The following is a 51631-nucleotide window of genomic DNA, read 5'->3' as shown; positions in this document are numbered from 1 at the left end:
GACAAGTACAGAATCCCTTGCAGGCAAGGCACTTCTCTACATCTACGACACGTGTCGGACCCCCGCGATCACATCGTTACTGCAACGCCCGGGCTAGGCCTGGTCGAAGTGATCAGTAACTGGTGCTCGTGGCCGGACACGCCACCAGAGGTGATTGCGGCGATCGAGGCAGGCAGCGGCCCAATGACTCGCGAGCGTTGGATCTCCGTCCGGAACCAGGGCACCACCGTGGCCGACTGGATCCCCACCGAAGCCCCACCCAACCGCGCCACCACCACGCCCGCGGAATACCGAGCAATCCAAAACGCCGACCTCCGATTCCTGACCCGCTCAAGCCGCCAATACATCAACGAGACCCAATCCATAAGCACCGCCGACCGCCTGCACTTCGAGAAGTCCACCGGCCAAGGCGTATAGCCCGGCCCGGGTACGGACGGCTGCACAGCCACGAGCCACGAGCAACCCGAGCGAAGCGAAGGCATAAGGGATGCGAGGTAGGTGCCTGGATCAAACTTTTCAGGGTTTGCAGACTTTCCCACCCGATCGGTGTGCGCCGGTTCACCGAGATGTGTGTCGATTGAGCCGTCCCGCAGTTGACGAGTGATCCCGCGTCGCCGACTCCACGGGAGTTTTGGTGCCTGCGTACCCGGGCGGCTGGGAGCGGCGGCGGCCAACCCGAGCCAGCCGAGCGAAGCGAAGGCACCCAACCGCGGCGAGCAACCCGAGCCAGCCGAGCGAAGCGAAGGCACCCAACCGCGGCGGCCAACCCGAGCCAGCCGAGCGAAGCGAAGGCGCAAAGGGGGTGCGGGTGGCGGAGCCCCCGCTCGCGGCGAGCGCAGCGCTGCCGCACAAACGACGAAGGCGACGCCGTCCGCGCTTTCCGCGGACATGCGTCGCCTGTCGACTTCGTGGGCGATACTGGGTTCGAACCAGTGACCTCTTCGGTGTGAACGAAGCGCGCTACCACTGCGCCAATCGCCCGGGTGGTGCTGGTGTTGCGTGTGAAACCATAGCGCATCAGTCAGCGACGATCTAATCGGGCCGGGCTACTCTTGCTGCAAGACGGAGACCCCGTCGCGTTGGAGACGTGATTGTGACTTTCTCGCACGACACCGAGCAGGCGCTCGGCACGCTGGTCCGGCTCGTGAACACGTTGCCGGGTCCGAACAGCCAGGTCGACACCCTGGAAACGCTCGAGGAGTTGGAGAAGTTCGTCCACGAGCGGGAGTTCAGCGCGGTCGGCTCGCTGTCGGACAAGGACCTGGCCGAGGTCAGGGATCTGCGGCCGCTGTTCTCGCCTGTCTTCACGACCGGGTCGGATGCCGACGCGGCGGCGATGATCAACGCGATCGTTGCCCGGGGTACGACGACGCCGCGGCTGACGAATCACGACGGGCATCCGTGGCACATCCACTATTCGCGGGACGGCGCGTCGTTGGCGTGCCGGATCACGGTGGAGTGCGGGATCGCGTTGGCGCAGGTCATCTCGGCGGGGGAACGCGAGCGCCTTCGCCGCTGTGAGGCGCCGGATTGTGACGACGCGTTGATCGACCTGTCACGGAACCGTTCGAAGCGGTACTGCGATGCACGCACCTGCGGCAACCGTCTGCACGTCGCCGCCTACCGCGAACGCCGCAAAGCCTCGGGCGAGTAGTCGAGCCCGAGGGAGTCTGAGTTCGACCATCCTTCGTACGCCGGGCCGCGACGTACCGGCGCCGACCTACGGGTTCGGCTCGTCGGTTGAGCGGTCGGCGAAGATCTTGGTTACTTGTGCGGTGATGGGTCCCGGGGCGGGCAGGTCGCGGTCGTCGACGCGGTGGATGGCCTGTACATCGCGCGTCGTGGACGTGAGGAAGACCTCGTCGGCCTCGAACAGACGCTCCATCGGTACGTCGCGCTCGGTCGCGCCGAACCACTCAAGGACAAGCGCACGCGTCACCCCCGCCAGTGCCCCCGACTCCAGGGTCGGCGTGACGAGCTCACCGTCGTACACGCAGAAGATGTTCGAGCCGGTGCCTTCGCAGAGGTTGCCGATGGTGTTCGCGAAGATCGCCTCGCTGCCGCCGCGTTCCTTCGCGTAGGCGAGGGCCCGGACGTTCTCGGCGTACGACGTTGTCTTCAGGCCGGCGACCGCGCTGCGCTCGTTGCGGACCCACGGGACGGTGACGATCGCGGAGGTCGGGCCGGGGCGTTTGACTGCCTGGGTGGCGATCAGGATGGTCGGACCGGACGTACCGCGTTCGGACGACAGCGGCGAGACACCGCCCGTGTATGTGATCCGCAGCCGGCCGAACGGGATGCCCGGATCGGCCTCCACGACCGCCGCGATGCCGACCTCGATCTGCGCCACGTCCGGCTCCGGCAGACTAAGCCCAACCGCCGACCGGACCAGCCGGTCCAGATGCCTCGTCACCGCGAACGGACGGCCGTTCTCGACCTTGATCGTCTCGAACACACCGTCGCCGGTGGTCAGCCCGTGATCGAGCGGCGAAACCGTCGCCTCGTCGTCCAGCAGGGCGCCGTTCAGCCAGATACGCATGTCGTACTCCTTCCGCGGAACACCTTAGTGCGCAAGCGATCCGGGCCTGTCAGGCAGTCCGAAGGTGACCGGATGATGACCGTACGTCGACGTGGTGGGGCACCCCGGTTTTTGAACTCAGGCGGAGATGGGCTAGTGTTCTTCTCGCGTCGGGGAGCACGAAAACCCGGTCGCGATGCGGACGTAGCTCAGTTGGTAGAGCGCAACCTTGCCAAGGTTGAGGTCGCCGGTTCGAACCCGGTCGTCCGCTCGGAGAGGGTTCGGCAGGCCAGCTTTCTTCCTGGTGGAGTGGCCGAGAGGCGAGGCAACGGCCTGCAAAGCCGTGTACACGGGTTCGAATCCCGTCTCCACCTCGCAACTCCTCAGGCTAGGGTTGTAGTTACGGTTTTGGACGATTGGCGCAGCGGTAGCGCGCTTCCCTGACACGGAAGAGGTCACTGGTTCGATCCCAGTATCGTCCACGAAGGCGATAGGCGACGTGTGTCCGCGGAGTGCGCGGACACACGTCGCCTTCGTCGTTTGTGCGGCAGCGCTGCGCTCGCCGCGAGCGGGGGCTCCGCCACCCGCACCCCCTTTGCGCCTTCGCTTCGCTCGGCTGCTGGGGCTGGGCGCCGGGTTCACAGTTGCCGGCTCGGGCTGGGCGCCACGGGACAGTTGCCGGCCGGGGCTGGCCGATGCGTTGATGGTTGCCGGCGGGGGTTGCTCGCCGCGTTGAGGGTCCGGCGAGGGTTGGGCGCCGCGGGACTGTTGCCGGCTGGGGTTGGCCGCCGCGTTGAGGGTTCCGGGCGAGGGTGGCTCGCCGTGCAGTGTGCTGCACGGTCTTGGTCCAGCGGGCGTTGGTGTGCAGCTCGACAGGTAGTGCACCGGTGATACGCCGTACGCGCGGGTGCTTTCAGGCGCAGGTGTAGTGCAGGCTGCCTGACACCTCCTGTCCAAATGTCCACCTCCCGGTCTGACACCTCAGTGGGCGCTCGCCCACGGCAGGAGAGCCGGTTAACAGGTCGCGGTTGGGGGATTGCGGGTTGTAGCTTCCGGAGGGTGATGGCTTTGGTGAGGACGGAGCGGTTGGAGTTGCGGTGGGCGGGGGTGGGGGATTTCGACGCTCTGTGTGAGATGTGGACTGATGAGTTGGTGGGGCAGTTCATGGGGGATTACGGGCCGCGGGATGACGAGGCCGTGCGTGGTTGGTTGACGGGGTTTGTGGATGACGGTACGCATGTGCAGTTCAGTCTTGTGCGGCGGTCTGATGGTGAGGTGGTGGGGTGGCTCGGGATGGGGGAGAGCGAGGAGCCGGTGGCGGATTGGAGCTTTGGGTACGCCGTGCGTGCGGCTCATCGTGGGCAGGGATACATGACCGAGGCGTTGACCGCGGGACTCGAGTACTGCCGTGGCGAGCTGGGTGTCGGGAGTCTGTGGGGCGAGTGCTTCGTGGGGAACGTCGCGTCCGCGAGGGTGATGACTGGCGCGGGGATGGTCGAGATCGAGCCTGTTGAGCGCAGTCGGCGATTCCGTACCCCGGCGAGTGTCTGATGCAGGTCAGTGTTGCGGTGCACGCCGATCTCGATGAATTGGTGCGGCTGGAGTCGCAGCTCTTCAGGGACGATGCCGGGGTTCACGACCCTCAGGTTGATGTCTCCTGGCCGACGCGGCATGGGCGCGACGACTTCGCGAGGTTGATCGATCTCGACTCCGCACTGGTGCTTGTTGCGCGGCGCGAGAGTGTGGTGGCCGGTCACCTTGTTGGATATGTGACGGCACCTTCAGCGACACGCTTTGGACGGCGTACTGCGGAGATTCGCAGTCTCTATGTGGACAGCGCTTCTCGCGCGGGTGGCGTGGGCCAGGCACTGGTCGGCCGATTCAAAGCTTGGGCGCGAGCGAACGACGCGACCAGCATCAGCGTCACGTCGTACGTCGCGAATCACGGTGCGCGGGCGTTCTACGCCCGGCTGGGGTTTGCCGAGCGGAGCGTCGTCTTTCAGGCCGTCCTCGAAGACTGAGCGAGCCGCAGCCCCAGGTCCTCGATCGCGAACGTGGGATGGGAACGGCGGCGGACGGTGGAGCCGACGGAGCGAGGTGGGTCGGCGTGGCCGCCGCCTCGGAAGATCCGGTAGGAGCCATAGGTCGCCTGGTCGTACAGGTCCCAGCACCACTCCCAGACGTTGCCGAGCATGTCGTGGAGGCCCCAAGCATTGGGCGCCTTCAGACCGACCGGATGCGCCACGCCGTCAGAGTTCCCGGCGTACCAGGCGATGTCTTCCAGCGGTCCATAGCGGTACGCCGGAACGCCCGCGGTGCAGGCGTATTGCCACTCAGCCTCGGTAGGCAGGCGGTATCCGGACGCCGTCCAGTCACACGCGACCTCCAACCCATCCACCACATAGGCGGCCGGCAGCGCAGCCTCCGCCGACAACTCGTTGCACAAGGCAATGGCGTCGTACCAGCTGATCCCAGTGAGAGGTACGTCGCGCCCGCCGACGACCGGATAGCGCGCCAACCGAAACGCAGGCAACGACACCTGCCAGCGGGTGCCGAGGCGGTCGTCCCGGAGGGCGATGGTTCCCGCAGGGATGTCGACCATGGAGAGCATCGGCCAACCCTAGGGCCGTCAGTAGTAGCGGCGGAGGTCCGGCCAGAGCGTGGACCAGGGCGCGCCGGGGGAGTCGCACAGCACCAGCGCGGTGCCGTCCTCGTCGTTCGAGACGATGTTGTCGATTGTCGACACCTGCTCGCAATCGCGGAAGTGCGCCTCGAAAGTCGGCGTCCGCTCCTGCTCGACGAGTAGCACCGGACCGGTGTTGCTGTCGGGCGGCCGCTCCCAGTCGGCGAAGCTCATGTGACCCGAGTACGCCGGCGGCAGCCCGTGCGAAGGTCCGAAGCGCCGCAATGCACCTGCCTCACCGTAGTTGCCGGTGAAGATCGTCGCCGACCCCCGCTGCTCCGAGGGGATCCGATTCCACACGTCCGCGACAGCAGTAGTCATCTCCTGCCACCCGATCTGCTCACCCTGCTCCTTGTTCACCGGTATGACGAAGTCCACCGCCGACGCCGGCAACACAGGCAACGTGAACAGCGCCGACGTGAGAGCAGTCAGCGCGAGCCCAACCGCCACCACCGATCGCCGCCATGCCAGCACAGGCTCAACCCCAGCCGCCACCAGCACGAGCAGCAGCGGCAAGGCGTAGTACGACTTCCCTCCGACGGCCAGTACGACGACGCACAGCAGTGGATAGGCCAGCGTGACGGACCGAGCCCACGGCATCCGCCACATCCGGCGGAACCCGGCCACCCACACCGGCACCAGGAACGGCGACAACTGCAGGATCTGCAGTGGGATGAACATGATCCGGTTCTCGGTCCCGTCGTCCTCGCTGATGCCGCCGGCGACGGTGAGCTGCGGCCAGTCGTGCTGGAACTGCCACAGCACGTTCGGCAGCGCGACGATCCCCGCGACCGCGACACCCGCCAGCAGCCACCACGAACGCAGTACTGAGCGCGGACCGACGATCAGCACGGCGATGAGCAAGGCGCCGATCGGCAGCACCACGAGGTACTTGTTCTCCAGCGCGATCCCCGCAGTCAGTCCGAGCGCGAGCCACCACCGGCTGTCGGTCGTCCGCAGCAGCTTGATCGTGAAGAGTGCGATCAGCATCCAGGCAAGCAGGTCGTACGTCGCAGTCGACACCAGATGCCCGACGCCGAGCACGAACCCGGACACCGCCGCACAGATCGCCGCCAGCAGTTGACCACGGCGCTCGCTCCCGAACTCCCGCGCGATCAGTGCCACCACGACGATCGTGATCGCGCTGGCCACCGTCGACAGCACCCGCAGTCCCATCGGGGTGTTCCCGAACACCTCGGTCGAGATCCGCGCGATCAACGGCGTCAGCGGCGGCTGGTCGACGTACCCCCAGTCGAGATGCTGCCCCGCGACCATGAAGTACAGCTCGTCTCGGTGGTACCCGTACCGCCCGGACAAAGCCGTCAGTACGACGGCCACGACCCCAGCGACGGCGTACACGGGGACAGCAGCGAATGCAGGCACCGACGGGCGCGTGGCGGTCATGCCCGAATGCTGACAGTCCGAAGGGTCCCGAGCCACCCTGATTCACCCGGAGGAAACCCCCGGTTGCTGCGCGGTTGGCATGCCATCGCGCATGATCTGATATGTCAACCGGACAACGTGAGGGGAGAGGCCGTGGCGCTGCTCTACGAGCGGATCAGTGCGCACGTGCTGGAGCAGATCCGGCGTGGTGCGCTGCGGCCCGGTGACCGGGTGCCGTCCGAGATGGAACTCGCGGCGGAGTTCGAGGTCAGCCGGATCACGTCCAAGCGGGCTCTCGAGGTACTGCGGGAGGCCGGGCTGGTGGAGCGGATCCGCGGCAAGGGGACGTTCGTCGTACGCCATCTGCCCGACCTGACCGGCGTCACCGTGCCACTGCGGGGCCGGGTGCCGCGTCCGAGGCCTGAGGCCCGTTCGATCGCGCTCGTCATCCCGGATGTGTCCGAGGCGTACGGTCTGGAGTTGCTGTGCGCGGTCGAAGAGCGGTGTGCGGAGTACGGCGCGCATCTGATCGTACGGCGGACGCACGGCCGGCAGTCCGATGAGGAGAAGGCCGTGGACCTGCTGGTGGCGACCGGTGAGGTGGACGGTCTGATCGTGTTCCCGGTCCACGGCGACTTCTACAACGCCAGCCTGCTCCGACAGGTGCTGGACGGCTATCCGGTTGTGCTGGTCGACCGCCACCTGTCCGGGATCCCCGTCGCGGCGGTCCACACCGACAACGTTGCAGCGGCGAAGGCCCTCACCGAGCGACTGCTCGACCAGGGCCACCGACACATCGCCTTCGTGTCTCCGCCTCCCGTGAACACGTCGTCGATCGAGGACCGGCTGGAGGGGTTCCGCTCCGCGTTCGGCGACCGCGGTCAGGCGTACGAGCTGACCGATCTGCGCAGCACTCTGCCCGGGTCGACGACGACGGAGAGCGTCGAGGCGGATGTCGAGGTGATCCGTGCATTCCGCGAGCGGCTGCCCGAGGTCACGGCGTACTTCGCCTGCGAATACAACTTGGCCCGGATGACGGATCGGGCACTCGGCGGTGATCGTGTGGTCGCGTGCTTCGATTCACCGGGCGACTCGATCGGCGGACCGCCGTACCTGCATGTCCGGCAGGATCAGGAGGAGATGGGCCGGAGGGCTGTGGACCTGCTGCTCGCTCGGCTCCGTGGCGAAGAGGTGCCGAACCTGACCATGGTCCCGTTCGAGCTGGTCGATGCTGAGGGCAACGGGTAGAAGGACCTGACTTTCGGCAGTACGGCGATGTCGGCGTGACTGTGTAGCGTCTGGGGCATGAACTGGCGGCGCCTGGGAGACGTCGGCCTGTGGGCCGCGTTGAGCTTCCTCGTGCTCGCGGAGAGCGGTGCCCGCGGCGATCCGTACTGGATGCAGGCCGCCTTCATCGCAGCGCTGTTCGTCGCGGTCTTCGTCCGCCGCCGCTGGCCTCTGATCGCCCTCACCGCCGTCGCCTGGGCGGAGATCGTCGTGCTGGCCTTCGCGCTCGGCACGCAGAACGGCGTACAGGTCGCGTTGGTTCCGGCGATCACGCTGATGAGCTACCTGGCCGGTCGCCGGGAGACTCAGCTGAAGCATTTCGTCATGGTGTGCAGCTGGTCACTGCTCGGCGGACTGCTCCTCGCTCTGGTGGTGCAGCGTGAGCAGCACGCCACCGAGGCGGTGCTGAGCTGGCTGGTGATGCTGCTGCTCGCACTGCTTCTGGTCGTGCTGCCGTGGCTGGTCGGGCGGTACCGCGCACAGCAGGCCCTGCTGGCCTCGGCCGGCTGGGACCGGGCAGAGCGGATCGAGCGCGAGCAGCGGATGGCGATCGACCAGGAGCGGCTGCGTGAGCGGTCCCGGATCGCCCAGGACATGCACGATTCGGTCGGCCACGAGCTGAGCCTGATCGCCCTCCGCGCGGCTGCCCTGGAGCTCGACCCGTCTCTGCCGGAGGAGCACCGGCAGGCCGCGACCTCGTTGCGTGAAGCAGCCGCCACCGCGACGGATCGGCTCGGCGAGATCATCGGCGTACTGCGGGACTCGGACGCGCCGACGGTGCCACGCGACGAGAGCGTGCCGTCGCTGATCGAGCGGGCGGCCGAGTCCGGTCTCGAGGTCCGTCTGATCGAGGAGGGCGACGGCGAGCTGTCGCCGATGGTGGATCGAGCCGTGCACCGCATCGTCCAGGAATCGTTGACGAACGCGAGCAAACACGCGCCCGGCGCCGCGGTCACCGTGACCGTGACGCGCGCGGACGACGACGTACGCGTGCAGGTCGTTGACACCGGTGCAAAGCGGCCGGTCCAGTCTGTTCCCTCGAGCGGACGCGGTCTGGACGGGCTGCGCGAACGCGTCCGGCTCGTCGGCGGGACGCTGACCGCGGAGCCACGGAGCGGCGGCGGTTTCGAGGTGGTGGCAACGATGCCGCGGGCAGGCGGCCGGCCCGAGCCGGAAACACCGCCGATGTCTGCTGCGGAAGCGGAACGAGCCACCGTGCGGCGCAGTGCGCGGCGCGGTCTGGTCACGGCCGTCGCCGCACCGCTGATCCTCGGAGCGGTCGTCGGCGTGGTTGCCTTGGGCTACTACCTGATCGCCGGCTACAACTCGATCCTGCACCCAGGGCAGTACGACGCTCTGACCATCGGGCAGCCGGAGGACGAGGTGGGGAAGGTGCTCCCGGCAATGCAGATGATCGACCCGCCCAGCGAGGGCTACACGGCACCGGCCGGCTGGTCCTGCCGCTACTACAGTCCGGACGTCCCGTTCTCGATCACCTACGTCTACCGGCTCTGCTTCGCCGACGGGAAGCTCGTCGCCAAGTCGGTCGTGCAGAGCGGCTCCGTCGTACCGGCTCCCGAGAGCACAGGATGACGACATGATCAGGGTGCTGCTGGCCGACGACGAGGCGATGGTGCGGGCCGGGGTCCGCGCGATTCTCGACACCGATGACGCGATCGAGGTCGTTGCCGAGGCAGCCGATGGGACGGAGGCGGTCGAGCAGGTACGGCGACACCGGCCCGACGTGGCCGTGCTCGATATCCGGATGCCGCGGATGGACGGTCTTGCGGCCGGGGCCGAGATCCGCCGGACCGTGCCCGACACCGCGGTGGTGATCCTGACGACGTTCTCCGAGGACGCATATATCGCCCGTGCCCTGGGCGATGGAGCGAGCGGCTTCCTGCTGAAATCCGGCGACCCTCGCGAGCTGATCGCCGGTCTGAAGGCTGTCGCGGAAGGTGCCGCCTATCTGTCGCCCCGCGTCGCCCAGCGGGTGATCGCCGAGCTGAGCACCGGCGCTGGTGGTGGGGCGATGGCCCGCGCCGCGGCTGCCAAAGAGCAGGTCGCCGTACTGAGCCCGCGTGAGCTGGAGGTGCTGGGGTTGGTCGGCGCGGGCCTGTCCAACGCCGAGATCGCCCGGCGGCTGTTCCTGGTCGAGGGCACCGTGAAGGCGTATGTGAGCGCGATTCTGCTCCGGCTGGCGGTCAAGAACCGGGTGCAGGCCGCGATCGTCGCCTATGAGGCCGGCCTGGTGACTGGTTGAGGGGTCAGATTCCGTTACCCGGTGGTGGTGCGACGCTCCGGGTGGTGACGTGGTGTGGACACCCGGTCATGGGATAGTGGACCTTCCCCGGGGACCTCACCTCCGGAATCGAAACCCAGCAACCCCAGGGGCCACCCGCCCCCTCTGACAGAATCGGGGACCCAGGTCGTGACCGACTCGCACAACTCCGGACAGCACAAGGACCGGGAAGCGGCGGCGGCCGAGGTCCGGAGAATGTGGCAACCGACGCCCTCCTGGACCCAGCCGGATCCGAACACGGCGCCCGCCGACGAGCCCGAGAAGCCCGATGAGCAGCCGGAGGCGCTCTCCCAGGAATTCCCGGGCGACGCGTGGTCCCGGCCCAACCAGCCGCCGCCCAGCCCGTCCTGGTCGCAGCCGATGGCCGAGTCAGACACTCCGGACGAGACCGACGACGCCGAGGCGGACAGCGCCGACGACCAGTCTGCCGGCCAGGCAGCCGCCGGTCAGCCAGGTGGACAAGGCGACAGCGGTACGGCGCCGCAGGGCGCCCCCAACAGCCCGGTGTTCGGTGGCTCGTCGTTCCAGGGCTCGGGCTACGGCGCCCCGGAGAACCCTCCGCCGGCCGCTGCGCCCGCGCAGGGCGGTCAGCAGCTCTCTCCGGCCGCGCAGCACTTCTTCCCGCAAGGCATCCCCGGTCAGAACGTGCCGCAGCAGCGTGACGTCTCCTACCGCACCGACGAGCTGATCCAGGCGCTTCCGCTGCCTCGGGAGGCCCCGGCTGAGCGCGGCGTCCGCAGTGTGCTGCGGCTGCGTCCGGGCAGCGGCGAGCGGCTGGAGCGGATCGCCCGCGCGACCGCGGCGACGGCGTTCCGTCGCCCGGTGACGATCGTGGTGGCGAACCCGAAGGGCGGATCGGGCAAGACGCCAACCACGCTGCTGCTCGCCGGTGCGCTCGGTCAGGCGCGCGGCGGCGGCGTGGTCGCCTGGGACAACAACGAGCTGCGCGGCAACATGCACCTGCGCACGCACGACACGAACTCCCGGTCCACCGTCACCGACATGCTCCAGGCGATGCCGATGCTGACCCAGCCGGACGCCCGGCTCGGCGACGTGGCGGCGTACCTGCGGCACCAGGTCGCCGGGCAGTACGACGTACTGACGTCGGCGACCACGACGTACGCGCAGATCGAGGCCAAGGACTTCGACCAGATCCACCGGTTGCTGAGCCGGTTCTACAAGGTGCTCGTGATCGACACCGGGAACAACGAGGGCTCCAGCAACTGGCGCGAGGCGATGAAGGCGGCCGACGCCCTCGTCATCCCGATCAAGTGGAAGAGCCTGTCCTGCGCGGCCGCCGTGCAGATGCTGGAGGAGCTCGACAACCAGGGCCCGGAGGCGCAGCGCCTGATCCGCCGTGCGGTGATCGCGGTGTCGAACGGTCCCGGCGACGTGAACAAGGAGGTCGAGAAGCAGCTCCGGCCGTACTTCGAGTCCCGCGCGGCCGCTGTGGTCGACATCCCGACCGACCCGCACATCGCGGCTGAAGGCCCGCTGGACCACTCCGCGCTGCAGCCGACGACCCGCCGCGCAGGTCTGGAGCTGGCGGCGAAGGTGTCGGAGCAGATCACGATCGCTCTGAACGTCCCGCGGTAGCCGTCAGGCGTCGCGCTTGGTGAGAACGCGGGTGCCGACCATCAGGCCGGCGCCCGCCCACACCGCCAGGAGGAGGGCGCTCACGGTCGGGGAGAGCGGATCGGTCGTGCCGGTCAGGTAGTTCTGGCCGGCGCCGCCCGGGAGCAGGGCCGCGATCCACACGAGTGCGCGGATCGAGCTCTGGCTGAGCATGAGCGGGACGACCAGCAGCAAGAGGAAGGCCACGGTCAGCGTTCCCGCCGTACTGCGGACGACCCAGGCGATCCCGGCGGCGAACAGACCGGCTGCCGTCGCGTAGAAGGCGACGGACAGCAGGTCGACCAGCAGTGCGCTCGCGGTCCAGTCGGCCCACGAGCCCGCGGCCAGACCGCCGGTCACAGCTGAGACGCCGGCGAGCACCAGGCCGTAGGAGAACAGGACCGGTGCCAGCACGATCGCCTTCGCGAGTACGACGTTCCGCCGTACCGGAGTCCACTGCAGGGTCGAGCGGATGCTGCCGGTCGCGTACTCGGACGTGACGGTGAGCAGGGCGAAGGCGGCGACGACCACCTGCACGATCATGATGACCGAAGTGCCGAACTCACCGGCAGGCTGCGTGTGCACGACGTCGCCCGGCTCCAGGTGGGTGTTGATGTAGGCGAGGTTGAAGCCGAACTGCAGGCCTAGCAGCGTGGTCAGTACGAAGGCTGCCGCGAGATTGAACCAGCTGGACCGGACTGTCCACAGCTTGGTCCACTCCGAATGCACTGCATCCGGGAGACCGGTCCCCAGGGTGACAATCGCCGTACTCACCGCTCACCTGCTTCCACGAGTGGGGCTTCGGGCTCGACCTGAGCCCGCTTCTTCTTGAGCCGATGCCGGACGACCTCGACGATCAAGGTGACCGCGAGCGCCAGGCCGATGCCGAGGATCACGCCCTTCAGCGGGTTGTCCTCGAACGCCTTCCCGCCGATGTAGCCGACCAGGGTGCAGTACAGGCCCCAGCTGACGGCCGCGATGGCGGCGAAGGACGAGAACTTGCGCAGTGGATAGCGCACCGACCCCATCGTCAGCGTGACCGCGGTGCGCCCACCCGGCACGTACCGAGCGACCACGAGCACGAGGCCACCACGGTCTGCCAGTGCTCGCCGAGCCCACAGCACGGCCGCGTGCCGTTTGGTGCCTGGTTTCATCCGATCGAGCAGCCGGCCACCAGCTCCGCGGCCCAGCGCGTAGGACACGTGGTCGCCGACGAAGGCGCCGACTGCAGCGGCAGCGATCACGGCGTACAGGTTGGGTTCACCGTTCGCCGCAACGAACACGCCCGCCGTGACCACCAGCGTCTCGCTGGGGATGGCCGGGAAGAACCCGTCCAGCGCGGCGAAGCCCCACAGCGCGAGGTAGATCCACCACGAGGACATCAACTCCTCTGCGAAGTGAAGAATTGCATCGGTCATGACGCCACCGCTACGCCGTACTGGACGCTGTCCGCGGTCAGCTCCATGTAGGCCTCCTCGAGCGAGGCCCGCTGGGTCTGCAACTCGTGTAGCCGCACACCGAGCTCGTGCGCCAGGTCCCCGACCCGCTCCGCCGATACGCCGGTCACGATCAACCGGTCGTCCGCGGACTCCACCCGCTCTGCTTCGCCGATCAGCCGATCCCGCAGTACGGCGAGGTGCGCCCGATCGGGGACGCGTACGGCGACCGTGGTGCGCGACGACCGCGCGATCACGTCCGCGACCGGAGCGTCGGCGATCAGCCGGCCGCGCCCGATCACGACGAGCTGGTCGGCGGTCAGCTGCATCTCGCTCATCAGATGGCTGGAGACGAACACCGTCCGGCCCTCCGCCGCCAGCGAGCGCATCAGACCGCGGACCCAGCGGACGCCGTCCGGGTCGAGGCCGTTCACCGGTTCGTCGAACATCAGTACCTCGGGGTCGCCAAGCAGCGCACCGGCGATGCCGAGCCGCTGACCCATGCCGAGCGAGAACTCTCCGGAGCGCTTCCCGGTGACGGAGTCCAGGCCGACGACGGACAGGACCTCGTCGACCCGGCTGACCGGGAGACCATTGCTCCGGGCCATTGCGATCAGGTGGTTTCGCGCGGACCGCCGCGGGTGCAGCGCCTTGGCGTCGAGCAGTGCACCGACCTTGGTGAGTGGTGCCGGCCAGTCGGCGTACGGGCGGCCGTCGACGAATGCGGTGCCTTCGGTCGGTGCGTCGAGGCCGAGGATCATCCGCATCGTGGTCGACTTGCCGGCGCCGTTCGGGCCGAGAAAGCCGGTCACCCGGCCGGGGCAGACGGTCAGGTCGAGCGAGTCCACCGCGCGGGTGTCGCCGTACCTCTTGGTGAGTCCTTCGAGCGTGATCACGCTGGGGGCCCTTCTGGAACGGATTGGTGACTCGAACCTAGGAATCCGGGCACCCCTGGCACATCGGACGATGGGCGTCGGCGACCCCCTACTTTCGTCAGGTGGCCGGACCTGTGGATACGCCGTCGGGCCGCGGGTCCGGAGTCGATACCATCTTCTGCGTGACCGGCATCTCGGCCGGTCGGCAAACCCGAGGAGTGAACGTGCCGGAAGTCAAGGTCCATCTGATCGGCGTCGAGGGCGAGGCTGAGCGGAGTGTGACCGAGACGACGACGATCGGGGAGCTGTTCGCCGGAATCTTCGGCCAGGACCGCTCCGCCATCGCCGCCCGCGTCAACGGTGAGCTCCGCGACCTGTCCCGGGTGGTCGCCGACGGCGACGAGATCGAGCCGGTGAAGGCGGCGTCCGAGGACGGCCGCGCGATCATCCGGCACTCGACCGCGCACGTGCTCGCCCAGGCGGTGCAGGACCTGTTCCCGGAGGCGAAGCTGGGCATCGGCCCGCCGGTGGAGAACGGCTTCTACTACGACTTCGACGTACCCACGCCGTTCACCCCGGACGACCTGGGCAAGCTCGAGAAGAAGATGCAGCAGATCATCAAGGAGCGGCAGCGGTTCAGCCGCCGGGTGGTCTCCGACGACGACGCGCGGACCGAGCTCGCGGCTGAGCCGTACAAGCTCGAGCTGATCGGGATCAAGGGCTCCGCGGCGGACGCCGCCGAGGGCGCGAGCGTCGAGGTCGGCGGTGGCGAGCTGACGATCTACGACAACGTCCGGCGCGACGACACCGTCGCCTGGAAGGACCTGTGCCGCGGTCCGCACGTGCCCGCGACCGGCTACCTGGGCAACTTCAAGCTGATGCGGACGGCTGCGGCGTACTGGCGGGGGAGCGAGAAGAACCCGCAGCTCCAGCGCATCTACGGGACGGCGTGGGAGTCGCGCGACGAGCTGAAGGCGTACCTGAACCGGCTGGAGGAGGCCGCCAAGCGCGACCACCGCAAGCTCGGCAGCGAGCTCGACCTGTTCAGCTTCCCGGACGAGATCGGTTCGGGGCTCGCGGTGTTCCACCCCAAGGGCGGCGTACTGCGCAAGGTGATGGAGGACTACTCCCGCCAGCGCCACGTCGAGGACGGGTACGAGTTCGTCTACTCGCCGCACATCACCAAGGCGCAGCTGTTCGAGACGTCCGGCCACCTGGACTGGTACGCCGACGGCATGTACCCGCCCATGCACCTGGACGAGGAGCGCGGCGCGGACGGGCAGATCCGCAAGCAGGGCCAGGACTACTACCTGAAGCCGATGAACTGCCCGATGCACAACCTGATCTACGGCGCCCGTGGCCGGTCCTACCGGGAGCTGCCCCTGCGGCTGTTCGAGTTCGGCACGGTCTACCGGCTGGAGAAGTCCGGCGTCGTGCACGGCATGACCCGGGCCCGCGGCTTCACCCAGGACGACGCGCACATCTACTGCACCCGCGAGCAGATGCGTGACGAGCTGCGCAAGCTACTGACCTTCGTGCTCGGCCTGCTCGCCGACTACGGCCTGGACGACTTCTACCTCGAGCTCTCGACCAAGAACCCGGACAAGTTCGTCGGCTCCGACGAGGTCTGGGAGGAGGCGACCGAGACGCTGCGGGAGGTTGCCGAGGGCTCCGGTCTCGAGCTGGTCCCGGATCCGGGCGGCGCCGCGTTCTACGGCCCGAAGATCTCGGTCCAGACCAAGGACGCGATCGGCCGGACCTGGCAGATGTCGACGATCCAGCTGGACTTCAACCTGCCGGAGCGGTTCGAGCTGGAATACACCGCGCCGGACGGTTCCCGGCAGCGCCCGGTGATGATCCACCGCGCCCTGTTCGGCTCGATCGAGCGGTTCGTCGCGGTGCTGACCGAGCACTACGCCGGCGCCTTCCCGCCCTGGCTGGCCCCGGTCCAGGTGGTCGGCGTCCCGGTCACCGACGGCCACGTGGACTACCTGCACGACGTCGCCGCGCAACTGAAGGCGCAGGGGATCCGGATCGAGGTCGACTCCTCCGACGACCGGATGCAGAAGAAGATCCGCAACGCCCAGAAGTCCAAGGTCCCGTACATGCTGATCGCCGGCGACGACGACATGGCCGCCGGATCGGTGTCCTTCCGCTACCGCGACGGCACCCAGAAGAACGGCGTACCGATCGCGGACGCGGTGAGCGAGATCGTGGAGGCAGTCCAGAAGCGCGTGCAGGTATGACGGGTTCCCCCGACCAACCGTCCGCCGACGACCAGGGCGGCGTACCGGAGTCGCCGTACGCGCCGGATGAGGTGGTTGTGCAGGACGGGGTCGGGGTCCCGGATCCGTTCATGCGGTTGTGGACGCCGCACCGGATGGCCTACATCGAGGGGGAGAACAAACCCACCAGCGACAAGGCCGGCTCGGGCTGCCCGTTCTGCCGGTTGCCGGGGCTGCCGGATGCCGATGCGCTGATCGTGCACCGGGGCGAGGCGGCGTACGCGGTGCTGAATCTGTACCCGTACAACCCGGGCCATCTGATGGTGGTGCCGTACCGGCATGTCGCCGACTACACCGAGCTGACCGCGGCGGAGGTCACGGACGTCTCCGAGCTGACCCGCCAGGCGATGCAGGCGGTCCGGGCGGTGTCGGCCGCGCACGGTTTCAACATCGGTATGAACCAGGGCGAGATCGCCGGCGCCGGGATCGCCGCCCACCTGCACCAGCACGTGGTGCCGCGCTGGGCCGGCGACACCAACTTCATGCCGGCGATCGCCCACACCAAGGTCCTGCCGCAACTGCTGTCCGAAACCAGAGCCCTCCTCGCCAAGTCCTGGCCGACTGCGCCGTAGTCGCAGGGGTCAGCGCAGGAAGAGCGGCATCATCGGGTCGACGATGCCTTGCAGGGTGGCGAGAGGTACCACGCGGGGCGGGTTCGTCAGGCCGGTGACGCGGACGACGCGGCGGCCGAGGCGGAACACGAGCTCACCCTTGTCCGGGAGGTAGTAGCCGGGCTGGCCGACCGGTGCGAGCTGCGGTGGAGGCGTCCGATCCGCCTCCGGGATTGTCGGCTGGTCGAACGCCTCGACGATCGATACCGTCGCGTCGTACGTCCCCCAGATACACGTCAACGCACCACGGACCCGGTAGTCCCGCCGCAGCTGCACCTGCGCCCCGGCGAACCCCTCGGCCTGCGAGTTCGACAGCTGACACGCGGCGTCGGTCTGCCGAGCGTCCCGCAGGGACGTCGGTACGGCGTTCCGCGTCGCCAGCGCGATCGCCACGGCCTTCGCGCGGTCGATGCCATCCGCCGTACTGCGATCGATACCGCCCGCCGGCGTGATGCGGACGGCCCGGTCGCCGACGGTGAACACCATCCGGGACTCAGTGATCAGGGCGCCCGGTCCGAGTTCGGTCAGAGGATCGACCTTGCCGGCGCCGGTGATGAGCCGGTTGAGCGAGTCGGGTTGGCGGGGGAGTGCGGTGACACCAATCGTGACGACCCGGTCCTCGAGCAGCAGCGTGCACAGGTCCATGGCGGGCAGGCCGCCGTCGTTCCAGGCGTTCGGCTTCGCGGTGACCGGTACATGGAGCTGGGCAGTCAGCGTGCTGGTGATCGCAGTACACACCTGTGGTCCGGGTGCCCCCGCCGTACCGTCCAGGCCCTCGGCCTGCGGGGGAGCGATGGCGGTGGGGACGACGGCTGGAGGCTGCGTCGGCGCGGTGAGCGGACGCGAGCCGTTGGCCTTGCGTGCGACCGAGCAGCCGGAGGTCAGCAGCGCCAGAGCCAGCGCACCGGCCAGCGCACTCGCCAGCGCGCCGCGGCTGAGCCGCGCCGTCCTCCCTCGCGTCCTCACCCCGCCAGCATCGCGCGAAATCAGGTCTGCCGCAGGCGGAAAGCCGTGGCTTGTCACCGGATGGTGATCCGGCTGGACTACGATCGGCCCGCCATGCTTAACAGATTCCGGCAGTTCTGGACCAAGGTGATCACGCCGATCGCCAAACTCCTGCTCAGGCTCGGCGTGACCGCGGACATGGTCACGCTCGTGGGCACGATCGGCGTGTGCGCGGGCGCGCTGATCTTCTTCCCGCGCGGCCAGCTCTGGCTGGGCGTGGTGATCATCACCTGCTTCGTGTTCTCCGACCTGATCGACGGCTTCATGGCCCGCACCTCGGGCACGTCGTCGAAGTGGGGGTCGTACCTCGACTCCACCCTGGACCGCATCGGTGACGGCGCGATCTACGGCGGCCTGGTGATGTACTACGCCAACTCACGCGCCGGCGACTCGACGCTGATGGCCGCGGTCACGCTGTGGGCGCTGGTGATGGGTGCGGTCACGTCGTACGCGCGGGCCAAGGCCGAGAGCCTCGGCCTGAAGGCGAGCGGCGGTCTGGCCGAGCGCGCGGACCGGCTGGTGTTCACGCTGGTCCTCGCGTTCTTCTCCGACGTGTTCGACCTCCCGATCCTGCTGGAGATCGTGATCTGGTACGTCGCCGCCGCGAGCACGATCACCGTGATCCAGCGCTCGCTCGCGGTCCGCAAGCAGGTCCTCGCCGACCCGGCCAACGCCGGCCTCGGCACCCCGCCGCCGGCCACGACCGAGCCCCAGGCCACAACTGACCCCACGGTCGCCACCGAGCCCCCGGCCGAACCGGACCCGAAGAACTGAGGCATGGACGGCCTCCGTCAGCGGGCTGCCGATCTCGCGTTCGCGCTCGCCTGGGCGCTGGTCCGACGGCTCCCTGAGAAGACAGTCACCTGGCTGTTCCGCCAGGCCGCGGACCAGGTCGTACGCCGGAACGGTCGCGGCGTACGGCGGTTGCGCGGAAACCTGGCCGTGGTCCGCCCGGACGCCACACCGGCGGAGCTGGATGCGCTCACCCTGGCCGGAATGCGGTCGTACCTGCGCTACTGGCAGGAGGCGTTCCGGCTGCCCGAGTGGTCGGAGCAGGAGGTCGTCGCCCGGGTTCGTACGGTCAACGAGAAACTGCTCCGCGACGCTCACGCGGCGGGCAGGGGTGTCGTCTGCGCGCTGCCGCACCTGGCGAACTACGACCACGCCGGCGCCTGGGCAGGTCTGACCGGGATGCCGGTGTCGACCGTGGCCGAGCGGCTGAAGCCGGAGTCGCTGTTCGACCGCTTCATCGAGTACCGCAAGAAGCTCGGCATGGAGGTCCTCCCGCTGACCGGCGGTGACCAGGACGTCGTCGGGATCCTGGCCGAGCGGCTCCAGACCGGTGGTTTCGTTTGCCTGGTGGCCGATCGAGATCTGTCCGAGCGCGGCGTACCGGTGACGTTCTTCGGCCGTCCCTCGCGGATGCCGGCCGGTCCGGCCGCGCTGAGCCTGCGGACGGGAGCCCCGCTGATCCCGGCGACGCTGCACTACGACGGGCCGCAGTTGGTGATCACGTTCCACGACGCCATCGAGCCCGAGGGCGGTACCGCCGGGATGACCCAGCGCTGCGCCGACGCCTTCGCCGCCGGGATCGCCGCGCACCCCCAGGACTGGCACATGCTGCAGAGGATTTTCCTGGACGAGTGAGAATCGTTCCGTGAGGATCGGTGTGGTGTGCCCGTACTCGCTGGGCACGCCCGGCGGGGTGCAGAACCATGTCCGCGACCTCGCCGAGGCCCTGCTCGGCGTCGGCCACGAGGTGTCAGTCCTGGCGCCGGTCGACGACTCCGACGCGGTCCCGCCGTACGTCGTCTCGTCCGGCCGCGCGGTCGGAGTCCCGTACAACGGCTCCGTCGCGCGGGTCACGTTCGGCCCACGGACAGCGGCGCGCGTGAAAAGCTGGCTCACCGAGGGACAGTTCGACGTGGTCCACGTGCACGAACCGACGACTCCGAGTGCGTCGATCATCGCGCTGTGGTCGGCCGACGGCCCGTTCGTCTCCACGTTCCACACCTGGCAGGTCCGGTCCCGCGCGATGAGCGCCGCCGCCAGTCTGCTCCGGCCCGCGCTCGAGAAGATCGACGCCCGGATCGCGGTCTCCGAGAACGCCCGTTCGATGATGGTCCAGCACATCGGCGGCGAGGCGGTCGTGATCCCGAACGGTCTCTACACCGCCCGCTTCAAGGGGAGTCCCCGCGCGGAGTGGATCGGCGACAACGGCACGATCAGCTTCCTCGGCCGCCTCGACGAACCCCGCAAGGGCCTGGGCGTCCTGGTGAAGGCCGTCCCCGCGTTGATCGCGGAGCGGCCGGGCCTGAGGATCCTGGTGGCCGGGTCCGGCCAGGCGGATGAGGCACGGCGCGCTGTGCCCGGACGGTTCCGCGACAACGTGCTGTTCCTGGGCGAGATCGACGACGACGCCCGCGCCGACATGCTGGCCGGCTCGGACATCTACGTCGCGCCGCATCTGGGCGGTGAGAGCTTCGGCATCGTCCTGCTCGAGGCGATGGCGGCAGGCGCTCCCGTCCTGGCCAGCGACCTGGCCGCCTTCCGGCAGGTCCTGGACGGTGGCCGGCTGGGGGAGCTGTTCGAGCCGGGCAACGCCGGCGAGCTCGCTCAGCGGGCACTCCGGCTCCTGGGCAGTCCCGACGAGCGCGAGAAGCTTCGCTCTGCCGGGCTGAGCGCCGTACCTCGGTATGACTGGTCGGTCCTGCTGCCAGAGCTCTTGTCGGTCTACGAGCTCGTCGCCCGCCGGTAGTCCGGCGGGCGGCTCGCGGTTCAGCTGTAGGCCGCGCGCAGGTCTTCGACGCGCTGCTGGTCGTCCGCGAGGAGTTCCCCGTCGACGGCCACGACGTCGAGGGAATGCTCGTGCAGGAAGGTGATGAACCACGGCAGCCCGTAGGCCTTGGCCATCGCGGCGTTCAGCTTCTCCACCATCGTCGCCTTGACGTCGCGGTCAACTCCCTGCGGGACGTGCGCGACGAACGCGGGCCGGAACGGTTCGGAGCCGAGGACCCCGTTCTGGCTCACGCTCTCCGGCGGCCATTCGCGGATGAAGATCCGCGTGTCGTCCGGGAACGGGTAGGCCTCTTTCAGGGCGACGTACAGCTCGTGGACGAGTTCGCGCTTGGTCTCGAGGTCGGCACCGGCAGGGACGTCGAGGTAGGTAACAGGCATGGTCTTCTCCTCATCACTGGAAGGAACTTTCTTTTAGAAACTAGATGATATCTGCAAGGTATGCAAGAGGTAGTCACAAGAGAGTTGAGATGGGCTATGCTGAAACCATGACCACAACGAATCGGCGCTACGGCGATGGCTGCGCGATCGCAATCGCTCTCGACTACGTGGGGGAGAGGTGGGCGCTGCTGATCGTGCGCGAGCTCCTGCTCGGCCCGAAGCGATTCACCGACCTGCAGGCCGGACTGCCCAACGCGGGGGCCAAGGTCCTGGCCCAGCGACTGCGGGAGCTGGAGGGGGCGGACGTCGTGCGTCGTCGCACTCTGCCGCCACCGGCCGCCTCACAGGTCTATGAGCTGACCGAGTGGGGTGCTCGGTTGGAGGACGTGATCGTCGCGCTGGGGAACTGGGGAGCCCGCGCAGCGGAGAAGTCCGACGACCCGGTGAGCGCGGACTCGGCCATGATCCGGCTACGCAGCCTGTTCACCGGGCAGCCGGAGCGACCCTGGACCGCGAGCTACGAGCTGCGCCTCGGCCGCGAGCGCTTCACGACCCGGGTCGTCGACGGACAGCTCGTCGCGATGACCCGAGGCGAGTCGCACGATCGGCCCGACACCGTCATCGAGTCCGACCCGGACACGTTGGCGCGGGTTCTCGTCGAGGAGCAGGTGACCAAGGCTGTCGAGGACAGCCGCCTCACGATCACGGGCGACACCGAGGCTGCTGATCGCCTGTTCGACGCCGTCCGGAGCTGATCAGGACCGACCGGAGCGGAAGGCGTTGAGGAGCGCGCTGCGGGCGTCGCCTGGCAAGGCCTCGCCGGGCAGGTCGGTCAGGGCCTGTGAGGTCTGACGGATCTGGTCGAGGTAGCGCTCGCAGCCGTCACACAGGGCGAGGTGGTCGACGAAGTCCTGCTCCGCCTCGGGACCCAGGGTCCCTTCGAGGAACGCCGTCACGCGCTCGACGAACTCACGGCACTCGAGGTCGCTCATGACTCGTCACCTTCCCGCTGGTAGAACTCTTCCAGTCTGCCGCGCAGGAACGCCCGCGCGCGGTGCAGCAGCACTCGTTGGTTCGCCGCCGTGATCCCGAGCAGCTCGCACACTTCGTCGTACGGGCAGCCCTCGACGTCCCGCAGTACGACGACCAGGCGCTGGCGCTCGGGGAGTTCGGCCAGAGCCTGGGTCAGGTAGCCGCGGACTTCACCGGTCAGCAACCCCTGCTCCGGCGTCGGCCAGGCCGGCGGGTAGTCCCACCAATGGCCCGGGAACGGCTCGCCCGCCGGCCGGAACCGGCTCGGGTCCACGGTCGGCCCCTGGTCGTCGATGCTGCTCATCGGCACGACCTTGTGTTCGCGGGTGCCGCGTCGCTTCGCGGTGTTGGTGAGGATCCGGTAGACCCAGGTCTTCACCGAGGACCGGCCCTCGAACCGGTCGATGCCCTCGATCACCGCGAGCCAGGTCTCCTGCACGACCTCGGCGGCCGACTCCTCGGTCGACACGAACGAGCGCGCCAGCCGCAGCATCCCGCCGGACCAGCCGTCCAGGAGCAGCGCGAACGCGTCCTCGTCGCCGGTCCGCAACCGCTCGAGGAGTACGTCGTCCGACGGCAGCCCAGCCATCATCGGCTCAGCGTACGGCGACCGCATGCCGCTGCACCCAGATCAGCGCGGCACCGGCGAGTGCGACCGCACCGGTGATCATCCAGCCCGACACATAGACGCCGGCGTACTTGCTCACGGCACCGAAGACCAGCGCGAACGGCGTGAACAGCAACCACGAGACCGCGCTGATCCCGGATGCCACCCCGGTCCGGATCGTCGAAGGCACCGCGTCGTGCATCAGTTGACTGAGGTGGATGCCGATCACCACGAGCGCCAGCGTCAGGGCGACCATCGCGGCGGTCAACGCGGCCAGGCTGCGGCTTGTCGTCATGGTCAGACACGCAGCCAGCATGGCGAGTACGACGATCGCCACCGAGAGCGGTCGCTCGAGATGCAGCCGGCTCGCGAGGAGTCCGCCAACCCCGATCATCCCGACCAGCAGGGCCCAGAAAGGTCCGTAGTACCCGGCCTCAGCCTTGAGCGTGACCAGCCAGAGCGGACCGAACTCGTACATCGCCTGCAAGATCATCGCCGACATCACCGTGGCCGCCGCGATCGGCACCAACCGCCCACGGTCGGTGATCGCGCGGTAGGTGACCACGAGGTGATCCCGGAGCGAGGTTCGTTCGGTCGTCCGATGCAGCCGCGGCTCGCAGAACCGGCTCAGTGCGACGAGGTAGAGGGCTGCGAACGGCAGCGTGAGGAAGTACGTCGCTCGCGGCGACAGCGCGGCCGCGATCCAGCCGCCCGCCAACGCGCTCCCCACCAGGGCGACGCTCTCGACGAAGCGGACCCAGCCGATCCGTCGCTCGTACTCCGCGCCGTCACCGGTCTCTTCGAGGACCACGTCGTACACCACGGCCTCGACTGTCCCGGAGTACATCGCGAAGTAGATCCCGAGGATCAGCGCGGCCACGATGTAGGTGACGACATTCTGGCTGATCGCGCCGATGAACACGCTCAGCAGCAGAGCGACACCCGCCACCATCAGCACGCCCCGCCGGGACCAGCGGTCCGCGAGTACGCCGGACAGGACCTCCATCACTGGCACGAGCGCGGCGTACGCGGCTGCCATCACTCCGATCGTGGCTGCATCGAATCCGATCCCGCTCATGAACAGCTTCTCGACCGGTACCCAGAACCCCACGCCTTGCAGGAAGGTGGCGACCCACAGAGGCATCAGCCGTCTTCGTAGCAGTGCGCTCTTGGGTGCGACGCACGGAGTGGGAGGAGCGGTGGCGATGGCTTGCGTCATGACGACTCCCAGGGCTGAGGTGTTCGGTCAGCCCTGCAGTGTCGTGAGGGTGTGGAAGCGTTACACCAGCTTTGCGGCGGTGGCCTGGACCTGGTCCATGTCGCCGGGAGTCGGGTGCCAGGGCAGCTGGAGGGGGTCGTCGTCGTACCGCGGGATGACGTGGAGGTGGGTGTGGAAGACCGACTGCCAAGCGGCTTCGCCGATGCAGCTGAGCAGGTTGGCGCCATCGGCGTCGAGGCGCTCGATCACCCGGCTGACCAGCGACTGTGCGAGCAGCGTCGCCGCTGTGAGGTCCTCGGCACCGGCCTCGCGCAGATCGGTCGAGTGCGCCCGCGGTATCACCAGCAGATGCCCGGCCGTCGCCGGGTTGATGTCCATGAACGCGATCGCCCGCTCGGTCTCCGCCACCCGCGTCGCCGGAATGCTCCCGGCCACGATCCCGCAGAAAAGACAGTTCGTCTCACTCATCGCCCCAGGCTAATGCCCGCCAGAGCAGTACACTGCGCGTGCCCAGATCGATGGCCCATCGAGGAGCCTCATGCCGGACGAACTGTTGCGCCCGACCATCGGCGCCGGCGTGGACATGTCGGTGCGCCCGTGGCGGCTGATGTCGCAGACGTACGTCGCCTTCTTCGGCGGGGTGATCGCCTCGACGCTGATCGCGTTCCTGAACGCCCGCCGGCTCGGTGTCGACGCGGCCAAGCAGCGCCTGATCCTGGGCGTCGGCGCGATCGGCCTGATCGTGGTGATCGCGGCCTTCGCCGTCCTGAACACCGACGGTGACCTCGGCTCCGGAATGCGGGTCGGGATCCGGGTCGTCGCCGTGGTCTGCTGCCTGATCCAGCTCCGGATCCAGCGCCCGATGGACCGCGCGTTCCAGCTCCGCGGCACCGACTACGGCTCGCTCTGGGGCACAGGCTTCGGCGTGACGGTTGCCGGCGCGGTCGCCGAAGCCCTGATCCTGCTTCTTGTGATGGTGGTCCTGTGAGCGAACCGACCGAGGCCCGCCTGCAGATGGCCGGCCACTGGCTGCAGATCGGGCACCCCGAGCGCACCCTCGACGAACTCCAGGGCCTGTGGGGCGACGCCGCGGTCGACTTCCGGGCGTACCTCTTCCGCGGTGCTGCCCTGCACGCGCTGGACCGCAACGCCGAGGCGATCGACGTACTGAAGGACGGCCTGGCTCTGCACGGTCCGTTCCTCCCGATGCTGCAGGTGCTGGGCTCAGCGCTGCGGTGCGAAGGCCGTCTGCCGGAGGCCGAGGCCGCGTTCCTGCAAGGCCTCAGCCTCGACCCGAACGACCCTGACCTTCTGATCGGGTACGCCCGGGTGTGTCTGACCGCCGGCCAGGCGCAGAAGGCGAGCGCCCTGATCGAGCGTGCTGCGTCGTACGCGCCGGAGAGTGCCGCCGTCTCGGCCGCTCGCGCGCAGGTCGCGTTCGCCCTCGGCAACGACCGCGACATGCACCGCCACAGCACGGAGGCTCTCTCGCACGACCCGGAGGACCCCGGCGCCCGCGCCCTGCACGGTACGTCGTCGATGCTCACCGGCGACTCGCGATCCGGCTACAACTCGCTCGCCTCCGCCGCCGCGTCCCAGCCCGGCGACCCCGACCTCCGGGCCGCCGCACGCGACGCGAAGTTGATGAACCATCCGCTGATGCTGCCGCTGCGTCCGTTCCAGCGCGTCAACCCGCTGGTCGTCTGGATCGGCGCGGTCGCGATCATCTACGGCCTGCGCGCGGCCGGGCTGGCCCCGCTGTCGTTCGCCTTCGCAATGGTCTGGCTGGGGTTCTGCGTCTACTCCTGGGTGGCCCCGCCGCTGGTTCGCCGCTGGATCAACAGAAAATGGGGCTCATGACGAACGATCGGATCGCCGCTCTGCGCAAGGCGGTCGATGCCAACCCGGACGACGTACTGCTGCGGCTGGTCCTGGCCGAGTCGCTGGTGACTGCCGGCGACACCGAAGAGGCCTTGGATCAGTACGTCGTACTCCTCGATCAGCAGGGTCTGCCCGAGGACCAGTTCGTGCCGGTCGGCGAATTGGCCGCGGCCAACGGGCGGCTCGCGCTGCTGCGGAGCCTGCTCGAGGCGGCCCGTCAGCAGGGCGTGGTCGAGGGGACCGGACGCTTGCAGCAGCTCGTCGACGACATGATCGCCGAGCGCAGCGGCGTCAAGATCAAGGTCGGTCCCGAGGCCGACGTACCGTTCGAGCTGGACACTCCGAAGGAGACCACGACCTTCGACCAGGTCGGCGGGATGGAGGACATCAAGCGGGTCATCCACCGGATGGTGATCCTGCCGCTGAGCCGCCCGGAGCTGTACGAGAAGTACGGCCGGAAGTCCGGCGGCGGTGTGATGCTCTACGGTCCGCCTGGCTGCGGGAAGACGCTGCTGGCTCGGGCGACGGCGGGGGAGTGCGGTCTGCCGTTCATCAACGTCCGGATCGAGGACGTGATGGACCCGTACCTCGGGGTCTCCGAGCGCAACCTGCACGCCGCCTTCGAGCGCGCCCGGGCGAACGCGCCGTGCGTGCTGTTCCTCGACGAGCTCGATGCGCTCGCGTTCGCGCGGCACAAGCACGGTGGTTCGGAAGCACGCCGACTGGTCGACGTACTGCTGCAGGAGCTCGACGCGATCGGCTCCGAGAACGACGGCCTGCTCGTCCTCGCCGCGAGCAACGCGCCGTGGGATGTGGACGAGGCCATGCTGCGGCCGGGCCGGTTCGACCGCGTCATCTTCGTCCCGCCGCCGGACGAGCCCGCGCGTGCCGACATCCTGTCCGTGCTGGTGAAGGACGTACCGGCGGACGGACTGGACCTGAAGGCGCTCGCCGCGCAGACACCGATGTTCAGCGGCGCGGACCTACGCGCTCTGATCGAGCGAGGCGTCGACAGGGTCATCGACGAGGCGCTCTCGAGTGGTGGAGAGCCGCCGCTGGCCATGCACCATCTCGCCGACGTCCTGCCCACGGTCAAGCCGTCGACGCTCGACTGGCTGCACCGCGTCCGGTCGTACATCGAGTTCGCCAACCAGAGCGAGCGGTACGACGACGTCGCGGCGTACCTGAAGTCGCGGGATGTCCGGCGCCGCCTCAGCTGACGGCGGCACCGGACAGTGATCCGTCAGGCAGAGGACTTCATCTTCGCTGCGGCACCTTCTGGCATCGGGTCGTAGCGGGAGAACTCCCGGCTGAACGACGCGGAGCCGTGGGACAGCGAACGGAGATCGATCGCGTAGCGGGTGATCTCGACCTGCGGCACCTCGGCCTTCACCAGGGTCCGGTCGTCGCCGACCTTGTCGGTCCCCAGCAGCCGCCCGCGCCGCCCGGACAGGTCGCTCATCACCGCGCCGACCAGGTCGTCCGGCACCAGCACCGAGACGAGATCCACCGGCTCGAGCAGACTGACCTTCGTCGCGGCCGCGGCCTCGCGCAGGGCGAGCCCACCGGCCATCTGGAACGCCATGTCCGACGAGTCGACGCTGTGGGCCTTGCCGTCCAGCAGCGTGACCCGGATGCCGACCATCGGATACCCGGCGGAGACACCCTTCTCCATCTGGGCCCGGACGCCCTTCTCGACGCTCGGGATGAACTGCCGCGGCACCGCGCCGCCGACCACCTTGTCGACGAACTCGAAGTCCGAACCCTCCGGCAGCGGCTCGACCTCGATGTCGCAGACGGCGTACTGGCCGTGGCCGCCGGACTGCTTCACATGCCGGCCGTGACCCTTCGCCTTCCCGCCGAACGTCTCCCGCAGCGGCACCCGCAACTCCACGGTGTCCACGGTCACGCCGTACCGGTTGGCCAGGGCATCGAGTACGACGTCGGAGTGGGCCTCGCCCATGCACCACAGCACGATCTGGTGCGTCTCCGGGTTCTGCTCGATCCGCAGGGTCGGATCCTCGGCCGCCAGCCTCTGCAGGCCGACGCTGAGCTTGTCCTCGTCGGTCTTGGCATGCGCCTGTACGGCGATCGGCAGCAGCGGTTCCGGCATGTTCCACGGCTTCAGCAGCAGCGGATCGGACTTGTCGGACAGCGTGTCACCGGTCTCGGCCCGGGTCAGCCGGCCGATCGCGCACAGATCACCGGCGACCACCTGAGCCGCCGGGCGCTGCACCTTGCCGAGCGGGAACGACAGCGTGCCGATCCGCTCGTCCTCGTCGTGGTCGGCGTGCGAGTTCTGCGCACCGAAGAACGACGTGAAATGGCCCGACACGTGAACCGTCGCGTCGGGCCTGATGGTGCCGGAGAACACCCGGACCAGGCTGACCCTGCCGACGTACGGGTCCGACGTCGTCTTCACCACCTCTGCGAGCAGCGGACCGCCCGGATCGCAGGTGAGGCCCTTGCGCGCCACGCCGTGCGGCGAGAACACCTCGGGCAGGGCGTGCTCGAGTGGCGACGGGAAACCGCTGGTCGCGACCTCGAGCAGCTCGTGGGTGCCGACGCCGGAGGCGCTGCAGACCGGGATGACCGGGAAGAACGACCCGCGCTCGACGGCGTGCTCGAGGTCGTCGATCAGCACCTTCTGATCGATCTCCTCGCCTTCGAGGTAGCGGTCCATCAGCGACTCGTCCTCGGACTCCTCGATGATCCCCTCGATCAGCGTGCCGCGGAGCTCCTCGATCTGGTCGTCGTACGACGAGTCGGGCGTGGACGTCGACCGCTTGCCGCCGGAGTAGTCGTAGTACGTCTGGGACAGCAGCCCGATCAGCCCGTCACCAGCCGGCAGGTAGAGCGGCAGCACCTTGTCGCCGAACGCCGCCTGTGCGGCCGCCAGCGCGTTCTGGTAGTTCGCCCGGGCGTGGTCGAGCTTGGTGATGACGACGGCGCGGGGCATTCCGACCTGGGCGCACTCCTGCCAGACCGTCTTGGTCGGCTCGTCGACGCCCTCGCTCGCCGAGATCACGAACAGTGCACAGTCCGCCGCCCGCAGGCCGGCCCGCAGCTCACCGATGAAGTCGGCGTACCCGGGGGTGTCGATCAGGTTCACCTTGGTGCCGTCGTGCGGCAGCGAGGCGAGCGACAGGCCCACCGAACGCTGCTGCCTGATCTCGGCGTCGTCGAAGTCGCACACCGTGGATCCGTCCAGGACGGTGCCGGGTCTGTTCAGGACTCCGGAGGCCACCAGCAGGGCCTCGACGAGGGTGGTCTTGCCGGACCCGGACGGGCCGACCAGCACCACGTTGCGGATGGCGTCCGGGCTGTCCACAGCGGGCGCGGCTCCGGTGCCTTGGGAAGTGTTCGTCTTGTCTGCCATGACGTTCCTCCTGGTTCACCCACGATTCCCCCAACGGCCCCTTCGCACAAGAGCCATCACGTGCCGGATTCGCCTGAGCCGTCAGCCGCCCGGCCGGGCCACCTCGCCCCGGCGGACCCTCACGCTCGGTAGGGTCGCGGCCATGCGTAGGGCACTCGGGGTCATCATCAGCACGCTCGTCGCCGGTCTGGCAGTCGGCGGTTTCGCACTGCCCGCCGCGGCGGCGACGGGTGACGAGATCAAGAACTTCACGATCGACTACAACGTCACCGCCGACGGCGTGCTGCAGGTCAAGGAGACGATCGCCTACAGCTTCGGCGACACCGGCCGGCACGGCATCTTCCGCGACCTGGTGACCCGCGAGCCGTACGTCGACGACGACTCGAAGGACCAGAAGTACGAGGTCTCGAACATCACCGTCGACAGCCCGTCCGGTGCGCCCGACGAGTTCACCACGGAGACGTTCAAGTACAACGACGATCGCGACGAGAGTCTGCGGATCCAGATCGGCTCCGCGAACGAGACCATCTCGGGGTACGACGCGACGTACGTGATCACGTACGACGTCCGCGGGGCGCTCCGGCACTTCGACGACCACAGCGAGCTGTACTGGGATGCGACCGGCGACGGTTGGGACGCGGTGATCGACCAGGCCGACGTCAGCGTGAGCGTGCCGGAAGGTGTGCAGAAGACGCAGTGCTTCCAAGGCCCGTACGGCTCGACCGACGAATGTACGAGCAGCGTCAGTGGCGACAAGGGCATCTTCAGCGCCAGCCGGCTGGCTCGCAGCGACCAGATGACGATCGTCGCCGGCATCAAGGCCGGCGTGGTCAGCAACGACGCTCCGATCGTCGTCGACGCGCCCAGCTGGATGGAACGCAACGGCGTGAGCCTGCCGGCGCTGATCGGCTCCGGCGTCGTCACTCTCGCCGCGATCGCCGGCGCGTGGCTGTACTCGCAGCGCGGCAACAAGGACCAGCGGTACGCCGGGATGCCACCCGGCACCTTCCCGCCGGACGGTGTCGCTGCCGAGCCGGTGAAGGACGACCTGGCCGAGGACCAGATCCCGGTCGCGTTCGCGCCGCCGAGGATCCCGGTGGCCGAAGGTGGTCTGCTGATCGACGCGAAGGCGACCACGACCGAGACGGCCGCGACGCTGATCGACATGGCGGTGCGCGGCGGCGTACGGATCGAGAACACCGGCAACGATCAGAAGGCGGTGCTGCTGAACCCGGCAGTCGCGACCGCGCCGCACGAGCAGGCGCTGATGTCCGGTCTGTTCCCGACACTGCAGCCGGGGTCGGAGGTGCTGCTGCGCCGGGGTGCAGTGGGCGACCACACGATGCGGCGGGCGCACGACGCGATGATCGCGGCGCTGCGGGCGCAGGTGAAGGAGCGTGCGTGGTACCTGCGGATGCCGCGCGCCGGCGGCGGCTCGGTGTTCAAGAGCGGTACCGGGTGCGCGTGCATGGCGATGATCGGGTTCTGGGTGGTCGGTGCCGGCCTGGCCGGCACAGCCACCGCGGCGTTCACCGGCGGGCTCGGTCGTGCGGTGGTGATCGCGATCCCGGTGATCGCGGTGATCGTTGCCATCGGCCTCTGGATCGCGATCCGCGGGCGTGGGCAGCGCAATCCGGCCGGGCGGGCGGTCACGGATCAGCTGATCGGGTTCCGGAAGTACCTGGCGACAGCGGAGGCGGAGCAGCTCCGGTTCGAGGAGGGTGAGGACATCTTCTCGAAGTACCTGCCCTGGGCGATCGCGTTCGACCTGGCCGATCGATGGCAGAAGGTTTGCGAGCGGCTGGTCGCCGCGGGCCGGTTGACGCCTGACCCGTACTGGTACAGCGGACCGTCGTACTACACCTCGGGATGGACGGCGGGGGCTGTCAGCTCGACCGTCGCGCACACCTTCGACCCGCCGCCGGCTCCGGCCAGCAGCGGGGGAGGCGGCGGCAGCTCCTCCGGCTTCAGCGGCGGCTCGTCCGGCGGCGGTGGTGGCGGTGGGGGCGGCGGTAGCTGGTAGTCGCGGCCCTTACGCTCGGTAGTCTCGCGGGCATGCGTCGGGCACTCGGGATCCTGTTCAGCACGCTCGTCGCGACCCTGGCGTTGGCCGGCTTCGCGATCCCGGCGTCGGCCGAGGTCGGCGACCGGGTGACGCGGATGGCGATCGACTACACCGTCACCGCGGACGGCGTACTGCAGGTCACCGAGACGATCGACTACCACTTCATCGGCACGGATCGGCACGGCATCTATCGCGACCTGGTGATCCGCGAGCCGTTCGCCGACGACAAGAGCAAGGACCAGAGGTACGACGTCTCGAACATCAAGGTGTCGTCACCGACGGCGCCGGACTCGTTCGAGACCTCCACGATCGAGAAGAACGGCCGCCGCGACCGGGTCCTGCGGATCAAGATCGGCTCCTCGAGCGAGACGGTGCCCGGGCGGGACGCGACGTACACGATCAGCTACGAGGTCCGTGGTGCGCTCCGGCACTTCGAGGACCACGGCGAGTTGTTCTGGGATGCCACCGGGTCTGCTTGGGACGCAACTCTGGACCGGGTGGACGTCAGCGTGACGGTGCCGCAGGGGGTGCAGCGGGTCAGCTGCTTCGTCGGGCCGGCCGGCTCGACGGACAGCTGTGAGTCGAAGAGCATCCGCGCTGGGACGGCTGTGTTCGGTCAAGAGGTCGACATCGTTCGTGGTGAGCAGCTGACGATCGTCGCCGCGATCAAAGCCGGTGCCGTGCGCAACGACACTCCGATCGTGGTCGACCCACCGGGCCTGCTCGAGCGCTTCCGACTGAGTGTGCCCATGGTCTTGGTGGCCGGTCTGGTCAGCGTGGGACTGATCGTGGCCACGCGGCTGCACACCAAGCGGGGCGGCCGGGACCGGCGGTACGCCGGGATGCCGCCGGGGACCGTACCGCTGGACGGGCTCGCCGTACAGACGGAGAAGGACAGGCTGGCCGAGGAGCAGCTTCCGGTCGCGTTCTCGCCGCCGCGGATCTCGGCCGCTGAAGGTGGATTGCTGGTCGATGCGAAGGCGGATACGGCGGAGATCGCGGCGACGCTGATCGATCTCGCGGTCCGTGGTGCGATCCGGATCGAGAACTCCGACGACGAACGGACGGCCGTCCTGGTCGATGCGGACGTGGCTACCGCGCCGCACGAGCGCGCGCTGTTGAGGGGCTTGTTCCCGGGGCACCAGGCGGGAGCGGTGGCGCGGCTGGAGAGGCCGGCGGTTGGTGATCACTCGATGGTGCGGGCGGCGGAGAGCACGGTCGATGCGCTGCGGGAGCAGGTCGAAGAGCGGAAGTGGTACGTCCGGATGCCGCGCAGGTCGCGGGTCGTGCCGTCCTCGGGCGATTGGGGGACGGCGCTCGGCTGTCTGGTGTTCCTCGCCGTTCTGACCTGCCTGGTGGGGCTGATCATCTGGATCGTCAAGTTCGGCGCACCGAGCTGGCTGGGTCCGGCGGTCGTCGTCGCGGTGCCGGTGCTCCTGCTGATCAACCTGGCGATCGACTGGTTCAGGAAGCGCCGCGAAGGCCGGCGGACGGCGACCGGTCGGGCGATCACGGACCAGGTGATCGGATTCCGCAAGTACCTCGCGACCGCGGAAGCGGACCAGCTCCGCTTCGAGAACGGCGAGGACATCTTCAGCAAGTACTTGCCCTGGGCCATCGTCTTCGACCTCGCCGGCCACTGGCAAAAGCTCTGCCACCAACTGGTGGACGCAGGCCGCCTGACCTCCGACCCCACCTGGTACACCGGCCCGTCCTACTACACCTCACCCTGGACCGCCGCCAACGTAACCACCACAGTAACCACCACCTTCAGCCCACCCCCCAGCCCCTCAACCGGAGGAGGCCTCTCCTCCGGCTTCAGCAGCAGCAGCTCATCTTCCTCCTCGGGCGGCGGCGGAGGAGGCGGAGGCGGCGGCAGCTGGTAACCCAACCACCCGCCACCCGCCACCCGCCGGCAACCCCAAGCCCCCGCACGCACTACCCGCCCACCCCAGCCACCGTGCAAGGCTCAGCCCACAACCGTCTCCGGCCGGAGGGGCGAGGACCTCAGGCGACCGCGCCGGCCGCATGGGGCACCCGACCAACCAAGAGACAACAGAAAAGTACTTAGACCCGCCCACCCGCCGCAGTAGGAGCGGTGGGGTCATCGGCGGGCGCCCCGGAAACTTCCCGGGCGAGGAAGTCTTCGAGGTGGAAGAGGTTGTCTCCGGCGCGCTTCGCGACGTTCACGAGCGTGGTCATCGCGGAGACCTCCTCGACCTGCTCCTTCAGGAACCACTGCATGAATTGCTCGCCGATGTAGTTGCTCTCGTCCCGAGCGGCCCGCGCCAGCGTCTCGATCTGCTTGGTGACCGTGATCTCCTGCTGCAGCGCGAGTTCCAGCGGCTCCAGCGCCGTCTTGAAGTCGCTCTCCACCTCGCCGACACCGGGGATGTTCGGACGGATGTCCTTGTCCAGCAGGTATTGCACCATCATCATCGCGTGATTGCGCTCTTCGAGCGCCTGCTTGTAGAAGTGCCCAGCCAGCTGCGGCAGATCCTGATCGTCGTACCAGACAGCCACTGCCGTGTACTGCTGCGACGCCGTGAATTCGTTACGGATCTGTTCCTGCAAAAGTTTCTCGTACGTGCTCATCCCGTCAATCTACTGACCGGATCCGCCGAGCACACGGTTGGGGAGCCTGACCTAAGGGCGTGTCTGTCCCAGCTCGACGACCTCAGTGCCCCCACCAGGCAGGCTGATCCGCACCGTCGTACCGTCCACCGCAACATCGATGCCCTCGGCAAGCGCTTCCGGCCGCAGCGCGTCCCGCGTCAGCAGTACGGCGCCCACCAGCACGAGCGGGTCCCCGTCGTGCGGAGCGGTCAGGTACGGCGTAGCCGAGTGCACACCGAACGGATTCGCACCAAGACCCCGGTGCACGCCCGCTTCGTCGTACCCGTGCAGACCGACCACCGCGGACATCAGCCCGTCGAGACTCCGCGCCGATGCCGACCGGTCCCCAGCGGTTGCCTCAGGCAAGGACGTCCCGGCGACCGCGAACCCGCCACTGCGCACCAACGTGCCAGCCGGCCCTTCGACCAGCGCACACCGGATCTCCCACCCGCCGTGCACAACCGATGCCGTCTCGATCCGCCACGGCCCGTCCGTTCCCAACCACGCCTTGTGCCACGAGGACGCCGTACGTCCGCTGACTCCGATCCGCCGGATCCGTCCACGCGCGCTCGACCGGCCGTCCGCATCGACGAGCGCGATCAGGTTGTCGATCCGCGGCGCGTGGTCGGACAACTCCGGCCCAGCGTGGTTCGCGTACGCCAGCCGGTTGTAGTGCGAGTCGCCCTCCGGCTCCACGCCTTCCGGCTCGGCGAGAGGCGCGTGATCCGCGCCGTGGTTGACCAACTGGACGATCTGGTCGTGCCGGCTCGCGTGCACGATCCACCCCGGCGCCGGCATCGCCCGTACCTGATCTGCGTCGTCCAGCGGGATCGAGTCCTCCGGGTCCGTCCACACCGGGTGTTCCGGCGGCAGCAGCAGCCCGATGAACCCCTTCGACGCCCAGTACGGCGAGCCAGGCCCGGAGTACTGCTGTGTAGTCGGCAGGAACGTGTCGTACCACCCCAGCGTCAGCAGCCCACGCTCATCCGGTACGCCGTGTTGCACGAAGTGCCGCGCGATCCCGGAGCACAGCCGCCGCGTCTGCCCGGGCGACAGGGGAGTGGAGTCCAGCAGCGCACCCATCCAGTACGGCGTGGCCGCGGCCATCCGGTACGTCAGCGAGCGCCCCTGGTACACCGGTGCGCCGTCGTTGCCGACCAGATGCACCGCGTCCTCCAGGAACAGACCGATTCGCTCCCGGTAGACCTTCAGCCGGTCCTCGTACGCCGCACCCGGCGTGGCAGCCGCCATCCGTGTCCACAGTCCCGGGTAGAGGTGCATCGCCCAACCGATGTAGTTGTCGAAGTTCTGCCCGTCGCCGTCGGAGTACCACCCGTCACCGACGTACCAGTCCTCGATCCGGTCCAGCCCGCCGTCGATGTCCTCCTGCGAGTACGGCGCTCCGACCGACGCGAGGAACTGCTCACTCACGACCTGGAACAGCCGCCAGTTGTTGTCATGCGTCGTGGACCCGATGAACCCACCGAGCCACTCGGCCACGTGTTCCCGGGCGCGGGTGTCGAGCCGGTCCCAGATCCACTCCCGCGTCTCGTGCAGGGACACCGCAATCGCTGCGGCCTCGACCATCTGCTGCGAGCGCGGGGTCAGGCGCAGCCATGACTCGGGGTGGTCCGGGTTCGCGCCGTTCGCCACCCCGCGCGCGTACCGCTCGATGAGCGCCTCGCACCCCTCACCGCGCACCCCGCCAATCCGGAACGCGGCCAGCATGAACGACCGAGCGAAACCCTCCAACTGGTCGGACGCCGTACCTGACCGACTCGGCCGCCCAGGCAGCTCGATCAGCGACGCACCGGGGGAGAAGTACGGCACCAACGACTCCAGCAGGTGATCCGCCAGAGCCTCCCAGTGCGCACGGACCCACCCAGTCTGCCGGGACAGAACGCGGTCGGTGTCGGGCAGGACGAGGCGGCTCATGCAAGTCTCCCGATGTCGGAGGGGCTGATGGCGTGCTGGAGTGGTTCGCCGGCGGCGAGGCGCTCTAGCTCGCTGACGGCCAGCTCACCGAGGCGGGCGATTTCGTTGCCGACCGCACCGGCTACGTGGGGGGTGACGAAGACGTTCGGCAGGTCTAGCAGCGGGGAGTCCGGCGGCAGCGGCTCGGGGTCGGTCACGTCGAGGACCGCGTCGATCCGGCCGGAGACGCACTCACGCTCCAGCGCCTGGGCGTCGATGATCTTGCCGCGTGCGGTGTTGATCAGGACCGAGCCGTCCCGCAGCAGGCCGAGCAGGCGCGCGTCCACCAGCCCGACGGTCTCCGGGATGAGCGGCGCGTGCACGCTGAGGATGTCGCTGCGGCTGAAGAGCGAGTCGTTGTCGACCAGTTCAGCGCCGAGCCCGGCCGCCTCGGCCTCGTTCAGGTACGGGTCGCTGATCAGAACGTTCAGGTCGAAGGTGCGGAGTCGCTCGGCCACCATCCGGGCGATCCGCGAGGCGCCCAGCAGGCCGACCGTCGTACCGTAGCTGCCCGGCATCGCGTGCGGGTCCGACTTACGCCGCTCCAGCCGGTACTGCGCCGCCAGCCGGAACGCCCGCTTGCCGGCCAGCACGATCGCGGCCACGGTGAACTCCGCCACCGGCAGCGCGTTGGCGGTGGCCGCCGACGAGACCTGGATCCCGCGGTCGAACGCGGATGGGTCGACCATCGCCTTCACCGAACCGGCCGCATGCAGGATCGCCCGCAGCTTCGGCGCGGCGTCGAGCACCTCGGGCCCGATCCGCGGGCATCCCCACCCGGTCAGCAGTACGTCGACATCGGCCAGCGCGGCATTGATCGCGGGGTCGGCGAGGAAGCTGGTCCCGGGGCCGACCGGCAGCACGGTCGCGGCCGCTTCCAGGCGCTTGCGGACCCGCGGGACGAGCACGCGATCCCGGCTGGCGTCGTTCATCGCCAGCATGACGGTCAGGGCGGAGTCAGGTTCGGTGCGCACGACAGCAACTTAGCAAGCGCTTTCCAACGCTGTCTCCCCGCGGGCCGAATCTTGGAAGATGCTGAAAGATCGCGAGCACCGGAATGTGGGCCCGAGGTCGGGCGTTGTCAGGTGGAGAGGGCAGGATAGAGGGGCCTACCCGCCCTGTTGGCCAGACGTGAAGGAGAACGACGATGCTGCGACCGGACGACCTCTACGAGATCGTCGACGAGTCGGTGGCGACCGGCCCGGCGGCGACGCCGAAGGTTCTGGTGCACTCGCTGGACGGGTTCATGGACGCAGGTCAGGCGGGCCGGGTCACGGCCGACCACCTGCTCGAGGTGCTGGACCACCGGCTGCTCGCGCGGTTCGACATCGACCTCCTGCACGACTACCGGGCCCGGCGGCCTGAGGTCACGTTCGCCGAGGACCGGTTCATCGACTACACGCCGCCGCGGCTGAGCCTGCACCTGCTGAAGGACGACGCGGGTGTCGAGTTCCTGCTGCTCGAGGGCCCCGAGCCGGACAACCACTGGGATCGGTTCGCCGGCGCGGTCCGGCAGTTGATCGAGCGCTACAACGTGACGCTCACGATCGGCGTCCACGGCATCCCGATGGGCGTGCCGCACACCCGCCCGCTCGGTCTGACCGCCCACGCGACGCGGCCTGAGTTGGTCACCCGCTCGAACATCTGGGACGGCGAGATGCGCCTTCCGGCGAGCGCCGGCACGATGCTGCAGGTGCGGCTGGGCGAGGCCGGCAAGGACGCGATGGGTTTCGCGGTCCACGTGCCGCACTACCTGGCCGAGAACCGCTTCCCCGGCGCGGCGCTGGCTCTGGTGCACGCGGTCTCCGCGGCCACCGGCCTGCTGCTCCCTAGCAAGGCTCTGCTCGACGAGGCCGCCGTCACCGGCAAGCTGGTCGACGAGCAGGTCGAAGCCTCGGAGGACGCGTCCGCGGTCGTGAACGCGCTCGAGACGCAGTACGACGCTGCGGCGGGCTCGCTCAGCCGCAAGAGCCTCCTGGCCGATTCCACTCCGTCCGCCGAAGAGCTCGGCGCCGAGGTCGAGCAGTTCCTCGCGGAACTCAACCGCGACGACGAGGACTGACCACCGCGGTACCCCGCTGACACGATCCGGGGACCTCGGACAGGTTATTTCCTGTCCGAGGTCCCCGGTTCTTGTTCGCACGCTCCGGACTGTCAGGATGAGGCATGCCTGAGTCGCTGGAGGATCTGGTCGAGCTGCTCGACCTGGAGATGATCGAGGTCGACCTGTTCCGCGGCCGGCAGCCGGAGACCTCCTTGCAACGCGTGTTCGGCGGCCAGGTGCTCGGTCAGGCGCTGGCGGCGGCGAGCCGGACGGTCGATCCCGAGCGGGTGGTGCACTCGCTGCACGGCTACTTCCTGCGCCCCGGCGATACCGCCGTACCGATCATCTACCGGCCGGAGCCCACGCGGGACGGCGGTACGTTCAGCAGCCGGCGGGTCGTGGCGTCGCAGCACGGTAAGCCGATCTTCTACATGTCCGCGTCGTTCCAGCGGCCGGAGCCGGGGCTCGACCACCAGGACCCGATGCCGGAGGACCTGGTCCCGCCGGAGGAGGCGCCGCGGCTGGCGACTGTCCTCGAAGCGCGCTCGGGCCGCAAGGCCGCCGACTGGGACAAGGAGTGGGCGGCGCTCGACGTACGCCTGGCCGGCCTCAGCGGTCGTCAGTTCTGGATCCGTGCCGCAGGCAAGCTTCCCGACGACCGTGCGCTGCATGCGTGCGTCCTGGCGTACGCCAGCGACCTGACTCTCCTCGGCGCCAGCCTTCTCCCACACGGCATCGTCATCGGCGACCCCCGAATCCAGCCCGCGTCCCTGGACCACGCCCTCTGGTTCCACCGCGACTTCCGCGCCGACGAATGGCTCCTCTACGACCAGGCGTCCCCCTCAGCCTCCAACGCCCGCGGCTTCGCCACCGGCCGCCTCTACACCCAATCCGGCGCGTTGGCCGCCTCAGTCGCGCAAGAAGGCCTCATCCGCCCGGTCGGCCTCGACCTGTAGCAGCTATCGGACGGCGGCTCGCAGTACGCCGAGCATGTCGTCCCACTGGGCGAAGATCGTTCCGCCATGGCCGGCGGCCGGGATGATCGTGAGCGTGGAGTTGGGGATCCGCTCCGCGTGCCAGCGGCCGTGCTCGGGTGGGACCATGCGATCGAGTTCGCCGTACCAGAGCCAAGTGGGGACCTCGATCCGAGCGGGGTCGATGTCCCAGGGACCGCCCCACGAGACGTTGTCCCGGGCATAACCGTCGTACGTATGGAGTGCATCGCGCGCATCGGCGGCCCACAGTCGCCGCGCCCCCTGGTCGAGCCAGCTGAGGTCCTCCGTCGGAGCATCCCGGAAGAACTCGTCGACCATCGCCTCGTCCGGGAGCGCGAGCATCCGCTCGAAGGCAACCCTCGCCTGCGCCCGGAACCCTGCCAACGCACCCGGTACGTCGCCGGCGTCGACGAGCGCGAGAATCGGCAGATCAGGATCATCCGGATCCGGAGGCGTGATCAACCGCCACGGACCAACCCCGCCCGCGACCCCCACAGCCCGCACCCGGCCGGGATCCGCCAGCCCAGTAGCCAACGCATACGGCCCACCCCCAGACGCCCCGAGTACGGCGAACTCCGAGATCCCCAGCGCATCCGCAACCAGCATCGTGTCCGCACCAACGGACGCCAGACCTGGCGCGGTATCCGTCGACTCGCCGTACCCAGGCCGATTGAAGGACACGATGCGGACGTTCTGCCGTACGGCCGCATCAGCTCCCAGCGCAGCCTGAAGCCGACCGGACGGGGTGCCGTGATGGAACACGATCGGGACTCCTCCGGGAGACCCGCCCTCCCAGACCGACACCTTCCGCCCATCGGGAAGGATCAACGTGGCGTCCACTCGCCAACCATAGATCCGGACGCGACGGCGTCTGCTACGGTTGGAGACATGTTCAAGCGCGCGGTAGTGACGACGACGCCGGAGTTTGTCTCGGCGCGCTGACACTTGACTGTCTGACAAAGCCCCGGGGCGTGTGCCCCGGGGCTTTGTCGTGCTCCGTGGGTTCGCCCCACCTCTTGAAGGAGCCACTGACATGTACGACCACCGCAAGCTCGGCCGTGAACTCGGCCTGTTCGATTCCGACCCGCTGATCGGCGCCGGTCTGCCGTACTGGCTGCCAGCCGGTGCTGCGATCCGCCACGCCTTGGAGAGTTACATCGCCGACGTGGAGCGAAGAGCCGGGTACCAGCAGGTGTATTCGCCCGTGATCGCCAAGCGCGAGCTGTACGAGATCTCCGGTCACTGGGAGAAATACAGCGACGACATGTACCCGCCGATGGACGTCGGCAACGAGCAGCTCGTACTGCGGCCGAGCATCTGCCCGCACCACGCGCTGATGTACCGCTCCAGAGCCCACAGCTACCGCGAACTCCCGCTCCGCTACTCCGAGCTCGGCGGTCAGTACCGCGCCGAGCTGTCCGGGGCGATCGGCGGGCTGATCCGAGTCCGGGCCATGCAACTCAACGACGCGCACATCTTCTGCCGCCTCGACCAAGTCGCGGAGGAGGCCGCGAGTGCGCTCGACCTGATCAACCAGGCGTACCGCGACATGGGTATCAGCCCGTCCCGCTACGTCCTCGCCTTGGCGTCCGAGGACGCCGACTTCAACAGCCCCGACTGCAAGTACGTCGGCGATGCCGAGAGCTGGGCGCACTCCGCGGACCTGCTCCGCGACGTGCTGAAGGACGCGGGCATCGACTACGAGGAGGTGCCCGGCGACGCGGCCTTCTACGGACCGAAGATCGACATCCAGATGGAGGATTCGGCCGGCCGGGAGTTCAGTCTGTCGACCGTCCAGATCGACTTCCACCAGCCGGAGCGCTTCGGCCTCGAGTACATCGGTGCCGACGGCAACAAGCACCGGCCGGTGATGGTGCATCGGGCGATCGTCGGGAGCATCGAGCGGGCCGTCGCGCAGCTGATCGAGGTGCACGGCGGGGCGTTCCCGGCCTGGCTGGCTCCGGTGCAACTCGTCGTACTCCCGATCTCGGACGACGAGGAGCAGGTCGCGATCGGCGTCGCTCGGCGCGCGGCACAGCGCGGTCTGCGGGTCGAGGTCGCGCACGCCGACGAGGGCAGTCTCGGTGCCCGCATCCGTGAGAACCGGTTGGCGCCGTACCAGGCGGTCATCGGTGCTCGTGAAGCGGCGGCCGGGTCGCTGGCGATCCGCGAGCGGGATGGTCAGAAGCACGAGGCGGCGCCGATCGGCGAGGTGCTCGACCGGATCGCGGAGCTCAGTGTGCCTGCAGTTGTCCGATCAGGTGAGTGAGCTCGTGCTGCTCGTCGTACAGCGCGAAGTCGGTCGTCTTGCCGGTCTCCTTGAACCCGAACTGCACACGTGACGGGAGCAGCAGCGGCTTCCGGAAGTCGACGCGAACGGCGAAGGCGTCCGGCAGCTTGCCGGCGCGCTCGATGGAGGCGAGCGCGGCGGCCTTGGCCCACATGCCGTGCGCGATCTGGCGCGGGAACCCGAACGCCTGGGCGGTCAGCTTGAACAGGTGGATCGGGTTCCGGTCGCCGGACGCGGCGGCGTACCGGCGGCCGAGGTTGCCGCGCAGGTCCCACCATGCTGTGGGGGCAAGCTCGGGGTCCGGTAGCAGGTCGACCTTGACGGACTCGTCTCCGGACGAGCGGCTGAGCAGGGTGGTGAGGTCGGTCCACACCACCTCACCGTCGACGCTCACCTCGCTGATCACGTCGAAGACTGTGCCCTTGGGGTGCGGGCGTTCCGGCGTACTGTGAACGCGGATCGCCGGCTCGGCGTGGATCGGGAGCGGCTGCCGCTGGGTGATCGCGTTGGACAGGTGCACGATCCCCATCGGCTTGTAGGGGAACGACGGGTCGGACATCAGGTCCAGGTGCAGCGGGAACGCCAGGACGTGCGGGTACGTCGCCGGAAGCGTAGGACCGGCCGGGAACCCGGTGACATCCCGGTACGCCGACAGGTGGTCCTGGTCGATCGCGGACCGGGGGAGCTCCAGCGTCAGACCGTCCGCGTCCGGCTCGTAGTCCGCGCGTCGCAGCGTCGCCTTCACGGTCCGGGCGTAGAGCGAGCCGAACCCGGGCGTGTCGTCGTACCGTCGGGTCGGCATGTCACGCGCCCAGCATGCTCTGGCCGCAGACGCGGACCACGTTGCCGGTCACGCCCGCCGACGCGGGGTCGGCGAACCAGGCAGTTGTTTCGGCCACGTCGATCGGCTGCCCGCCTTGCTGCAGCGAGTTGATCCGGCGGCCGACCTCGCGGATCGTGAACGGGACCTTCGCGGTCATCTCGGTCTCGATGAAGCCCGGCGCGACCGCGTTGATCCGGATGTTCCGCTCGGTCAGCTTCGGCGCGAACGCCTGGACCAGGCCGATCACGCCGGCCTTGGAGGTCGCGTAGTTCGTCTGGCCGTTGTTACCCGCGATCCCGGCGATGCTGGCGACCCCGATGATCGAGCCGCCGTCCCTGATGGCTCCAGACGCGAGCAGATGCTCCGTGATCCGCTCCGGCGCGCGCAGGTTCACATCGAGTACGGCGTCCCACGCGTCGGTCCTCATATTCGCGAGCCGCCTGTCGCGCGTGATGCCGGCGTTGTGGACGACGATGTCGAGGCCGCCGTACTGCTCCTGCGCGTGGGCCGCGATCCGTTGCGCGGCGTCGACCGCTGTCACGTCGAGGAGGAGTTCGCTGCCACCGATCCTGGACATCACCTTGCGCAGCGCGTCCGCGTTCTGGGGTACGTCGACGCCGATCACGCCGGCGCCATCGCGAGCCAGCGTGCCGGCGATCGAGGCGCCGATTCCACGTGCGGCGCCCGTCACGAGGGCGACCTTGCCGGCCAGCGGGTGATCCGGGTCGTTGCTCACCAGCGGTCCGGTCCCGATCCGCGCGACCTGGCCGTCGACGTACGCCGACTTGGGGGAGAGGAAGAAGCGGAGCGTCGAGTCCAGTTGCTCGTGCGCGTCCGGAGCGACGTACACGAGGTTGACGGTGGCGCCGCGCTTGACCTCCTTGCCGAGGCTGCGAGTGAAGCCCTCGAGGGCGCGCTGGGCGATCTGCTGCTCGGTCGAGTGCGCGAGCTCCGGCGTACGTCCGATCACGATCACCCGGCCGGCGGGCGCCAGCTGACGGATGACGGGGGAGAAGAACCGTTGCAGGCTGGTCAGCTCCGCCGTCGAGGTCGCGCCGGTGGCGTCGAAGACGAGCGCCTTCGGCCGGATCTCGCTCGACGCCACGCCTTCGGTCGCCGTACTGAACGAGGCGCCGATGTCGCGCAGCAGCGCCTGGATCGCCTTGCCGGCGTCGGTCTCGGAGATCGCGCCGAACACGACCGGTCCGTCGATCACCGGCGAACCCTCGATCCAGCGCGGCAGCGGCGTCGGGTCGGGCAGACCCAGGTTCTTCACCAGCGTCTGGCCGAGCGGCGTGCGGGTGAAGGTCTGGTAGCGATCCGTCATTCTCTCTGCTCCTACTTCTCGAGGATGGCGACGACGCCTTGGCCGCCGGCGGCGCAGATCGAGATCAGGCCCCGCCCACCGCCGTTCTCGTTCAGTTGCTTGGCCAGCGCGGCAACGATCCGCCCGCCGGTCGCCGCGAACGGGTGGCCCGCGGCCAGCGAACTGCCGTTCACGTTCAGCTTGGCCCGGTCGATCTCGCCGAGCGGCGCGTCCAGGCCGAGCCGCTCCTTGCAGAAGATCGGGTCCTCCCACGCCTTCAGGGTGGCCAGCACCTGCGACGCGAACGCCTCGTGGATCTCGTAGTAGTCGAAGTCCTGCAGGGTCAGGCCGGCGCGCGCGAGCATCCGCGGTACGGCGTACGCGGGGGCCATCAGTAAGCCCTCGGCACCCTTCACGTAGTCGACCGCGGCGGTCTGCGAGTGCGTGAGGTAAGCGAGCGGCCGGAGACCGTGCTCGGTGGCCCACTCGTCGGTCGACAGCAGCACGGTCGACGCGCCGTCGGTCAGCGGCGTCGAGTTGCCGGCCGTCATCGTTGCGGTCTCGCCCTTGCCGTAGACGGTCTTGAGCTTGGCCAGCTTCTCCAGGGACGTGTCCGCGCGGAGGTTCTGGTCCTTCTCGAGACCGAGGTACGGCGTGATCAGGTCCTGCTGGAAGCCGCGGTCGTACGCCTTGGCCAGGTTCATGTGGGAGCGGTACGCGAGCTCGTCCTGGTCATCGCGGGTGATGCCCCACTCGAGCGCGGTCAGCGCGGCGTGCTCACCCATGGACTTGCCGGTCCGCGGCTCGGCGTTCCGCGGAATCTCGGGTACGACGTCCTTCGGGCGGACCCGCGCAAGGACCTTGAGCCGGTCCTGGAAGCTCTTGGCCCGGTTCAGGTCGAGGAGGATGCCGCGCAGCCGATCGTTGACCGAGATCGGCGCGTCGGACGCGGTGTCGACACCACCCGCGATCCCGACGTCGATCTGACCGAGGGCGATCTTGTTGCCGACCAGGATGGCCGCCTCGAGCCCTGTGCCACACGCCTGCTGGATGTCGTACGCCGGGGTGGTCGGGGCGAGCTTGGACCCGAGAACCACCTCGCGGACCAGGTTCCAGTCGCGGGCGTGCTTCAGCACCGCGCCGGCGACCACCTCACCGACCTCCTGGCCGCCGAGGCCGGCGCGGTCGACCAGGCCGTTCAGGGCGGCGGTGAGCATGTCGGAGTTGGAGGCGTGCCGGTAGGTCTTGTCCTGGCGGGCGAACGGGATCCTGTTGCCGGCGACAACGGCCACTCTGCGGGTCTCGGTCACGATTTCTCTCCTGCTCTGGTGGAGCGCGGGGTTGTCTTCTTGCCGTTGAGGGCCTTGCGCCCCACGGCGGTTGCGAGCGTGGCGGTGATCGCGGTCGACCGGACGGTGCCGACATCGGCATGATGCACGACCGGATGCCCGGGCCGGCCGCTCGACACGATCAACCCGACCCTTGCCATGTGCAACGAACCGAGTGTCTGCGTGTACAGATGGTTGGCGAGGTAGTCGCTGTCGACGTCGTCGAACACACCGCTCCGCTGACCGGCCTCGAGGATCGCCGCGATCCGCTGCAGCGCCGAGGCCATCGCCGTACCGAGCTTGGTCATCACCGGCTCGGTGATCTCGCCGAACAGTTCGTCACCGGTCCGCCGCAGCAGGCTCATCGCGCAGTCGGCGAAGGCCGGGAACTCCAGGCAGAAGTCGACAAAGACTTCGCTGAGCGCCTTCAGTCTGTTCAGCGGCGCCCGCCGAGGGTTGTCGACCTCGGCCAGCCGTTGATCGAGCTCGCCCAGATAGTCGACCAGGGTGAGCGCGAACAACTCTTCCTTGCCGGCGAAATGGCGGTAGATCAGGGCCTTGTTGATCCCGACCCGCTTGGCGATATCGTCGATCTGGGCGTCGATCGTGCCCCGCTCGTCGAACAGTTCGCGGGTGGCCCGGATGATGTCCCGCTCGCGGTCGCGCCGGCGCTCCGCCGTGGTCCGGCGGCGTCCGATCGCGAGCAGCGCGGAGCTCATGGAACGATCTTAGTCACAGGGGTGCCCCCCGGTGCAAACGACGGTTACACTCGTCGGTAACATCTGCCATGTCTGCTTCTTTGCCGCCGGAGGATGTTGATGACCGACCCGAAGTCCGCGCCCGCCCTGTCCGCCGACGTGATGACGCTTGCCGGAGAGCTCGGCGCCGAGCGATCCAAGCCCGGCTGGAGCACCTTCTCGCTCGCCATCAACGACGATCAGCGCGAGATCCGCGACTGGACCCACGCCTTCGCCGCCGACGTCATCCGCCCCGCGGCGTCCGAGTGGGACGAGCGCGAGGAGACGCCGTGGCCGATCATCCAGGAGGCCGCGAAGATCGGTCTCTACGGCCTCGACATGAACGTCAACCTCTTCGTCGACCCGACCGGCCTGTTGATGCCGCTCGTCCACGAGGAGCTGTTCTGGGGCGACGCCGGCATCGCGATGTCACTGAAGGGCACCGGGCTGGCATCGTCCGCGATCTTCTCCAACGGCACCCCTGAGCAGTGGAGCCAGTGGATGGGGCGTTGCTACGGGACGCCTGACGACGTACGCGTGGCCGCCTTCTGTTCGTCGGAGCCTGGTGCGGGTTCTGACGTGTCCGCGATCCGTACGCGGGCGACGTACGACTCGGTGACCAACGAATGGGTCATGAACGGGCAGAAGGCCTGGGCGACGAACGGCGGTATCGCGGACATCCACGTGGTCGTCGCTACCGTCGATCCCTCGCTCGGGACCAAGGGGCAGGCGGCGTTCGTCGTACCCAAGTCCGAGGTACGCGGGCTCGAGATGGGTACGAAGCTGCGCAAGCACGGCCTGCGCGCGTCCCACACCGCCGACGTCTTCTTCGACAACGTCCGCATCCCGGCCGAGAACGTGCTTGGCGGCAAGGAGAAGCTGGACGCGCGCCTGGCCCGCGCCCGCGAGGCCGCCGGCCAGCGCGCTCGGGTGCCCGCCGGTGGTGCCGCTGGGCAGCAGGGGCGCAACGCGTCGATGGCCACCTTCGAGATGACCCGCCATCTGGTCGGCGCTCAGGCGATCGGGATCGCGCGGGCGGCGTACGAAGTGGCATTGGAGTACGCCAAGACCCGCGAGCAGTTCGGCCGCCCGATCATCGACAACCAGGGCATCGCCTTCAAACTCGCCGACATGGCTGTGGAGATCGACGCCGCCCGGTTGCTGGTGTGGCGCGCCGCCAACATGTCGTCGGCGTTGATGCGCGGCGAAACCCCGGACTATCAACACGGCGAAGGCTCCATGGCCAAGCTGAAGGCCGGCGAGGTCGCGGTCAAGGTCACCGAAGAAGCCATCCAGATCCTTGGCGGCAACGGCTACACCCGCGAATACCCCGTAGAACGAATGCACCGAGACGCCAAGATCTACACCATCTTCGAAGGCACCTCCGAAATCCAGCGCCTGGTAATAGCCCGCGCGATCTCCGGCATGCGAATCAGGTAGAGCAGCCCACGCGCGCTACGCAGGCGCTAAGTCGCTTCGCTCCTCCCGCGCCTGCTACGCGCGCTCCCACCCACCCCCGGCTCATCGCCGTCTTTCCTTTTGCCGGCTGCCGTTGCGGGCTTCCGCCCGCAGTGCGCGCTGCCGCGCGTCCAACCGCACCGTGGTCGCGGCAGACCCGGATGAGTAGGCAGACCCGAGCCCCATGCCCACTTGTCCGACGCTGCCCCGTAGCCGAGCCGTCTCCGGGGGACTCATCTCTGCGTTGGCGGCTTGACACTCCTTCGGCCCGTTCGCGCTGAACTCCTTCGTCCGATCCCGCCCTCCAGATCAACCGCGGCCGGACCGACCTGCGGCTGGCTCCCGAGGTCGCCGCGGAGTGGTCACATGATCAACCCGCGAGATGGGGGCGATGGGTCGCGCCGCGCTGAAGCAGAGCAGCAGCGGACAAATCGCCTGAAGACCACGCAGCCGCCGGCAGGGGGTTAAGACAGTCGGCGGCCGGGTCCCCGTCGCTCGGCGGCCAGTTGCGCAAGCCGGGCACGGCGGGCTTTGTCCATGACTGGGCAGGGGCCAGCTGGACTGCCCTATCCGGCGGCCAGTGCAACGCTGCGGGTGAGCGTGGAGTTGCCCGGTGCCGACGGGTCGACGTCCAGAGGGCCGACGGCGTGAGCTTCCCTGCGGTAGCGGTAGGAGTTGTGTTCGGCGATGCTGCCGTCGGGATTGGTGATGATGTGGTCGACGCCATACCACTGTGCGACGGTGGCGCCCTGGGAGACTTGGCGGTCCCGGCCGCCGCCGGCGGCGAATGGCTCGGGACTGTTGCGCCAGCGGGTCTTCCAGACGCCGTTGTCGCAGTAGGTCTCGATATCGTCAACGGAGGCCATCGGTCTTCACTCCTGGTTGTGGCGGTTCCCAGCGCACGGGGCCGACCCGGATCGCCGGATCTACCCGGGTCCGCGCAGCGTCGGACGCGACAGCCTCGGAGCGCCGCGGCCGCGGCGAAGGTTTGCCGACTGAGGATGCGTTGGGCGCGGCTGCTTGGGCCTGGTCGTAGGCGGCGCGGCGGATCGGGTCGCGCAGGGTGGCGTAGGCGTTGAGGAGTTCCTGCAGGCGCCGGTCGGCGTCGTCCGCGTCTGGTGTGCGGGTGTCGGGGTGGAGGCCGCGGACGAGTCCGCGGAAGGCGTGGTCGAGGTCGTCGTCGGAGGCCTCGATGGTGACGCCGAGGATCGCGTACGGGTCGAGCGGCGGCGCGGTCATGGCAGGTACCCATCGGTCGTGTCGGGGTCGACGATGTAGACGGCGGGGCACGGGCGGGCCTTGGGGGCGTGGATGGTGAGTACGCCGTTGGCCAGAGTCGCGGTGATCTTGTCGCCGAGCACCGGCCCGGGGAGCCTGACGGCGTAGTGAACCGGCCCGGTACGCCGACCGCACCGGCGCAGCGTCCCGGCGTGGACCCGTGTGGGGATGCAGCCGTGCACGACGAGCTGCTGGCCGTTCCACTGCACGGTCACCTGGCGCGCGACGGCGCCGGGCAGGTCGAGCTCGATGACGAACTCGTCGGCAGTTTCCTCGACATCGACCGCCGGGGCCGGTTCGCCGCCGGTTGAGGACGCGGCGGCGAGATGGCGCAGGCCCCGGCTGGTCCGGTGGTGGATGTCGTCGAGGTGGGCGAACGGCTCGGCCGGCAGCCACCGCACGGCCGGCGACTGCCGGACGGCGCCGAGAGTCATATCGCTCACCTTCTCTGTCTGCGTCGTTGTCAATGGGGTTCGGTGGACCCGGTGGGTGGTGCGGCGGCCCACAGGTGCCGTCCTGGGAAGGACAAGGCGGGTCAAATGCCGCCGCGATGTGAGGGTGTGTCAGCGCGGGCGGCCGCACCACCGGGTCGAGTCAAGGAGCACGATCGAATCGGGCTACCACCTCCCCAGGCTTTCGTTGTACGGCTTCATCGGGGATCGTCAGGACGGCGACGTCATCGCGTCGGCTGCGGCGGAGGGCCGCGCTGCCTGCTCTGAGGGCTCCGCGCCGGTACGCCCCCGGTGAGGGTGGATCGGTGCCATGGCGGCCACCGGCGCGGTGGCCGCCCGGTCCACCCGCCGCTGGGTGGCGACGGCTTGCGGCGTGGAGGCTCGGACGGCGACTCCCAGCAGGCAGCGATCAGCGCGTCGAACTCGGCGCGCATCAGCTCGTCATCGTCCAGGACGAGGTCGACGAAGACCTCGGCCTCGGCGAGGGTCTGCTGCTGGTTAGTCGCCGTCATCGAACCCACCTCATCGACAACTCGCCTCACGTCACCGGGACCGGTGCGTGATCGGCGGCGTGGTTCACCCAGGGTCAGGCGTCGATCTGCTTTCGGTCCTCGCTGTCCGCCGCGCTGATGGCGATCTTGCGCGGCTTGGCCTTCTCGGCGATCGGGATCTTCAGTGTCAGTACGCCGGCCTCGTAGCTGGCCTCGATCCGGTCGGCATCCAGGGTGTCGCCCAGGAACAACTGCCGGGAGAAGACCCCGAGCGGACGTTCCGCGACCTGCATCTCCACTCCGTCGCCGAGCTCGAGCGGCCGGCGCTCGGCCTTCACCGTGAGCACGTTGCGCTCCACGTCCAGCTCGATCGCGTCCGGCGAGATCCCGGGCAGGTCGAACGAAACGACGTACTGGTCGCCGGCGCGGTAGGCGTCCATCGGCATCGGGGTCGGTCGCGACCACGTGCCCGGCGCCTGGCTCCCGAAGAACTGCTGGGCGAACCGGTCCAACTCCCGGAACGGGTCGGTGCGCATCAACATCGTCCTACACCTCCTGAAAGTCTGTTGATCAGTGGTGTCAATACGCACCTCTCTTATAACATGTCATCGAAACGATGACAAGCAGGAAAAGTCAGCGGATCGCTGACATGATGGAAGGCAAAGGAGGTGACTGTGACAGCCGCCAACGCACCCAACGAGACGCACGCCGCGGAGGCCTCGGCATCGGCCGCGATCGCCGCCGTCGAGGAAACCGTCCACCACGTTGCACACCAACAAGACAACCCGGCTCCCGCGCGGCCAGACACCACCACCGCCAGTTCGGACGACGTACTGGCCGCACTGGCTGGCCTGCGGGCCGTTCAAGACCGGCTCGCCGCCTGGGAGCCGCTGCTCATCGGCGCCGCCCGCGCCCGCGGGGCAAGTTGGGCCGCGATCGCACCTGCGCTCGGCGTCGCCAGCCGCCAGGCCGCGGAGCGCCGCTACCTGCGACTCAACCCGCACGCCACCGACCCTGCCGGCATGACCGGCGAAGAGCGCGTCCAGGCCGCCCGTGACCGCCGCGCCGGCGACCGTGCCGCCAACCAATGGGCCCGCGACAACGCATCCCGGCTCCGCCGGCTCGCCGCCCAGATCACCGCACTCGACGACCTCGACGCGACCACGCAGAAAGCCGTCGATCGCGTCCTCCACGCCCTCGGCGACAACGACACCGCAACCCTGCTGACACCCCTGGCCGACGCCGGAGACCGACTCCAGCACAGCCACCCCACACTGGCCGAACAGGCCGCTGACATCACCACGACCACCAACCGGCTACGCCACTCCACCTGAACATGAAAGCGACCGGTGGAATGACTGGTCGGCCAGGGCACCTTCGCGGAGTACACCCGGGCCCACGAGGCCAAGCTCGCTCCTAAGCCGGCGGACCTCACCTTCGAACAGGCTCCAGTGGTCCCCATCTCAGCGATGACCGCCCGCCAAGGTGTTCGCGATCACGGCCGCGTCCAACCGGGCGACAAGGCCCTGATCACCGGGCCGTCCGGAGGACATCTATGTTGGCGGTGAGCGCGCAATCCTCGAGAGCGTACGGCCAATCCTCCGCATCTTCGCCGGAGAAATCCATTACACTGGCGCTTCCGGATCCGGCTCCGGGTTGCCAGGGAGGACGGTCAGTAGCACCAAGGCCCCGGTGACGTGGTCAGACCAGGTCGCGCCGACCGCTCGGACGTCCTGCTCGCGCTCATCGCGGACGTCGTACGCGATGACTGCATGCCCGGCACGCACCAAGTTCCGGACAATCGGGAGTCCGATTCGTCCTGCACCGACGAGCGCAACGTCAACGATGGCAGCATCATCGCCCTGAGATCGCCTGTCACCCGCGTCTTCAGCCCGACGCCCCATCTGCTCGAGAACCGGCGCCGCAGCCATAGCCTGCCAGGCGACACCGGCCCGTACAGCCTCGAGGTGCTCAAGACCTCGTCGGATTGTCGGGTGGCAGGACGGTGTCGCCGTCGGAGTCCTGGTCGACTCGGGCGGTCTCACCGCCCGAGTCGACCATCTCGGTCTCGGACGGGTCGGCTGATAGCCGGACGTGGTCGTCCAGGGAATTGACCGCCAGTGCGCTGGGATCGACGTCGTCGATGGTCGGGCGGTAGTCGTCTTCGTGGGACTGGCTCATCGCTGTCTGCCTCTGTTCGTGGTTCTTGTGGTCTCGGGATCGGCAGTCGCTATGTCGAGCGGTCGGTCAGTTTGTCGCGGAGGCGGTCGACCAGTCCTACGCCCGGGCCGACGAGTTTGTGAAAGAGTTCGGCGTTCGGTGCGGCGGGATGCGGTCTGGTGGGGGCGAGCTTCTTCGCGTGCTCGACCTTCTCCTTCAGTTCGACCAGGGTGGCGGCGGGGAGGTGGGCTCGCAACTGCGGGAACTGCTCGGTCTCCTCGTCCTGAATGTGGTCGACGAGTACCTGTTGCAGTTGCCGG

Annotated in this window: 52 protein-coding genes, 4 tRNA genes and 1 pseudogene; 27 read left to right on the top strand and 30 right to left on the bottom strand. The window is 68.6% G+C overall.

What is annotated here, in order from left to right; all coding sequences use genetic code 11:
* Nucleotides 1–417, top strand: a 417-nt coding sequence (locus tag E0H73_RS47735; RefSeq protein WP_238164654.1) for a hypothetical protein, incomplete at its 5' end; no start/stop codon positions are given.
* Between the two features lie 492 nt (nucleotides 418–909).
* Here the strand turns inward: E0H73_RS47735 and E0H73_RS43420 are convergent.
* Nucleotides 910–981, bottom strand: a tRNA-Val gene (locus tag E0H73_RS43420).
* A gap of 106 nt (nucleotides 982–1087) precedes the next feature.
* Here E0H73_RS43420 and E0H73_RS43415 point away from each other — a divergent pair.
* Nucleotides 1088–1654: a CGNR zinc finger domain-containing protein gene (locus E0H73_RS43415; protein ID WP_238164653.1), complete on the top strand. Its 567-nt coding sequence runs from the start codon at nucleotides 1088–1090 to the stop codon at nucleotides 1652–1654.
* A gap of 66 nt (nucleotides 1655–1720) precedes the next feature.
* Here the strand turns inward: E0H73_RS43415 and E0H73_RS43410 are convergent, their stop codons facing one another.
* Nucleotides 1721–2539: an aminotransferase class IV gene (locus E0H73_RS43410; RefSeq protein ID WP_131366801.1), complete on the bottom strand. Its 819-nt coding sequence runs from the start codon at nucleotides 2537–2539 to the stop codon at nucleotides 1721–1723.
* A gap of 177 nt (nucleotides 2540–2716) precedes the next feature.
* Here E0H73_RS43410 and E0H73_RS43405 point away from each other — a divergent pair.
* The 5 genes from E0H73_RS43405 to E0H73_RS43385 all read left to right on the top strand — a co-directional run bounded on the left by E0H73_RS43405 (nucleotide 2717) and on the right by E0H73_RS43385 (nucleotide 4539).
* Nucleotides 2717–2789: transfer RNA gene (locus E0H73_RS43405), tRNA-Gly, on the top strand.
* Nucleotides 2790–2821: 32 nt separating this feature from the next.
* Nucleotides 2822–2892, top strand: a tRNA-Cys gene (locus E0H73_RS43400).
* Nucleotides 2893–2928: 36 nt separating this feature from the next.
* Nucleotides 2929–3000: transfer RNA gene (locus tag E0H73_RS43395), tRNA-Val, on the top strand.
* Nucleotides 3001–3475: 475 nt separating this feature from the next.
* Nucleotides 3476–4069 (top strand): GNAT family N-acetyltransferase, encoded by a 594-nt coding sequence (locus E0H73_RS43390; protein ID WP_131366799.1) that lies wholly within the window; start codon nucleotides 3476–3478, stop codon nucleotides 4067–4069.
* A complete protein-coding gene (locus tag E0H73_RS43385) occupies nucleotides 4069–4539 on the top strand; it encodes a GNAT family N-acetyltransferase (protein ID WP_131366797.1) in 471 nt (156 codons plus the stop codon). The genes E0H73_RS43390 and E0H73_RS43385 overlap by 1 nt, the downstream gene beginning before the upstream one ends.
* Here the strand turns inward: E0H73_RS43385 and E0H73_RS43380 are convergent.
* Both E0H73_RS43380 and E0H73_RS43375 read right to left on the bottom strand, forming a co-directional pair.
* Nucleotides 4518–5129 (bottom strand): formylglycine-generating enzyme family protein, encoded by a 612-nt coding sequence (locus tag E0H73_RS43380; RefSeq protein ID WP_238164652.1) that lies wholly within the window; start codon nucleotides 5127–5129, stop codon nucleotides 4518–4520. The two genes, E0H73_RS43385 and E0H73_RS43380, sit on opposite strands and share 22 nt — an antisense overlap.
* 18 nt (nucleotides 5130–5147) lie before the next feature.
* On the bottom strand, nucleotides 5148–6605 hold the full coding sequence (locus tag E0H73_RS43375) for an ArnT family glycosyltransferase (RefSeq protein WP_131366795.1): 1458 nt from the start codon (nucleotides 6603–6605) through the stop codon (nucleotides 5148–5150).
* A gap of 132 nt (nucleotides 6606–6737) precedes the next feature.
* Between E0H73_RS43375 and E0H73_RS43370 the strand changes: the two genes are divergently transcribed.
* The 4 genes from E0H73_RS43370 to E0H73_RS43355 all read left to right on the top strand — a co-directional run bounded on the left by E0H73_RS43370 (nucleotide 6738) and on the right by E0H73_RS43355 (nucleotide 11769).
* The gene (locus tag E0H73_RS43370; RefSeq protein WP_131366793.1) at nucleotides 6738–7832 is read left to right on the top strand and encodes a GntR family transcriptional regulator; all 1095 of its coding nucleotides are present in this window, start codon (nucleotides 6738–6740) and stop codon (nucleotides 7830–7832) included.
* A gap of 57 nt (nucleotides 7833–7889) precedes the next feature.
* Entirely contained in the window at nucleotides 7890–9464 is a 1575-nt protein-coding gene (locus E0H73_RS43365; RefSeq protein WP_131366791.1) for a sensor histidine kinase, read from the top strand.
* Nucleotides 9465–9468: 4 nt separating this feature from the next.
* A complete protein-coding gene (locus E0H73_RS43360) occupies nucleotides 9469–10134 on the top strand; it encodes a response regulator transcription factor (RefSeq protein WP_131366789.1) in 666 nt (221 codons plus the stop codon).
* A 168-nt stretch (nucleotides 10135–10302) separates the two neighbouring features.
* Nucleotides 10303–11769, top strand: coding sequence for a MinD/ParA family ATP-binding protein (locus E0H73_RS43355; RefSeq protein WP_131366787.1), 1467 nt, complete (start codon nucleotides 10303–10305; stop codon nucleotides 11767–11769).
* A 3-nt stretch (nucleotides 11770–11772) separates the two neighbouring features.
* Here the strand turns inward: E0H73_RS43355 and E0H73_RS43350 are convergent, their stop codons facing one another.
* Genes E0H73_RS43350 through E0H73_RS43340 form a run of 3 tightly spaced genes read right to left on the bottom strand, consistent with a single transcriptional unit; the run spans nucleotide 11773 to nucleotide 14119 of the window.
* The gene (locus E0H73_RS43350; protein WP_131366785.1) at nucleotides 11773–12561 is read right to left on the bottom strand and encodes an ABC transporter permease; all 789 of its coding nucleotides are present in this window, start codon (nucleotides 12559–12561) and stop codon (nucleotides 11773–11775) included.
* Entirely contained in the window at nucleotides 12558–13205 is a 648-nt protein-coding gene (locus tag E0H73_RS43345; RefSeq protein ID WP_131366783.1) for a DedA family protein, read from the bottom strand. The genes E0H73_RS43350 and E0H73_RS43345 overlap by 4 nt, the downstream gene beginning before the upstream one ends.
* Nucleotides 13202–14119 carry an ATP-binding cassette domain-containing protein gene (locus E0H73_RS43340; protein WP_131366781.1) on the bottom strand — a complete coding sequence of 306 codons (918 nt, stop codon included), beginning with the start codon at nucleotides 14117–14119 and terminating at the stop codon, nucleotides 13202–13204. The genes E0H73_RS43345 and E0H73_RS43340 overlap by 4 nt, the downstream gene beginning before the upstream one ends.
* Nucleotides 14120–14322: 203 nt before the next feature.
* On the opposite strand from E0H73_RS43340, the gene thrS (E0H73_RS43335) reads away from it, so the two are divergent.
* Nucleotides 14323–16344, top strand: a complete 2022-nt coding sequence (gene thrS, locus E0H73_RS43335) for a threonine--tRNA ligase (RefSeq protein WP_202867887.1) — start codon at nucleotides 14323–14325, stop codon at nucleotides 16342–16344.
* On the top strand, nucleotides 16341–16955 hold the full coding sequence (locus tag E0H73_RS43330; RefSeq protein WP_131366779.1) for an HIT family protein: 615 nt from the start codon (nucleotides 16341–16343) through the stop codon (nucleotides 16953–16955). The genes thrS (E0H73_RS43335) and E0H73_RS43330 overlap by 4 nt, the downstream gene beginning before the upstream one ends.
* A gap of 9 nt (nucleotides 16956–16964) precedes the next feature.
* On the opposite strand, the gene E0H73_RS43325 is transcribed toward E0H73_RS43330, so the two are convergent.
* On the bottom strand, nucleotides 16965–17960 hold the full coding sequence (locus tag E0H73_RS43325) for a hypothetical protein (protein WP_238164651.1): 996 nt from the start codon (nucleotides 17958–17960) through the stop codon (nucleotides 16965–16967).
* A gap of 93 nt (nucleotides 17961–18053) precedes the next feature.
* Between E0H73_RS43325 and pgsA the strand changes: the two genes are divergently transcribed.
* The 3 genes from pgsA to E0H73_RS43310 are packed head-to-tail and all read left to right on the top strand — an operon-like array spanning nucleotide 18054 to nucleotide 20757.
* On the top strand, nucleotides 18054–18773 hold the full coding sequence (pgsA, locus tag E0H73_RS43320) for a phosphatidylinositol phosphate synthase (RefSeq protein ID WP_165556135.1): 720 nt from the start codon (nucleotides 18054–18056) through the stop codon (nucleotides 18771–18773).
* A 3-nt stretch (nucleotides 18774–18776) separates the two neighbouring features.
* Nucleotides 18777–19646, top strand: coding sequence for a phosphatidylinositol mannoside acyltransferase (locus E0H73_RS43315; protein WP_131366775.1), 870 nt, complete (start codon nucleotides 18777–18779; stop codon nucleotides 19644–19646).
* A gap of 10 nt (nucleotides 19647–19656) precedes the next feature.
* Nucleotides 19657–20757, top strand: a complete 1101-nt coding sequence (locus tag E0H73_RS43310) for a glycosyltransferase family 4 protein (protein ID WP_131366773.1) — start codon at nucleotides 19657–19659, stop codon at nucleotides 20755–20757.
* Between the two features lie 20 nt (nucleotides 20758–20777).
* On the opposite strand, the gene E0H73_RS43305 is transcribed toward E0H73_RS43310, so the two are convergent.
* Nucleotides 20778–21176, bottom strand: a complete 399-nt coding sequence (locus E0H73_RS43305) for a type 2 periplasmic-binding domain-containing protein (RefSeq protein ID WP_131366771.1) — start codon at nucleotides 21174–21176, stop codon at nucleotides 20778–20780.
* A 107-nt stretch (nucleotides 21177–21283) separates the two neighbouring features.
* On the opposite strand from E0H73_RS43305, the gene E0H73_RS43300 reads away from it, so the two are divergent.
* On the top strand, nucleotides 21284–21931 hold the full coding sequence (locus E0H73_RS43300) for a winged helix-turn-helix transcriptional regulator (protein ID WP_238164650.1): 648 nt from the start codon (nucleotides 21284–21286) through the stop codon (nucleotides 21929–21931).
* Here the strand turns inward: E0H73_RS43300 and E0H73_RS43295 are convergent, their stop codons facing one another.
* From E0H73_RS43295 to E0H73_RS43280, 4 genes are all read right to left on the bottom strand, one after another.
* Nucleotides 21932–22168: an anti-sigma factor family protein gene (locus E0H73_RS43295; RefSeq protein ID WP_131366767.1), complete on the bottom strand. Its 237-nt coding sequence runs from the start codon at nucleotides 22166–22168 to the stop codon at nucleotides 21932–21934. It lies immediately after the preceding gene.
* Nucleotides 22165–22800 (bottom strand): RNA polymerase sigma factor, encoded by a 636-nt coding sequence (locus tag E0H73_RS43290; RefSeq protein WP_238164649.1) that lies wholly within the window; start codon nucleotides 22798–22800, stop codon nucleotides 22165–22167. Before E0H73_RS43290 ends, E0H73_RS43295 begins: the two co-directional genes overlap by 4 nt.
* Before the next feature lie 4 nt (nucleotides 22801–22804).
* Complete coding sequence (locus E0H73_RS43285; protein WP_238164648.1) at nucleotides 22805–23959, bottom strand: MFS transporter; 1155 nt, start codon at nucleotides 23957–23959, stop codon at nucleotides 22805–22807.
* A 135-nt stretch (nucleotides 23960–24094) separates the two neighbouring features.
* The gene (locus E0H73_RS43280; protein WP_131366764.1) at nucleotides 24095–24502 is read right to left on the bottom strand and encodes an HIT family protein; all 408 of its coding nucleotides are present in this window, start codon (nucleotides 24500–24502) and stop codon (nucleotides 24095–24097) included.
* Between the two features lie 70 nt (nucleotides 24503–24572).
* Here E0H73_RS43280 and E0H73_RS43275 point away from each other — a divergent pair, with 70 nt between their 5' ends.
* Genes E0H73_RS43275 through E0H73_RS43265 form a run of 3 tightly spaced genes read left to right on the top strand, consistent with a single transcriptional unit; the run spans nucleotide 24573 to nucleotide 27135 of the window.
* Nucleotides 24573–25022, top strand: coding sequence for a hypothetical protein (locus E0H73_RS43275; protein WP_131366762.1), 450 nt, complete (start codon nucleotides 24573–24575; stop codon nucleotides 25020–25022).
* The gene (locus E0H73_RS43270; protein WP_131366760.1) at nucleotides 25019–25894 is read left to right on the top strand and encodes a tetratricopeptide repeat protein; all 876 of its coding nucleotides are present in this window, start codon (nucleotides 25019–25021) and stop codon (nucleotides 25892–25894) included. The genes E0H73_RS43275 and E0H73_RS43270 overlap by 4 nt, the downstream gene beginning before the upstream one ends.
* Complete coding sequence (locus E0H73_RS43265) at nucleotides 25891–27135, top strand: tetratricopeptide repeat protein (RefSeq protein ID WP_131366758.1); 1245 nt, start codon at nucleotides 25891–25893, stop codon at nucleotides 27133–27135. Before E0H73_RS43270 ends, E0H73_RS43265 begins: the two co-directional genes overlap by 4 nt.
* Nucleotides 27136–27158: 23 nt before the next feature.
* On the opposite strand, the gene E0H73_RS43260 is transcribed toward E0H73_RS43265, so the two are convergent.
* A complete protein-coding gene (locus E0H73_RS43260) occupies nucleotides 27159–29294 on the bottom strand; it encodes an elongation factor G-like protein EF-G2 (RefSeq protein ID WP_131366756.1) in 2136 nt (711 codons plus the stop codon).
* Nucleotides 29295–29436: 142 nt separating this feature from the next.
* Here E0H73_RS43260 and E0H73_RS43255 point away from each other — a divergent pair, with 142 nt between their 5' ends.
* A complete protein-coding gene (locus E0H73_RS43255) occupies nucleotides 29437–31317 on the top strand; it encodes a DUF2207 domain-containing protein (protein WP_131366755.1) in 1881 nt (626 codons plus the stop codon).
* A gap of 32 nt (nucleotides 31318–31349) precedes the next feature.
* Nucleotides 31350–33245: a DUF2207 domain-containing protein gene (locus E0H73_RS43250; RefSeq protein WP_131366753.1), complete on the top strand. Its 1896-nt coding sequence runs from the start codon at nucleotides 31350–31352 to the stop codon at nucleotides 33243–33245.
* A 181-nt stretch (nucleotides 33246–33426) separates the two neighbouring features.
* Here E0H73_RS43250 and E0H73_RS43245 read toward each other — a convergent pair whose 3' ends face one another.
* From E0H73_RS43245 to E0H73_RS43235, 3 genes are read right to left on the bottom strand one after another with little or no spacing between them, the layout of a single operon-like run.
* Nucleotides 33427–33954 (bottom strand): ferritin, encoded by a 528-nt coding sequence (locus E0H73_RS43245; RefSeq protein WP_131366752.1) that lies wholly within the window; start codon nucleotides 33952–33954, stop codon nucleotides 33427–33429.
* 51 nt (nucleotides 33955–34005) lie between these two features.
* Complete coding sequence (locus E0H73_RS43240) at nucleotides 34006–35910, bottom strand: DUF2264 domain-containing protein (protein ID WP_131366750.1); 1905 nt, start codon at nucleotides 35908–35910, stop codon at nucleotides 34006–34008.
* Nucleotides 35907–36923: a hydroxyacid dehydrogenase gene (locus E0H73_RS43235; protein ID WP_238164647.1), complete on the bottom strand. Its 1017-nt coding sequence runs from the start codon at nucleotides 36921–36923 to the stop codon at nucleotides 35907–35909. Before E0H73_RS43235 ends, E0H73_RS43240 begins: the two co-directional genes overlap by 4 nt.
* 173 nt (nucleotides 36924–37096) lie before the next feature.
* On the opposite strand from E0H73_RS43235, the gene E0H73_RS43230 reads away from it, so the two are divergent.
* Complete coding sequence (locus E0H73_RS43230) at nucleotides 37097–38011, top strand: proteasome assembly chaperone family protein (protein WP_131366748.1); 915 nt, start codon at nucleotides 37097–37099, stop codon at nucleotides 38009–38011.
* 104 nt (nucleotides 38012–38115) lie between these two features.
* Entirely contained in the window at nucleotides 38116–38949 is an 834-nt protein-coding gene (locus E0H73_RS43225; protein WP_131366746.1) for an acyl-CoA thioesterase, read from the top strand.
* A gap of 3 nt (nucleotides 38950–38952) precedes the next feature.
* On the opposite strand, the gene E0H73_RS43220 is transcribed toward E0H73_RS43225, so the two are convergent.
* Entirely contained in the window at nucleotides 38953–39828 is an 876-nt protein-coding gene (locus E0H73_RS43220) for an alpha/beta fold hydrolase (protein WP_165556134.1), read from the bottom strand.
* Nucleotides 39829–40021: 193 nt separating this feature from the next.
* Between E0H73_RS43220 and thrS (E0H73_RS43215) the strand changes: the two genes are divergently transcribed.
* Nucleotides 40022–41257, top strand: a complete 1236-nt coding sequence (gene thrS, locus E0H73_RS43215) for a threonine--tRNA ligase (protein ID WP_131366742.1) — start codon at nucleotides 40022–40024, stop codon at nucleotides 41255–41257.
* Here thrS (E0H73_RS43215) and E0H73_RS43210 read toward each other — a convergent pair.
* The 4 genes from E0H73_RS43210 to E0H73_RS43195 are packed head-to-tail and all read right to left on the bottom strand — an operon-like array spanning nucleotide 41223 to nucleotide 45454.
* Nucleotides 41223–42080 (bottom strand): MaoC/PaaZ C-terminal domain-containing protein, encoded by an 858-nt coding sequence (locus E0H73_RS43210; RefSeq protein ID WP_131366740.1) that lies wholly within the window; start codon nucleotides 42078–42080, stop codon nucleotides 41223–41225. The genes thrS (E0H73_RS43215) and E0H73_RS43210 overlap by 35 nt on opposite strands.
* Nucleotide 42081: 1 nt before the next feature.
* Complete coding sequence (locus E0H73_RS43205; protein ID WP_131366739.1) at nucleotides 42082–43428, bottom strand: 3-oxoacyl-ACP reductase; 1347 nt, start codon at nucleotides 43426–43428, stop codon at nucleotides 42082–42084.
* An 11-nt stretch (nucleotides 43429–43439) separates the two neighbouring features.
* Complete coding sequence (locus E0H73_RS43200) at nucleotides 43440–44717, bottom strand: acetyl-CoA C-acetyltransferase (protein ID WP_131366737.1); 1278 nt, start codon at nucleotides 44715–44717, stop codon at nucleotides 43440–43442.
* Nucleotides 44714–45454, bottom strand: coding sequence for a TetR/AcrR family transcriptional regulator (locus tag E0H73_RS43195; RefSeq protein ID WP_238164646.1), 741 nt, complete (start codon nucleotides 45452–45454; stop codon nucleotides 44714–44716). Before E0H73_RS43195 ends, E0H73_RS43200 begins: the two co-directional genes overlap by 4 nt.
* A 99-nt stretch (nucleotides 45455–45553) precedes the next feature.
* Between E0H73_RS43195 and E0H73_RS43190 the strand changes: the two genes are divergently transcribed.
* Nucleotides 45554–46912, top strand: a complete 1359-nt coding sequence (locus E0H73_RS43190; RefSeq protein WP_202867886.1) for an acyl-CoA dehydrogenase family protein — start codon at nucleotides 45554–45556, stop codon at nucleotides 46910–46912.
* A gap of 584 nt (nucleotides 46913–47496) precedes the next feature.
* Here E0H73_RS43190 and E0H73_RS43185 read toward each other — a convergent pair.
* From E0H73_RS43185 to E0H73_RS43165, 5 genes are all read right to left on the bottom strand, one after another.
* The gene (locus E0H73_RS43185) at nucleotides 47497–47796 is read right to left on the bottom strand and encodes a hypothetical protein (RefSeq protein WP_131366733.1); all 300 of its coding nucleotides are present in this window, start codon (nucleotides 47794–47796) and stop codon (nucleotides 47497–47499) included.
* Nucleotides 47783–48169, bottom strand: a complete 387-nt coding sequence (locus E0H73_RS43180) for a J domain-containing protein (protein ID WP_131366731.1) — start codon at nucleotides 48167–48169, stop codon at nucleotides 47783–47785. The genes E0H73_RS43185 and E0H73_RS43180 overlap by 14 nt, the downstream gene beginning before the upstream one ends.
* Nucleotides 48166–48642 carry an Hsp20/alpha crystallin family protein gene (locus tag E0H73_RS43175; protein WP_131366729.1) on the bottom strand — a complete coding sequence of 159 codons (477 nt, stop codon included), beginning with the start codon at nucleotides 48640–48642 and terminating at the stop codon, nucleotides 48166–48168. The genes E0H73_RS43180 and E0H73_RS43175 overlap by 4 nt, the downstream gene beginning before the upstream one ends.
* Nucleotides 48643–48884: 242 nt before the next feature.
* Nucleotides 48885–49172 carry a hypothetical protein gene (locus E0H73_RS43170; RefSeq protein ID WP_131366727.1) on the bottom strand — a complete coding sequence of 96 codons (288 nt, stop codon included), beginning with the start codon at nucleotides 49170–49172 and terminating at the stop codon, nucleotides 48885–48887.
* Nucleotides 49173–49246: 74 nt separating this feature from the next.
* Nucleotides 49247–49693, bottom strand: coding sequence for an Hsp20/alpha crystallin family protein (locus tag E0H73_RS43165; protein ID WP_131366725.1), 447 nt, complete (start codon nucleotides 49691–49693; stop codon nucleotides 49247–49249).
* 132 nt (nucleotides 49694–49825) lie between these two features.
* Here E0H73_RS43165 and E0H73_RS43160 point away from each other — a divergent pair, with 132 nt between their 5' ends.
* Nucleotides 49826–50485 (top strand): hypothetical protein, encoded by a 660-nt coding sequence (locus tag E0H73_RS43160; RefSeq protein ID WP_131366723.1) that lies wholly within the window; start codon nucleotides 49826–49828, stop codon nucleotides 50483–50485.
* 291 nt (nucleotides 50486–50776) lie between these two features.
* Here E0H73_RS43160 and E0H73_RS48590 read toward each other — a convergent pair whose 3' ends face one another.
* The 3 genes and pseudogenes from E0H73_RS48590 to E0H73_RS43145 form a co-directional block, all read right to left on the bottom strand.
* Nucleotides 50777–51055, bottom strand: a complete 279-nt coding sequence (locus E0H73_RS48590; protein WP_420323455.1) for an NAD(P)-binding domain-containing protein — start codon at nucleotides 51053–51055, stop codon at nucleotides 50777–50779.
* Between the two features lie 67 nt (nucleotides 51056–51122).
* On the bottom strand, nucleotides 51123–51332 hold the full coding sequence (locus tag E0H73_RS43150) for a hypothetical protein (RefSeq protein ID WP_131366719.1): 210 nt from the start codon (nucleotides 51330–51332) through the stop codon (nucleotides 51123–51125).
* A gap of 49 nt (nucleotides 51333–51381) precedes the next feature.
* A pseudogene (locus tag E0H73_RS43145) lies at nucleotides 51382–51631 on the bottom strand (hemerythrin domain-containing protein); the annotation flags it as partial.

Source organism: Kribbella pittospori (genome assembly GCF_004331465.1).
Lineage (GTDB): Bacteria > Actinomycetota > Actinomycetes > Propionibacteriales > Kribbellaceae > Kribbella > Kribbella pittospori.
Note: the sequence above shows the minus strand (reverse complement) of the source record. Positions and strands in the feature narration are given on the sequence as shown.

What these genes read in the sequence shown, in the direction of transcription:
- E0H73_RS43225 (WP_131366746.1), top strand. Translation starts at nt 38,116, where the DNA reads ATGCCTGAGTCGCTGGAGGATCTGGTCGAGCTGCTCGACCTGGAGATG.
- E0H73_RS43305 (WP_131366771.1), bottom strand. Translation starts at nt 21,176, where the DNA reads ATGCCTGTTACCTACCTCGACGTCCCTGCCGGTGCCGACCTCGAGACC.
- E0H73_RS43390 (WP_131366799.1), top strand. Translation starts at nt 3,476, where the DNA reads ATGTCCACCTCCCGGTCTGACACCTCAGTGGGCGCTCGCCCACGGCAG.
- E0H73_RS43180 (WP_131366731.1), bottom strand. Translation starts at nt 48,169, where the DNA reads ATGACCGCGCCGCCGCTCGACCCGTACGCGATCCTCGGCGTCACCATC.
- E0H73_RS43380 (WP_238164652.1), bottom strand. Translation starts at nt 5,129, where the DNA reads ATGCTCTCCATGGTCGACATCCCTGCGGGAACCATCGCCCTCCGGGAC.
- E0H73_RS43330 (WP_131366779.1), top strand. Translation starts at nt 16,341, where the DNA reads ATGACGGGTTCCCCCGACCAACCGTCCGCCGACGACCAGGGCGGCGTA.
- E0H73_RS43375 (WP_131366795.1), bottom strand. Translation starts at nt 6,605, where the DNA reads ATGACCGCCACGCGCCCGTCGGTGCCTGCATTCGCTGCTGTCCCCGTG.
- E0H73_RS43260 (WP_131366756.1), bottom strand. Translation starts at nt 29,294, where the DNA reads ATGGCAGACAAGACGAACACTTCCCAAGGCACCGGAGCCGCGCCCGCT.
- E0H73_RS43240 (WP_131366750.1), bottom strand. Translation starts at nt 35,910, where the DNA reads ATGAGCCGCCTCGTCCTGCCCGACACCGACCGCGTTCTGTCCCGGCAG.
- E0H73_RS43205 (WP_131366739.1), bottom strand. Translation starts at nt 43,428, where the DNA reads ATGACGGATCGCTACCAGACCTTCACCCGCACGCCGCTCGGCCAGACG.
- E0H73_RS43410 (WP_131366801.1), bottom strand. Translation starts at nt 2,539, where the DNA reads ATGCGTATCTGGCTGAACGGCGCCCTGCTGGACGACGAGGCGACGGTT.
- E0H73_RS43365 (WP_131366791.1), top strand. Translation starts at nt 7,890, where the DNA reads ATGAACTGGCGGCGCCTGGGAGACGTCGGCCTGTGGGCCGCGTTGAGC.
- E0H73_RS43385 (WP_131366797.1), top strand. Translation starts at nt 4,069, where the DNA reads ATGCAGGTCAGTGTTGCGGTGCACGCCGATCTCGATGAATTGGTGCGG.
- E0H73_RS48590 (WP_420323455.1), bottom strand. Translation starts at nt 51,055, where the DNA reads ATGGGGCGTCGGGCTGAAGACGCGGGTGACAGGCGATCTCAGGGCGAT.
- E0H73_RS43300 (WP_238164650.1), top strand. Translation starts at nt 21,284, where the DNA reads ATGACCACAACGAATCGGCGCTACGGCGATGGCTGCGCGATCGCAATC.
- E0H73_RS43185 (WP_131366733.1), bottom strand. Translation starts at nt 47,796, where the DNA reads ATGGCCTCCGTTGACGATATCGAGACCTACTGCGACAACGGCGTCTGG.
- E0H73_RS43345 (WP_131366783.1), bottom strand. Translation starts at nt 13,205, where the DNA reads ATGACCGATGCAATTCTTCACTTCGCAGAGGAGTTGATGTCCTCGTGG.
- E0H73_RS43295 (WP_131366767.1), bottom strand. Translation starts at nt 22,168, where the DNA reads ATGAGCGACCTCGAGTGCCGTGAGTTCGTCGAGCGCGTGACGGCGTTC.
- E0H73_RS43165 (WP_131366725.1), bottom strand. Translation starts at nt 49,693, where the DNA reads ATGTTGATGCGCACCGACCCGTTCCGGGAGTTGGACCGGTTCGCCCAG.
- E0H73_RS43280 (WP_131366764.1), bottom strand. Translation starts at nt 24,502, where the DNA reads ATGAGTGAGACGAACTGTCTTTTCTGCGGGATCGTGGCCGGGAGCATT.
- E0H73_RS43360 (WP_131366789.1), top strand. Translation starts at nt 9,469, where the DNA reads ATGATCAGGGTGCTGCTGGCCGACGACGAGGCGATGGTGCGGGCCGGG.
- E0H73_RS43245 (WP_131366752.1), bottom strand. Translation starts at nt 33,954, where the DNA reads ATGAGCACGTACGAGAAACTTTTGCAGGAACAGATCCGTAACGAATTC.
- E0H73_RS43275 (WP_131366762.1), top strand. Translation starts at nt 24,573, where the DNA reads ATGCCGGACGAACTGTTGCGCCCGACCATCGGCGCCGGCGTGGACATG.
- E0H73_RS43265 (WP_131366758.1), top strand. Translation starts at nt 25,891, where the DNA reads ATGACGAACGATCGGATCGCCGCTCTGCGCAAGGCGGTCGATGCCAAC.
- E0H73_RS43250 (WP_131366753.1), top strand. Translation starts at nt 31,350, where the DNA reads ATGCGTCGGGCACTCGGGATCCTGTTCAGCACGCTCGTCGCGACCCTG.
- E0H73_RS43230 (WP_131366748.1), top strand. Translation starts at nt 37,097, where the DNA reads ATGCTGCGACCGGACGACCTCTACGAGATCGTCGACGAGTCGGTGGCG.
- pgsA (WP_165556135.1), top strand. Translation starts at nt 18,054, where the DNA reads ATGCTTAACAGATTCCGGCAGTTCTGGACCAAGGTGATCACGCCGATC.
- E0H73_RS43150 (WP_131366719.1), bottom strand. Translation starts at nt 51,332, where the DNA reads ATGAGCCAGTCCCACGAAGACGACTACCGCCCGACCATCGACGACGTC.
- E0H73_RS43290 (WP_238164649.1), bottom strand. Translation starts at nt 22,800, where the DNA reads ATGATGGCTGGGCTGCCGTCGGACGACGTACTCCTCGAGCGGTTGCGG.
- E0H73_RS43170 (WP_131366727.1), bottom strand. Translation starts at nt 49,172, where the DNA reads ATGACGGCGACTAACCAGCAGCAGACCCTCGCCGAGGCCGAGGTCTTC.
- E0H73_RS43285 (WP_238164648.1), bottom strand. Translation starts at nt 23,959, where the DNA reads ATGCCTCTGTGGGTCGCCACCTTCCTGCAAGGCGTGGGGTTCTGGGTA.
- thrS (WP_131366742.1), top strand. Translation starts at nt 40,022, where the DNA reads ATGTACGACCACCGCAAGCTCGGCCGTGAACTCGGCCTGTTCGATTCC.
- E0H73_RS43195 (WP_238164646.1), bottom strand. Translation starts at nt 45,454, where the DNA reads ATGAGCTCCGCGCTGCTCGCGATCGGACGCCGCCGGACCACGGCGGAG.
- E0H73_RS43255 (WP_131366755.1), top strand. Translation starts at nt 29,437, where the DNA reads ATGCGTAGGGCACTCGGGGTCATCATCAGCACGCTCGTCGCCGGTCTG.
- E0H73_RS43190 (WP_202867886.1), top strand. Translation starts at nt 45,554, where the DNA reads ATGACCGACCCGAAGTCCGCGCCCGCCCTGTCCGCCGACGTGATGACG.
- E0H73_RS43210 (WP_131366740.1), bottom strand. Translation starts at nt 42,080, where the DNA reads ATGCCGACCCGACGGTACGACGACACGCCCGGGTTCGGCTCGCTCTAC.
- E0H73_RS43175 (WP_131366729.1), bottom strand. Translation starts at nt 48,642, where the DNA reads ATGACTCTCGGCGCCGTCCGGCAGTCGCCGGCCGTGCGGTGGCTGCCG.
- E0H73_RS43315 (WP_131366775.1), top strand. Translation starts at nt 18,777, where the DNA reads ATGGACGGCCTCCGTCAGCGGGCTGCCGATCTCGCGTTCGCGCTCGCC.